This is a genomic window from Streptomyces albidus (ex Kaewkla and Franco 2022), from assembly GCF_013870515.1.
GTDB classification, from domain to species: Bacteria; Actinomycetota; Actinomycetes; order Streptomycetales; family Streptomycetaceae; genus Streptomyces; species Streptomyces albidus.
In genome coordinates, this window is sequence record NZ_JACBXA010000003.1 from 57,672 (window position 1) to 114,468 (window position 56,797).

The 56,797-nt window shown below is 69.5% G+C and carries 53 protein-coding genes (1 of these 53 running past the window's edge); 25 read left to right on the top strand and 28 right to left on the bottom strand.

Translation table 11 applies throughout. The features are described 5' to 3' along the window. The 3 genes from H5J26_RS01270 to H5J26_RS01280 form a co-directional block, all read left to right on the top strand. Positions 1-978 carry the 3' portion of an ABC transporter permease gene (locus tag H5J26_RS01270; RefSeq protein WP_181763749.1) on the top strand. The gene continues 1,056 nt to the left of window position 1, outside the view, so the window shows 978 of its 2,034 coding nt (coding positions 1,057-2,034); its start codon lies beyond the left edge, outside the window; it ends in the stop codon at positions 976-978. A gap of 73 nt (positions 979-1,051) precedes the next feature. Further along, on the top strand, positions 1,052-1,909 hold the full coding sequence (locus H5J26_RS01275; protein WP_181763750.1) for an ABC transporter ATP-binding protein: 858 nt from the start codon (positions 1,052-1,054) through the stop codon (positions 1,907-1,909). A gap of 6 nt (positions 1,910-1,915) precedes the next feature. After that, entirely contained in the window at positions 1,916-2,746 is an 831-nt protein-coding gene (locus H5J26_RS01280; RefSeq protein ID WP_181763751.1) for an ABC transporter ATP-binding protein, read from the top strand. Between the two features lie 313 nt (positions 2,747-3,059). Here H5J26_RS01280 and H5J26_RS01285 read toward each other — a convergent pair whose 3' ends face one another. The 3 genes from H5J26_RS01285 to H5J26_RS01295 form a co-directional block, all read right to left on the bottom strand. After that, positions 3,060-4,280: an FAD-dependent monooxygenase gene (locus H5J26_RS01285; RefSeq protein WP_181763752.1), complete on the bottom strand. Its 1,221-nt coding sequence runs from the start codon at positions 4,278-4,280 to the stop codon at positions 3,060-3,062. 222 nt (positions 4,281-4,502) lie between these two features. Continuing rightward, positions 4,503-5,933 carry an aminotransferase class I/II-fold pyridoxal phosphate-dependent enzyme gene (locus H5J26_RS01290; RefSeq protein ID WP_181763753.1) on the bottom strand — a complete coding sequence of 477 codons (1,431 nt, stop codon included), beginning with the start codon at positions 5,931-5,933 and terminating at the stop codon, positions 4,503-4,505. A gap of 122 nt (positions 5,934-6,055) precedes the next feature. Next, positions 6,056-6,226: a hypothetical protein gene (locus H5J26_RS01295; RefSeq protein WP_181763754.1), complete on the bottom strand. Its 171-nt coding sequence runs from the start codon at positions 6,224-6,226 to the stop codon at positions 6,056-6,058. A gap of 1,087 nt (positions 6,227-7,313) precedes the next feature. Between H5J26_RS01295 and H5J26_RS01300 the strand changes: the two genes are divergently transcribed. Further along, positions 7,314-8,303 carry an alpha/beta fold hydrolase gene (locus tag H5J26_RS01300; RefSeq protein ID WP_181763755.1) on the top strand — a complete coding sequence of 330 codons (990 nt, stop codon included), beginning with the start codon at positions 7,314-7,316 and terminating at the stop codon, positions 8,301-8,303. A gap of 277 nt (positions 8,304-8,580) precedes the next feature. Here the strand turns inward: H5J26_RS01300 and H5J26_RS01305 are convergent, their stop codons facing one another. The 4 genes from H5J26_RS01305 to H5J26_RS01320 all read right to left on the bottom strand — a co-directional run bounded on the left by H5J26_RS01305 (position 8,581) and on the right by H5J26_RS01320 (position 13,406). Beyond that, positions 8,581-9,546 (bottom strand): aldo/keto reductase, encoded by a 966-nt coding sequence (locus tag H5J26_RS01305; RefSeq protein WP_181763756.1) that lies wholly within the window; start codon positions 9,544-9,546, stop codon positions 8,581-8,583. A 139-nt stretch (positions 9,547-9,685) separates the two neighbouring features. Next, a complete protein-coding gene (locus H5J26_RS01310; protein WP_181763757.1) occupies positions 9,686-11,824 on the bottom strand; it encodes a xanthine dehydrogenase family protein molybdopterin-binding subunit in 2,139 nt (712 codons plus the stop codon). After that, complete coding sequence (locus H5J26_RS01315) at positions 11,821-12,831, bottom strand: FAD binding domain-containing protein (RefSeq protein ID WP_181763758.1); 1,011 nt, start codon at positions 12,829-12,831, stop codon at positions 11,821-11,823. Before H5J26_RS01315 ends, H5J26_RS01310 begins: the two co-directional genes overlap by 4 nt. Next, complete coding sequence (locus H5J26_RS01320) at positions 12,828-13,406, bottom strand: (2Fe-2S)-binding protein (protein WP_181763759.1); 579 nt, start codon at positions 13,404-13,406, stop codon at positions 12,828-12,830. Before H5J26_RS01320 ends, H5J26_RS01315 begins: the two co-directional genes overlap by 4 nt. A 247-nt stretch (positions 13,407-13,653) precedes the next feature. Between H5J26_RS01320 and H5J26_RS01325 the strand changes: the two genes are divergently transcribed. Further along, the gene (locus H5J26_RS01325) at positions 13,654-14,232 is read left to right on the top strand and encodes a TetR/AcrR family transcriptional regulator (protein WP_181763760.1); all 579 of its coding nucleotides are present in this window, start codon (positions 13,654-13,656) and stop codon (positions 14,230-14,232) included. Between the two features lie 251 nt (positions 14,233-14,483). Here the strand turns inward: H5J26_RS01325 and H5J26_RS01330 are convergent, their stop codons facing one another. The 4 genes from H5J26_RS01330 to H5J26_RS01345 form a co-directional block, all read right to left on the bottom strand. Continuing rightward, a complete protein-coding gene (locus H5J26_RS01330; protein ID WP_181763761.1) occupies positions 14,484-14,858 on the bottom strand; it encodes an SRPBCC domain-containing protein in 375 nt (124 codons plus the stop codon). Positions 14,859-15,026: 168 nt separating this feature from the next. Then, positions 15,027-15,758, bottom strand: coding sequence for a GAF and ANTAR domain-containing protein (locus H5J26_RS01335; RefSeq protein ID WP_181763762.1), 732 nt, complete (start codon positions 15,756-15,758; stop codon positions 15,027-15,029). An 85-nt stretch (positions 15,759-15,843) separates the two neighbouring features. After that, the gene (locus H5J26_RS01340) at positions 15,844-16,494 is read right to left on the bottom strand and encodes an ANTAR domain-containing protein (RefSeq protein ID WP_181763763.1); all 651 of its coding nucleotides are present in this window, start codon (positions 16,492-16,494) and stop codon (positions 15,844-15,846) included. Positions 16,495-16,854: 360 nt separating this feature from the next. Next, entirely contained in the window at positions 16,855-18,201 is a 1,347-nt protein-coding gene (locus tag H5J26_RS01345) for a PQQ-binding-like beta-propeller repeat protein (protein WP_181763764.1), read from the bottom strand. A gap of 459 nt (positions 18,202-18,660) precedes the next feature. Between H5J26_RS01345 and H5J26_RS01350 the strand changes: the two genes are divergently transcribed. Then, positions 18,661-19,689 (top strand): aminoglycoside phosphotransferase family protein, encoded by a 1,029-nt coding sequence (locus H5J26_RS01350; RefSeq protein WP_181763765.1) that lies wholly within the window; start codon positions 18,661-18,663, stop codon positions 19,687-19,689. 34 nt (positions 19,690-19,723) lie between these two features. Here H5J26_RS01350 and H5J26_RS01355 read toward each other — a convergent pair whose 3' ends face one another. After that, complete coding sequence (locus H5J26_RS01355) at positions 19,724-20,050, bottom strand: MarR family transcriptional regulator (RefSeq protein ID WP_181763766.1); 327 nt, start codon at positions 20,048-20,050, stop codon at positions 19,724-19,726. A 131-nt stretch (positions 20,051-20,181) separates the two neighbouring features. Between H5J26_RS01355 and H5J26_RS32165 the strand changes: the two genes are divergently transcribed. Then, on the top strand, positions 20,182-20,637 hold the full coding sequence (locus H5J26_RS32165) for an ANTAR domain-containing protein (RefSeq protein ID WP_181763767.1): 456 nt from the start codon (positions 20,182-20,184) through the stop codon (positions 20,635-20,637). An 89-nt stretch (positions 20,638-20,726) separates the two neighbouring features. Further along, positions 20,727-20,942: a hypothetical protein gene (locus tag H5J26_RS01365; RefSeq protein WP_181763768.1), complete on the top strand. Its 216-nt coding sequence runs from the start codon at positions 20,727-20,729 to the stop codon at positions 20,940-20,942. Between the two features lie 100 nt (positions 20,943-21,042). Here H5J26_RS01365 and H5J26_RS01370 read toward each other — a convergent pair whose 3' ends face one another. Continuing rightward, positions 21,043-21,981, bottom strand: a complete 939-nt coding sequence (locus H5J26_RS01370) for a LysR family transcriptional regulator (protein WP_235980181.1) — start codon at positions 21,979-21,981, stop codon at positions 21,043-21,045. Between the two features lie 73 nt (positions 21,982-22,054). Here H5J26_RS01370 and H5J26_RS01375 point away from each other — a divergent pair, with 73 nt between their 5' ends. From H5J26_RS01375 to H5J26_RS01415, 9 genes are all read left to right on the top strand, one after another. After that, a complete protein-coding gene (locus H5J26_RS01375) occupies positions 22,055-22,228 on the top strand; it encodes a hypothetical protein (RefSeq protein WP_181763769.1) in 174 nt (57 codons plus the stop codon). 309 nt (positions 22,229-22,537) lie between these two features. After that, positions 22,538-22,762 (top strand): hypothetical protein, encoded by a 225-nt coding sequence (locus H5J26_RS01380; RefSeq protein WP_181763770.1) that lies wholly within the window; start codon positions 22,538-22,540, stop codon positions 22,760-22,762. A gap of 165 nt (positions 22,763-22,927) precedes the next feature. Further along, positions 22,928-23,059: a hypothetical protein gene (locus tag H5J26_RS31825; protein ID WP_268932955.1), complete on the top strand. Its 132-nt coding sequence runs from the start codon at positions 22,928-22,930 to the stop codon at positions 23,057-23,059. A gap of 274 nt (positions 23,060-23,333) precedes the next feature. Next, positions 23,334-24,659, top strand: coding sequence for a deoxyguanosinetriphosphate triphosphohydrolase family protein (locus H5J26_RS01390; protein ID WP_210770879.1), 1,326 nt, complete (start codon positions 23,334-23,336; stop codon positions 24,657-24,659). A 307-nt stretch (positions 24,660-24,966) separates the two neighbouring features. After that, positions 24,967-26,493, top strand: coding sequence for an MDR family MFS transporter (locus H5J26_RS01395; RefSeq protein WP_181763771.1), 1,527 nt, complete (start codon positions 24,967-24,969; stop codon positions 26,491-26,493). Between the two features lie 582 nt (positions 26,494-27,075). Then, positions 27,076-27,840, top strand: a complete 765-nt coding sequence (locus H5J26_RS01400) for a response regulator transcription factor (protein WP_181763772.1) — start codon at positions 27,076-27,078, stop codon at positions 27,838-27,840. Beyond that, on the top strand, positions 27,837-28,220 hold the full coding sequence (locus H5J26_RS01405) for a hypothetical protein (protein ID WP_181763773.1): 384 nt from the start codon (positions 27,837-27,839) through the stop codon (positions 28,218-28,220). The genes H5J26_RS01400 and H5J26_RS01405 overlap by 4 nt, the downstream gene beginning before the upstream one ends. After that, positions 28,217-30,673, top strand: coding sequence for a protein kinase domain-containing protein (locus tag H5J26_RS01410; RefSeq protein ID WP_181763774.1), 2,457 nt, complete (start codon positions 28,217-28,219; stop codon positions 30,671-30,673). Before H5J26_RS01405 ends, H5J26_RS01410 begins: the two co-directional genes overlap by 4 nt. 293 nt (positions 30,674-30,966) lie before the next feature. Further along, positions 30,967-31,686 carry a dienelactone hydrolase family protein gene (locus H5J26_RS01415; RefSeq protein ID WP_181763775.1) on the top strand — a complete coding sequence of 240 codons (720 nt, stop codon included), beginning with the start codon at positions 30,967-30,969 and terminating at the stop codon, positions 31,684-31,686. 187 nt (positions 31,687-31,873) lie between these two features. Here the strand turns inward: H5J26_RS01415 and H5J26_RS01420 are convergent, their stop codons facing one another. Together H5J26_RS01420 and H5J26_RS01425 are read right to left on the bottom strand one after the other, a co-directional pair. Then, on the bottom strand, positions 31,874-33,295 hold the full coding sequence (locus H5J26_RS01420) for a glycosyltransferase family 4 protein (RefSeq protein WP_210770880.1): 1,422 nt from the start codon (positions 33,293-33,295) through the stop codon (positions 31,874-31,876). A 168-nt stretch (positions 33,296-33,463) separates the two neighbouring features. After that, positions 33,464-34,207: a LysR family transcriptional regulator substrate-binding protein gene (locus H5J26_RS01425; protein ID WP_181763776.1), complete on the bottom strand. Its 744-nt coding sequence runs from the start codon at positions 34,205-34,207 to the stop codon at positions 33,464-33,466. Between the two features lie 58 nt (positions 34,208-34,265). Here H5J26_RS01425 and H5J26_RS01430 point away from each other — a divergent pair, with 58 nt between their 5' ends. The 4 genes from H5J26_RS01430 (at position 34,266) to H5J26_RS01445 (ending at position 37,756) form a co-directional block, all read left to right on the top strand. Beyond that, positions 34,266-34,673, top strand: a complete 408-nt coding sequence (locus H5J26_RS01430; protein ID WP_181763777.1) for a DUF5997 family protein — start codon at positions 34,266-34,268, stop codon at positions 34,671-34,673. Positions 34,674-35,470: 797 nt separating this feature from the next. Then, positions 35,471-35,980 carry an NUDIX domain-containing protein gene (locus H5J26_RS01435; RefSeq protein ID WP_419183742.1) on the top strand — a complete coding sequence of 170 codons (510 nt, stop codon included), beginning with the start codon at positions 35,471-35,473 and terminating at the stop codon, positions 35,978-35,980. A 495-nt stretch (positions 35,981-36,475) separates the two neighbouring features. Next, on the top strand, positions 36,476-36,994 hold the full coding sequence (locus H5J26_RS01440; RefSeq protein WP_181763778.1) for a flavin reductase family protein: 519 nt from the start codon (positions 36,476-36,478) through the stop codon (positions 36,992-36,994). Between the two features lie 309 nt (positions 36,995-37,303). Further along, complete coding sequence (locus tag H5J26_RS01445; protein WP_309237734.1) at positions 37,304-37,756, top strand: nitroreductase family deazaflavin-dependent oxidoreductase; 453 nt, start codon at positions 37,304-37,306, stop codon at positions 37,754-37,756. Here the strand turns inward: H5J26_RS01445 and H5J26_RS01450 are convergent. Continuing rightward, on the bottom strand, positions 37,710-38,531 hold the full coding sequence (locus H5J26_RS01450; protein WP_309237735.1) for an IclR family transcriptional regulator: 822 nt from the start codon (positions 38,529-38,531) through the stop codon (positions 37,710-37,712). The two genes, H5J26_RS01445 and H5J26_RS01450, sit on opposite strands and share 47 nt — an antisense overlap. Positions 38,532-38,786: 255 nt before the next feature. On the opposite strand from H5J26_RS01450, the gene H5J26_RS01455 reads away from it, so the two are divergent. The 4 genes from H5J26_RS01455 (at position 38,787) to H5J26_RS01470 (ending at position 43,780) form a co-directional block, all read left to right on the top strand. Then, positions 38,787-39,788, top strand: a complete 1,002-nt coding sequence (locus H5J26_RS01455; RefSeq protein ID WP_181763779.1) for a 4-hydroxy-3-methylbut-2-enyl diphosphate reductase — start codon at positions 38,787-38,789, stop codon at positions 39,786-39,788. A 14-nt stretch (positions 39,789-39,802) separates the two neighbouring features. Beyond that, on the top strand, positions 39,803-41,611 hold the full coding sequence (locus H5J26_RS01460) for a 1-deoxy-D-xylulose-5-phosphate synthase (RefSeq protein WP_181763780.1): 1,809 nt from the start codon (positions 39,803-39,805) through the stop codon (positions 41,609-41,611). After that, the gene (gene ispG, locus H5J26_RS01465; protein WP_309237736.1) at positions 41,608-42,759 is read left to right on the top strand and encodes a flavodoxin-dependent (E)-4-hydroxy-3-methylbut-2-enyl-diphosphate synthase; all 1,152 of its coding nucleotides are present in this window, start codon (positions 41,608-41,610) and stop codon (positions 42,757-42,759) included. Before H5J26_RS01460 ends, ispG begins: the two co-directional genes overlap by 4 nt. Before the next feature lie 379 nt (positions 42,760-43,138). Continuing rightward, positions 43,139-43,780 (top strand): helix-turn-helix transcriptional regulator, encoded by a 642-nt coding sequence (locus H5J26_RS01470; RefSeq protein WP_181763781.1) that lies wholly within the window; start codon positions 43,139-43,141, stop codon positions 43,778-43,780. On the opposite strand, the gene H5J26_RS01475 is transcribed toward H5J26_RS01470, so the two are convergent. From H5J26_RS01475 to H5J26_RS01530, 12 genes are all read right to left on the bottom strand, one after another. Further along, positions 43,773-44,570 (bottom strand): hypothetical protein, encoded by a 798-nt coding sequence (locus H5J26_RS01475; protein ID WP_181763782.1) that lies wholly within the window; start codon positions 44,568-44,570, stop codon positions 43,773-43,775. The two genes, H5J26_RS01470 and H5J26_RS01475, sit on opposite strands and share 8 nt — an antisense overlap. 53 nt (positions 44,571-44,623) lie before the next feature. Further along, entirely contained in the window at positions 44,624-45,817 is a 1,194-nt protein-coding gene (locus H5J26_RS01480) for a hypothetical protein (RefSeq protein ID WP_181763783.1), read from the bottom strand. A 13-nt stretch (positions 45,818-45,830) separates the two neighbouring features. Next, the gene (locus H5J26_RS01485) at positions 45,831-46,253 is read right to left on the bottom strand and encodes a limonene-1,2-epoxide hydrolase family protein (protein WP_309237737.1); all 423 of its coding nucleotides are present in this window, start codon (positions 46,251-46,253) and stop codon (positions 45,831-45,833) included. Between the two features lie 2 nt (positions 46,254-46,255). Then, positions 46,256-48,064 carry an FAD-dependent monooxygenase gene (locus H5J26_RS01490; protein WP_181763784.1) on the bottom strand — a complete coding sequence of 603 codons (1,809 nt, stop codon included), beginning with the start codon at positions 48,062-48,064 and terminating at the stop codon, positions 46,256-46,258. 11 nt (positions 48,065-48,075) lie between these two features. Continuing rightward, positions 48,076-49,239: an NAD(P)/FAD-dependent oxidoreductase gene (locus H5J26_RS01495; RefSeq protein ID WP_181763785.1), complete on the bottom strand. Its 1,164-nt coding sequence runs from the start codon at positions 49,237-49,239 to the stop codon at positions 48,076-48,078. Continuing rightward, positions 49,236-49,496, bottom strand: coding sequence for a ferredoxin (locus tag H5J26_RS01500; protein ID WP_419183743.1), 261 nt, complete (start codon positions 49,494-49,496; stop codon positions 49,236-49,238). The genes H5J26_RS01495 and H5J26_RS01500 overlap by 4 nt, the downstream gene beginning before the upstream one ends. Continuing rightward, positions 49,490-50,683 carry a cytochrome P450 gene (locus H5J26_RS01505; protein ID WP_181763786.1) on the bottom strand — a complete coding sequence of 398 codons (1,194 nt, stop codon included), beginning with the start codon at positions 50,681-50,683 and terminating at the stop codon, positions 49,490-49,492. Before H5J26_RS01505 ends, H5J26_RS01500 begins: the two co-directional genes overlap by 7 nt. A 68-nt stretch (positions 50,684-50,751) precedes the next feature. Continuing rightward, entirely contained in the window at positions 50,752-51,777 is a 1,026-nt protein-coding gene (locus H5J26_RS01510) for a polyprenyl synthetase family protein (protein ID WP_181763787.1), read from the bottom strand. A gap of 142 nt (positions 51,778-51,919) precedes the next feature. Continuing rightward, on the bottom strand, positions 51,920-53,293 hold the full coding sequence (locus tag H5J26_RS01515) for an NAD(P)/FAD-dependent oxidoreductase (protein ID WP_181763788.1): 1,374 nt from the start codon (positions 53,291-53,293) through the stop codon (positions 51,920-51,922). A gap of 10 nt (positions 53,294-53,303) precedes the next feature. After that, positions 53,304-53,912, bottom strand: coding sequence for a tryptophan 2,3-dioxygenase family protein (locus H5J26_RS01520; RefSeq protein ID WP_181763789.1), 609 nt, complete (start codon positions 53,910-53,912; stop codon positions 53,304-53,306). A gap of 28 nt (positions 53,913-53,940) precedes the next feature. Then, positions 53,941-54,930, bottom strand: a complete 990-nt coding sequence (locus H5J26_RS01525; RefSeq protein WP_181763790.1) for a polyprenyl synthetase family protein — start codon at positions 54,928-54,930, stop codon at positions 53,941-53,943. Positions 54,931-54,965: 35 nt separating this feature from the next. After that, positions 54,966-56,797, bottom strand: a 1,832-nt coding sequence (locus H5J26_RS01530; protein WP_235980185.1) for a helix-turn-helix transcriptional regulator, incomplete at its 5' end; no start/stop codon positions are given.

Below are 56,797 nucleotides of genomic sequence, written 5' to 3' on the forward strand. Positions count from 1 at the left end.
TCCAAGTCGCTCCCCCGGCCGGTCCGGCAGGTCGCACCAGGACTCGTACTCCTGGTGGCGCTCATTCCGCTGCCGGTGCTGCTGTCCCCCTACGCCCTCTCACTGGTCGGCTATGCGCTGGCGTTGGGACTGCTCGCGGTCAGCGTCACCGTGCTGACCGGCTACGCGGGTCTTCCCACTCTGGGGCAGGCCGCTCCGTTCGCCGTGGGCGCCTACACCACGGCGCTGCTCGCCGGCGCCGGCTGGACGGTGGGACCGGTCCAGGTGCTCGCCTCCGCGACAGCCGCCGCGTTGTTCGCGCTGGTCACCGCTCCTGCGGTGATACGCGCCCGGGGCACGACCGTGCTGATGATCACGCTCGCCATCGGGGAGTTGACCGTCGTCGCCGCAGGCGAGCTCAAGTCCGTCACCGGCGGCACCGAGGGGCTCATCGACTTCCCGCCGACCCAGGCACTGTGGGGCGGCGAACCATTGATCGACGAGAGCCCTGCCTACAACTACAGCCTCGTCGTGGCGGCCTGTGCCATCGCGCTCACCCTGTTCTTCCTGCGCTCGCCTGCCGGGAAGCTGCTGATCGGTACGCGTGAGGCCGAGGCCCGCATGCGCGCCTCCGGCCACCCCGTGGCCCGCTACCTCCTGCTCGCCTACATCGGGGCGGGGGCCCTCGCCGGCATCGGCGGCTCGATGCTGACCACCGTGCAGGCGTACATCTCACCGGCGGACGTCGGCTTCGAGATCGCCGCATTCGCACTGCTGGCGGCGGTCATCGGCGGGACCCACTCGGTGCTCGGCGCGATGTTCGGAGCCGGGCTCATCGTCTTCATCCGGGACTGGCTCTCCGCGTCCTGGCCGGGCCACGGCCCGTTCTTGCTGGGCGTGCTCTTCGTCGTCACCGTCTATCTGCTGCCGCGCGGCCTCGCCGGGCTGCGCCCTCCGATCCAGAACCGCTGGTTCCGGGCACTCAGGGGCACCGCATGACACGCAACCACCCTCGACCCCGCTGCGCGCTTTCCACGGCGAGCCGCCCCGGCGCGCGCCTCATGGTGATTCCGTGCTGACGCTCTCCCACCTCACCCGCCGGTACGGCAGTCTCATCGCTGTGGACGACGTGAGCCTGAGGCTGCCCGCCGGCGCCCGCCACGCCGTGATCGGCCCCAACGGCGCCGGCAAGACCACCCTGTTGAACCTCATCGCCGGCACTGACCGTGCGGACAGCGGCCAGATCCTGCTGGCTGCCGCGGACCGGTCAAGCGGCAAGGACCGAGCGGACGGCGCCGAGGGCGCGATCGACTCGGCCGACGCCGACATCACCCGTATGGCAGCCGCCCGGCGTAGCCGGCTGGGCATCGCCCGCAGCTACCAACAGCCGTCCGTCATCGCGGGGTTGACCGTACTGGACAACATCATGCTGGCCGGCTGGCGGCATCACCGCGCGGGCCGAGCCGCCTGGCGGCGACCTTCCCGCAGACGGCTGCTGCGGGAACTCGCGCTGAACCGGCTGGACACCGTCGGCCTGGCCGAACTCGCGGACCAGCCGGCCGGTGGGCTGTCGCACGGTCAGCGCCGGATGCTCGATATCGCCGCCGCGATGGCCGGGCAACCACGGCTGTTGCTGCTGGACGAGCCCGCAGCTGGGCTGACCGACCGCGATATCGGCCGCCTGGTCGGACTGCTCCGGGACATCCCGGCGGAGGTCGCCCTGCTACTGGTGGAGCATCACATCGAGGTGGTGACCGAACTCGCGGACACGGTCACTGTGTTGGCCGCGGGCGGCGTACTGGTGAACGGCAGCACCCAGGAAGCACTCAGCCACCCGGAAGTCCGCGAGATCTACCTGGACACCGTCCCCGCCTCCGTCGAGGCGCCGACGCGCAGTGGCTCCGGGCCCGTGACCGGCGCGAGAGGATGACCGCGGATGCTCGAACTCACCGGACTGAGCGCCGGATACGGCGGCGGGACCGTGCTGCACGAGCTGGATCTGACTGTGCCCACCGGCACCGTGCACGCGGTCGTGGGTCACAACGGCGCCGGTAAGACCACGCTCGTACACGCCGTGGCCGGCCTGCTGCGCCCCAGCGGAGGCTCGGTGCGGGTGAACGGGCGGGACGTCAGCGGCCGAGCCGCCCACCAGGTCGCGCGCGCAGGCATCGGGCTGGTCCCGCAGGGGCGGCGGGTCTTCGCCAGCCTCACAGTGGGTGAGCACCTGCGACTGTCGTACCGCCCACCGCGCCCGGACAAGGGCGACGGTGGCCGTGCGGCTCGCAGGGAACGGATCTGGACGCCGGACAAGGTGCTGGAACTGCTGCCCCGGCTGGGTGAGCGCCGAGGGCACCGGGGTACCGACCTGTCCGGCGGCGAGCAGCAGATGCTCGCACTCGCCCGTGCCCTGCTCGGCAGCCCCCGGGTTCTGCTTCTGGACGAGCCGACCGAGGGCCTGGCGCCGGTGGTCGTACGTCAGATACGCGAACTGATCGCCACCCTGGCCCTGGAGGGCATATCCGTGCTGCTGGTGTCGCCGAGTCCCACGCTCGCGGTCCAGTGCGCCGACACGGTCACCGTGTTGACCTCCGGGCGGGTCACCGAACGGCTCGACGGCGGTCCGCTGCGAGCCGATCCCGGCGCGCTCCATGCCGCACTGGAGCTCGCACCCACTACCGCCGCTGCTGACCGGCCGCTCGGGTCGGCCACGAACACCGCACCGGTCCGGGCGGGGTCCGGGAGCAGCGAGGAGAGCCAGCGGGCTTGAAGTCAGCCCGGACCTGTAGGTCCGGAACGGTTCTCGCCGCTCCACTGCCCAGCCCTTCGTCGCGGGCAACACCGGGGCTGCGGGCAGGCGTTCGGGGGAAGCTGCGCGAGGCGACGAACGCTTCCGGGTGCAGACTCCGCTTCGACGTGTTGCCTGCCTCGTGAGGCACGTCGGGAGGGCATCCTGCCGGGACGTCTCGCCGGTTCGAAGGCCGGCCGTCGCCCCGGTCTGCGGCGTCGACTCTCCGCACTCGTCGCCGACTGAGGAACACGCGAACGCTCCCGCGACGGTCCCAAGTCCGGCCGCGCCGGGGTCAGTCGGGGCGCAGGGCCTGGCCTCCCAGGCTGCCGCCGGGCGCCGAGCCCCGATTCTGCTCCTCCCACCAGGCGTGGAACTCCGGTTCCCGCATGGTCGACCAGTCCGGCGTCCGCACGACCTGCGCTTCACCCATCCGACGCGCCAGGCCGACCATCTGGCCACCGACGACGCTTCGCCCTTCGTCATAGGCGGTCAGGATCTCCTGCCAACTGCCCCCCGAGCGCCATACCCTCTCCAGGGCCGCGGCGTCCTGCAGGGCCTTCACACTGCCGGCACCGATGTGCGGCCGGGCGACCGTGGCCGCGTCCCCGGCGAGCAACAACCGCCCGCGGGCGTAGTGCGGCACCGACAGGTCATAGATGGGCTGGATGAACGTGCGCTCCTCCGGGCTGCGCAGCACACAGTCGGCCCAGTAAGGCGGGAAGTGCTCGGCGACGAGGTCGCGCAGGGACGCGGTCAGTTCCGCGGCCACCTTTCCCGGCGGCAGCGAGGTCGGGCTCCGCAGCTCCTCGTCGAGGCCCGACTCCGCGGGTGGGCGGGTATAGAGCACCCAGTTCATGCGGTGCCCCTCTTTCCGGTCCGGTATCAGGTACATCATGCAGTGGCCGCCGGGGAAGACGACGACACGCGCCTCCTCGTCCCCGCCCTCGGGCAGGTCCGCGGGTGCCTCTGACGTACCGCGCCAGCCCAGGTAACCGGCGTACGCGGGGGCGAGTTCGGGGAACATCGCCTGCCGGACGACCGAGCGGTAACCGTCGGCGCCGATCACCAGATCGAAGTGTTCCTCACTGCCGTCCGCGAGTCGCACGGTTGCCCTGTCGGCGTCGGTAGCCACCTGGGCGACGTGGGCCTCCGCGCGGAAGTCCGTGCCGTCCGGGACCCGCCGCCGTAACTCACTCCAGAGCGAACCCCAGTTGTACGCGCGGAAGGGGAAGGGCTGGCTGGCCATGTTCCGGCCCAGGTCCGTCGCGCCGTCCCGTACGGTCCAAAGCCGCCGGGAGAGAGGCGCCCAGGGCATGGCGTCGGTCATGTAACCGGCGGCTTCGAGTTCGGCGAATCGGTCGCCGTGCACACCGATTCCTACGCCACGGTCGCGTAACTCACCGCCCGCGCGCTCGAAGACGGTCACCTGCTCGGCACCGCCGCGAGACGCGGCCAGCGCCATGGCGCAACCGGCGATGCTGCCGCCGACGACGGCGACCTTGCCTCCACCCATGAGATGTGCTCCTCACAACTCGCCAGCCGCAGAAGGAGGTTCGCACACCGCCGGGGGCGGGGTGAAGGCGGGGTGTACGCCGCCATACCTTCCTTCCTGGGTGCCCCATGGGGCTGGCCGACGGGGCAAGGCCGCCGCGACGCCGGCGGCGACCGGGCGCTGGACTCGGCCTGCACGCATCGCCCTCTGCCAGATCCACGACGGTGGACGCGGCCTGGACCACTACGGGCGAGCGGGCGCCCCCTGGCCTACGGTCATCGTGCTGTGCTCCTCGCTGCCGATCGCGGGAGCGGCCGCGGCAGGCGGAGTGGTGGCAGGCGCGAGGGTGGTCATGCGGGGGCCGTTCCAGCCCAGGCCGGCGGCCACCATCCGGTCCAAAGCGGTGGCGAGGACGTCTGATCCGAGACCGAGGTAGAGGCGGATGACGTCCTGCGACGCCTGCACGGGACGGCCCGGCGTGCTCATGTGGCCCTCACCCGGCAGCACCCCGGCACGTTGGAGGCAGTGCTGGCGGAAGTCGCCGTCGGCGCCGCCCACCCCAGAGGCTGAATACCAGGGCGGGACGGGCAGGAGCATGTAGGGGCCGCAGCTTCCGGCGACGAACGAGCCCGCTGGATAGTGCAGGTCCCGCTGTATTCGTTCTGCGACTTCGGCGCGGGTGACCGCGTATGCGGCGCGCTGCTCGGTGAGGTAGATGTCGGCGGCCGGGTCGGCCAGCCAGGCCGCCATGGCCGCTTGGAGGGGGACGGCCGTGGTGTAGGTGTGCTGGGGCAGCAGGCGCGCGTACAAGTCCTCAAGGGTGCCGGGCGCTGCGACCGCGGCACCAACACCCCATCCATTGCAATGGAATTGCTTGCCCATGCTTCTCGTGGCGAGCCAGCGGGGACGCCGAACCCCCGACGGGAGGGACGCGACCTCTTCCAGCAGGATGCGCAGCGCGGGCGTGGGTGTGACGGCGGGATCGTGGACGGCGTAGTAGGCGTCATCGACCAGCACCTGGACATCGAACTGGAGCGCTGCCCGCACCATCTCCCGCACGACGCCGGCGCTCCAGTTGGCCCCGCTCGGGTTGTGCTGCGCGTTGATGACCAGCAAGACCGGGCCTGTGGTGTCCCGGCGCGCCTGGTCGAGACGTTCCTCCACTTCCTGTGTGTCCGGCTGGTATCCGCGGTCGCTGCTGAGGCCGAAGTGCCGGATCTCGTATCCGAGCGGGGCGTAGACGCCGGGGTAGTCCCAGCCGGGGGAGGCACACACGACAATCGGTCGCGCGGATGCGGTCGGCTTGTCTTCGATCAGGAGGCGACCGAAATCCCGCATGACGGAGCGGGTGCTGCCCGCGCTCCCCGCCACCTCGAAGTCGCTGCCCAGCACGGCGGCTTCATCCAGGTGCTGGGTGCGGGTGATGTAGTCGCGCAGGACGAGGCGCAGCGCGGGCAGACCGTAAGGGGTGAGCTGGTAGCCGTGTGCGTGCGCGGGCACGTCTCTCAGTGCGGCGAGCAGACCCGGTGGCGGTCCCTGCCAGGTCTCACCCAGGGAGAGGTAGATCACGCGTGACAGGTCGTGGCCCTGGTCGCGGTGGCGGCGTAACAGCGCCAGGTCGCCGTAGGGGTTGGTCAGATCGGGCGGCCCGGCGATGTCCAGCAGCGGCTGCATCGTGATGTGCTCCTGACGGATAGTTCGTTGCGGAAGGAAGGGATGGACCACGGCAGGACGGCGCGGATGCTGTACGAAACCGCGGCCCCCGTTTCCCGTGGCGCGAGCCTTTCACTGGCCCGTCAGATCATGAACTCGACGAGGAGGATCTGTAAGGGGCGAGATAAAGCATCGACGGCGGCGAGCTCTGGCGAGCGGCGGCCGAAATCATCGCCGCGGAGACAGGCCGTGACAATTCCGACTTCTGCGGTGTGAACCTTGAATTCCTCAGCAAAACCGACGGCCTTCCGCACGCTCGTGTACGGCCCCGCGGGGTGAGTGGGAGCCTGCCCATCTCGTCGGCCCCGGTGTAGCCGGCCCTGAGCAGAACTGGAGCGACGAACATTCGCGCTCGATCCGCCGGTGGGCGAACTCAGAAGCGCGATCGCGCGGGAACTGGACGGCTTGCAGCAAGACAGCGAGCACCTGCACAGGGACGTCTCAGGAGGCTGGCTGCCGTACCGCGTTCGCCGGTGCTGCGCTGCGACGGTCGAACGCGGAGAACTTCCGTACGAAACGGTGCTTACCTGCCGTGAGTGAAATATCTCGCAGGCACGAACAATTCGTGGCCGGTGACGAATTGGACTCGCACTCCAGCGGCTGTCCAATCGGTAGACTCGACCCCGCCGGCGCCGATATCGGCGTCAATGTCCGCTGGATGCCCATAGGACAGACCCGGATCCCGGCCGATCATCAGGGTGTAGGACTCGCGTCCGGACAAGGTGTGCCTTCGGACGAGCCCCAAGTAATGCCGCGACTCGTCCTTGTAGGAAACCGTGGAGAACTCATTGCTGCGGTGGACGACCTCGGATCGTGGCCACCAGAGCAGTGTGAGCAAAGAGGCGGTCAGCGCTACGCCCATGGCACCGCCGAGCATCATCGGACCGAGGCGATTCAGCCGGCGAAAGCGGACCCGCCGGTCTTGCGACGACGATTCCTGGACGATTGTGGTCCTCCTTCGCGGCAGGCGTACGTGCACTCGGTGACCGGGTGGACGTGACGCGACCGGTGCGACGCTGCTCGGCTGCGGATGCCGGGTATGACGCACCTTCCCGAAGAGAGGTTCATCGTCGGCGGCGATGTCTCTTCGCGGTGTTGCGGCGATGTGGGACGTCCGCTGCAGCGGTGTGACGGGACGCGCTTGCGCGAAGGGCTGTCGGCCGACGGCTTCGGCCGCCCCTGCGTCCGAGGGGATTCGGCCAGGAGCGACCAGTGCGGGTTGCCAAAGCAGCAACAGGATTCGCGGTGGCCCCGATGCCTGTCGCATGATCACTGCCAGGCCTCTCGACCCACGCAGTACGGGCTGGCGCAGGCAGATCGAACGACAATCCCGGAGGATCCATGTCGCAGCCCGCCCAGGTCACGGATGTCACGCATCGTCTGGTCCCCTCCCCCGCCGGCAGGATCCACCTGGTGGAACAGGGCGTGGGGCCTCTGGTGTTGCTGGTGCACGGGTTCCCGGAGTCCTGGTATTCCTGGCGCCACCAGTTGCCGGTGCTGGCCGCAGCCGGATACCGCGCGGTCGCCATCGACGTTCGCGGCTACGGACGTTCCTCCAAGCCCGAGCGCGCGGCCGCATACCGGATGCCCGACCTGGTCGAGGACAACGTCGCCGTGGTGCGAGCGCTCGGTGAGGAGAGCGCGGTGATCGTCGGGCACGACTGGGGCTCGGTCATCGCCGCGAGCTCGGCCCTCATCAGGCCGGACGTCTTCCGTGCGGTCGGGCTGCTCAGCGTTCCCTATGCGCCGCCCGGTGGTCCCCGGCCCAGCGAGGTCTTCGCCCGGATGGGGGGCGGGGACGAGGAGTTCTACGTCTCCTACTTCCAGGAGCCCGGCCGCGCCGAGGCCGAGATCGAAGCCGACGTCCGCGGCTGGCTCGCAGGGTTCTACGCGGCCTTCTCCGCCGACACCATGCCCGCCACCAGTGCCCCGGACCCGCACTTCGTCAGCCGCGGAGGGACGCTGAGTGACCGGTTCCCCTCCGGCCGCCTGCCCGAGTGGCTCGGCGAGGGCGACCTCGACGTCTACGCCGGGGAGTTCGAGCGGACAGGCATGGGCGGCGCGCTCAACCGCTACCGGAACATGGACCGGGACTGGGAGGACCTCGCCGACTTCCACGGCAAGCCCATCACCCAGCCGTCCCTGTTCGTCGGCGGGGGTGCGGACGCCTCCACCACCTGGCTGGCCGAGGCGATCCAGGCCTACCCCGCCACCCTGCCCGGTCTGGTTTCCTCGCACGTCCTTGAAGGCTGCGGCCACTGGATTCAGCAGGAGCGCCGCGAGGCGGTCAACGAGATCCTGACCGGCTGGCTCGCATCGCTTCCCAGCTGAGCACCACCGGGGCCTCGCACGGCACGCGCTGGTGGGTGCGCTTCGGGGGAACGTCGGCTGGCGGGCACATGGAGGGCTCCTCGGCGTGAGGGCCATCGCGCAGGGCTCACCCCTCGATCCGCCATTGACGAGCGGTGGATGTCCGCGCGCCGTGCCCTCGGGCCCTTCGCCCGTCGGGCAGTTGGACGCCGTCGTCCTCCGTGACCCCGTCGTGCGGACGCCGCTGGGCAAGCTCCGCTACTGCTGCCGCCTCCACGGTCGAGCGGGCCTCAAGTCACTACGTCCACGGCAGAGCGGCTCTGTCCTGCCAGTACGCGGTGGCCGGTTCCGCCAGGGCCGACAGCCGTTCGGCCTGATCGGCGGTGAGTCGCGCGGCCCGCGCCGAGACGTTGTCGTCCAGTTGGCCCGTCGTGGCGGCGCCGGAAAGGACGATGTCGGCCCACGGCTCGCGCAGAGCGGCGGCCAGAGCCAGTCCGTCAGGTGCGCTGCCCGTCTCCCTCGCGAGGCGGCCGAGGGGTGAGTCCGCCGCCTCCTGCACGAGGCGGCCGTTGGCGAGGGCCTCCTTGACGATGACGGTGCGTCCCGCGTCGTGCGCCTCGGCAAGCGCGGGTCCGGCGGAGAGCTCCATGAGGTTGTACGTGGCCTGGATGCTGGAGAAGAGCGGGACGCCGTCCACGGCTACCGAGAGTGCGGCGCGGATGGCCACCGGCTGTTCGGGACCGGAGGTGCTCAGCCCGATGCTGACGCCTTCGGCCGCGAGACCGGCGAGCCCTTCCTGCAGCGTGCGATCCGTGAGGACGGGACTCTCGGGCGTCACGGAGTGGACCTGGTAGAGGTCCAGACGGTTGCCGAGAAGGCGCCGCGTCTCCGCCAGTTGCCGGTCGAAGGTGGCCCGGCTGTGGTCCTTGGTCTCGTGCACCGCCGCGTCGATGTGCCAGTCAGCCGTGTAGGTGTAACCCCACTTGCTGCCGATCACGCAGTCGCTGCTTTCCGGGCGGCTCCGCAGCCAGTTCGCAAGGAACTCCTCCGCCCTCCCGTATGAGCGGGCGACGTCGAAGTACCGCACCCCGTGTGCGTACGCCGCGTCGAGCACTTCGTGAGCACGGGCCTCCATGGCCTCGACCGTCCGCTCGGCGGGCAGATCCGAATCCCTGCCGAGGGTGATGTATCCGGGGCGCCCGAGCGCGGCCAGGCCGAGCCCGATCCGGGTGGCCGGGCTGTCCGGGAGACGTTCGAGGGACACGGTCACATCCTTGCCTGAAGGACTCGTCTTCGTGGTGCCGGACGGGCCTCTGGGATCGACGGCGAGAGCAGGGCGGTGGCTGGCCGACCGCCACGAGGACGGCGAAGCCCTGCTCTCGCCGGCTCAGTTCCTCGGCGCATCAAACACGCTGAGTTCCCTCCCCCGCCAGCAGGACGCGATCGGGCCGGATCGGCAGGCTCCGATGGCGTACACCGGTTGCGTGCCACACGGCGTTGGCTATCGCCGCCGCGGCGCCCACGATGCCGATCTCGCCGATGCCTTTGATCCCGACCGGGTCGTCCGGGTCCGGGTCGTCCACCCAGCCCGCCTCGACGTGCGGGACGTCGGCGTTCGCGGCGACGTGATAGCCCGCGAAGTCGGCACCGACGTTGCCCCCTGAGGACTGGTCCCTGACCGCTTCCTCGTGCAGGGCCATGGAGATGCCCCAGGTCATCCCGCCGACGAACTGGCCGCGCGCTGTCAGCGGGTTGACGATCCGGCCCGCCGCGAAGATGCCGAGCATCCGCTGCACACGTACTTCGCCGGTTGCCGTGTCCACGGACACCTCGGCGAACTGCGCGCCGAACGAGTGCCGTTCGGTGGCCGCGAGAGCCCCGATGGCCGCGGAGGTGTCCGAGCGCGCGGTGATTCCCTCCGGCGGAATGCTGCCGCCCAGGGCCAGTTGCTCCCGCAGATCACGTGCGGCGGCCGTCACCGCCCACCCCCACGAGCGGGTGCCCATCGAACCGCCGGCGATCATCGCCTGGCCGAAGTCGCTGTCCCCGATCCGTACGCGCACCTGATCGGTGGCCACGTCGAGCGCTTCGGCGGCGATGAGGGTCAGGGCGGTCCGCGCGCCGGTTCCGACGTCCGACGCGGTGATCCGCACGGTGAACGTGCCGTCCGCCTCCGCCGTCACTGCCGCCGTGGACGGGATTGCTCGCGCGGGGAACGAGGCAGCGGCCGTGCCGGTTCCGATGAGCCGGTGCCCCTCACGGCGCATGCCCGGGCGCGGGTCCCGGTCGGCCCAGCCGAACCTGCGGGCACCCTCGCTGAAGCAGGCCAGCAGGTTGCGGCTGCTGAAGGGCAGTCCTGACACGGGGCCGGTCTCGGGATCGTTGCGTGCTCGCAGCTCGATCGGGTCGATGCCGCACTTCTCGGCGAGTTCGTCGAGCGCCGATTCCAGCGCGAACGAACCTGGTGCCTCGCCCGGCGCACGCATGAAGGTCGGGGTCGGCACATCGAGCCGCACGACCCGGTTGGCAGTGCGGTGAGCGGGGGCGTCGTACATCACCCGTGCCACCCCGGCACTCGCTTCGACGAATTCGTGGACGGTCGAGGTGAGGCTGAGGGAGTCGTGCTCCAGCGCGCGCAGCCGCCCGTCGGCGTCCGCACCGAGCCTGATCCGCTGCGTCGTGGGGCTCCGGTAACCGATGAGCGAGAACATCTGCCGACGGGTCAGCACGACCCGCACCGGGCGCTGGAGCACGGTCGCCGCCATCACTGCCGCCACCTGGTGCGCGCGCACCCCCTTGGAGCCGAAGGCGCCGCCGACGTGCTCCGACCGGACCCGGACCGAGGACGGGTCGAGCGAGAACAGCTTCGCCAGCTCGTTCACGATCCACGTGCTGCCCTGGTTCGAGTCGACGACCTCGAGACGGCCGCCCTCCCAGCGGGCCGTCGCCGCGTGCGGCTCCATGGGATTGTGGTGTTCCTCCGGCGTCGTGTACTCCTCGTCCACGACGACGGCGGACGCGGCGAGTTCGGCCTCCAGGTCCCCCTTCTCCTCCACGTCCTGCCCCTGGGGGCCACCGGAGGCGTAGGCGTCAGGACGCCCGGCGGAGAACGCGATGTCGTGCGGCTCCTCTTCGTACTCCACCACCAGCGCCTCGGCCGCCTCCCGGGCCTGCTCGGACGTCTCGGCGACGACGAGCGCCACCGGCCAGCCCCTGTGCGGCACACGGTCGTTCTGGAAGACGGCGGCGGTCGGGTCCGGAACTCCCAGCAGGCCGACGTAGTCGGTGTCCACGTGCGGTGCGTTCCCGTGATGCAGGACGGCGAGCACGCCGGGCATCGCGAGGACGGGCCCGGTCTCGACCGAGCGGATGCGCCCGCGGGTCACGGTGGACAACGCCAGCCAGCCGTGGGCGAGTTCAGCGAACGGGACGTCCCCGGCGTAGCGGGCGGCTCCCGTGACCTTCTCCGGTCCCTCGACGCGAGTGTGCGGAGCGCCGTGGGAGCCCTTGACGGACGTGGTTCCGGTCGTCGCGGTGGTCATCGGGCAGTCTCCTCGCGCAGTTCGGTCAGCACGGCGACCACCAGGTTGTGCATCAGGGTCACCTTGTATCCGTTCTCGGGCAGCGGCTGCGCGGCCGCGAGTTCGGCGTCCGCGGCGGCGGCGAAGGTGTCCGCGTCGGCCGGTGCCCCGATCAGGGCCCGCTCGGCTTCGCGGGCCCGCCACGGGCGGGACGCGACGGCCCCGAAGGCCAGGCGCACATCGTGCACGGCGCCGTCCCTGACATCGAGCGCGGCGGCGACGGAACCGATCGCGAACGCGTATGAGGCGCGCTCACGGACCTTCCGGTAGCGCGAGCGCGCGGAGACCGGTGCAGGGGGCAGGGTGACGCCGGTGATCAGCGCTCCTGGCGGAAGGGCGGTCTCCAGATGCGGGGTGTCACCCACGGGCCTGTAGAAATCGGCGATCGGCAACTCTCCCCCGGAGGTGGCACCCTCAGGCCCGTCCGCCGTTTCGTACGAGACGACGGCGTCGAAGGCAGCCAGCGCCACACCCATGTCCGAGGGGTGTACGGCCACGCAGTGTTCGGAGGCGCCCAGGATCGCGTGATTGCGGTGCTCGCCCTCGATCGCCGGGCAGCCACTGCCGGGGGCGCGCTTGTTGCACGGCTGGGTCACGTCGGTGAAGTACCCGCAGCGGGTGCGCTGGAGCAGATTCCCGCCGACCGTGGCCATGTTGCGCAGCTGTCCCGAGGCGCCGGCCAGCACCGCTTGCGCCAACGCCGGGTAACGGCGCCGGACTTCGGGGTGGGCGGCCAGATCGCTGTTGGTGACGGTCGCTCCGATGCGCAGGCCGCCGCCCTCTGTCGATTCGATCTGTCCGAGGGGCAGTCCGCTGATGTCGACCAGCTGGGCGGGCCGCTCGACGCCGATCTTCATCAGGTCGACGAGGTTGGTGCCGCCGCCCAGGAAGCGCGCCTCCGGATCGGCTCCGAGTTGCGCGACCGCGCCGGAGACGTCGACGGCGCGCTGGTAGCCGAACTCCCTCATGCCGCAGCCTCCTTGCCGGCCTTCCCGGCCCTGTTCCCGGCCTTGTTCCCGGCAGCGGCCGCCTCGGTGACGGCCTCGACGATCTGCACGTAAGCGCCGCAGCGGCAGAGGTTGCCGCTCATCCGTTCCCGGATCTCGTCGGCGGTCAGCGGTGCCGGTGCCGCATCGGGCCGTAGGTCGTCGCTGACGGCGCTGGGCCAGCCCGCCGCGTGCTCCTCGATCATGGCGACGGCCGAACAGATCTGGCCCGGTGTGCAGTAGCCGCACTGGTAGCCGTCGAGGTCGAGGAACGCCTGCTGCACAGGATGCAGCCGTTCGCCTTCGGCTATTCCTTCGATGGTGGTGATGTCGCGTCCTTCGGCAGACACCGCGAGTTGAAGGCAGGAGACAGCCCGCTGCCCGTCGAGCAGGACGGTGCAGGCACCGCACTGCCCCTGGTCGCAGCCCTTCTTGGTGCCGGTCAGATCGAGACGCTCACGCAGTGCGTCGAGCAAGGTGGTGCGGTGGTCGACGGACAGCGTGTGCTTCTCGCCGTTGATGTTCAAGGTGATGGCGCTGGACGTCGATGGGTCCATGCTCAGCCTTCTTTCGCGTATCGGAGCGCGTGGCGGACGACCGGGCCGGCAGAGGAACGATGACGGGACCGTACAGCTCGTACGTGGCGACCGCGGCTGCGAGATGTGCAGGATGCGAGGGGAACGCCGAGCGCGACGGGCCGCTATGGTGGACTCAACCGGACAGCTGTCCGTTACCGGGGAACGTACCGGACAGTTGTCCACTTTGGCAACCATGGGTTCTGGCACGGCCCCGTGAGGAGGACGAGTGCACCAGAGGAAAGACGCGCCTGTGCGCTCGGACGCGCAAAGGAACCGCGAGCGCATCCTCGAGGTGGCACTGGCAGAGCTCACGCACTCCGCGAACGTCCCGCTGAGCACGATCGCCAAGAAGGCGGGCGTCGGACAGGCCACGTTCTACCGCAACTTCCCCAGCCGCGAGGCGCTCGTGCTGGAGGTCTACCGCCACGAGATGCGGCAAGTTGCCGACGCCGCGACTCAGTTGGCCGAGACGCGCGAACCGGACCGCGCCCTGCGGGAGTGGATGGACTACCTCGCCCGGTTCGCCATGGCCAAGGCCGGCCTGGCAGACGCGATCCGCCAGGCCACCAGTGCGCCCGGAAACGCGGAGAAGCCGGGCCACGGTCCGGTGACGTCCGCCGCCGAACTCCTGCTCCGTGCCAACGAGGAGGCCGGCACCATTCGCCCTGGAGTCACCGGGGACGACTTCCTCCTCGCCATCGCGGGACTCTGGCAGATCGACCCCCTCGGTGACTGGCAACCACGCGTCAACCGGCTCCTCGACCTCGTCATGGACGGGCTGCGCGCGGGAGCGCCCGGAGCATGAACGCGATCATGTCCGCCGATGATCCGCCCCCGCTGACGGACTTGCCGTGGCGCGTCTGCCGTCGGGTCAGCTGCCCCCGAGCCCCGCACCCCCTGCAGCGACGGCTCACGTGGACGACCGGGCTCAACGCGCACAACGACCTCACAGGGATGGCCTGTTCAGTGGCCGCGACCGCTGGATGCTTGCTTCCAAGGGGTCATGTTCTATGGGGTCTGCCCTCAGCGTGGGGGAGGCTTGAGTGGGAAGTGCCGCTATACCCGGGCGAGTTCCGCGAGCAGGGCGAGGGAGTTGCTCCATGCCATGGCGCTCGTGGCGGCGTCGTCCAAGGCGCCGCTCTCGGTGATCCGTACCAAGGTCGCCTCGGCCTGGGGAGCGAGGGTGATCTCGACCAGGTCTCCAGGTTCCGGCAGCCAGCGGAACGCGAAGCGACGACGAGGCTCCACGGCCTCCACTCGTGCGGCAAAGCCACCGTGTTCGTCCCAGCGCAGGTGCATCTCACCCCCCGGCACCAGGTCGATGTCGGCACCCCCGAATGCATACCACTGCTGGAAGAACCCCGGCTCGGTGACCAATCGCCAGACACGGTCAAGGGCAGCCGGGACGAGGGCCTCTTCGGAGATTTCCATGCTGCGACCGTATCCGGGCTCCGGATCCAAGCAGCGAAAGCTCGGGCAGAAGCAATCATCCAGGTGCACAAGCTCCGTGACGGGGAGCCGGGCACCGGCGAGCGAGTTCATGCCGAGGCTCGAAAGGTCCAGCGGGTCCGGCAGGCCCGTCAGTCCCGGCCGGGACGCCTAGCCCGATGATGAACTGTCGCCTGCCAGGGCGGAGAGCAGCGCTTCGTCCCCCTCCGTGATCCGGTGCGCGACGACGGACAGCCGCTCGTGGTGGGCGCGTGCGTGATCCCGGATCACCGTGAACGCCTCGTCCATCGGGATCTGCAGACGCGCGGACAGCACCCCCTTGGCCTGCTCGATCGTGACCCGGCTGGTCAAAGCATTCTGCATCTGGCCTGCGAGGATCTCGCTCTCCCGGAGGCTGCGCTGGGACAGGATGCTGAGGGTGGAGATGTCCGCCAGGGCCTGACCGAGGTGCATGTCGGCGTCGCTCAGCGCGCGTGACTCGCTGTGGAAGAGGTTCAGCGTGCCGATGATCTCGCCGCGCAGGCGCAGCGGGAGCGCGTGGAGCGAGGTGAAGCCGGCTTCGCGTGCGGCCTCTCTGAGACGCGGCCAACGCGCCGTGTCGAGATCGGCGTTGATCACTTGTTGCCCGGTGTGGAAACACTCCACGCTGGGCCCTGCCTCGGTCTGCGACTCGAACATGTCCAGGAGCCGGGCATGTTCCGAAGAGGCCGCGGCCGAGCGCAGCCGGCCGTGCTGGTCGCCCAGCATGAGCCCCGCGGCTTGCACGTCGAGCAGCTCCACGCATCGGTGGGCCAGGGTGTGCAGGAGGTCTATGACGTCGAAATCGTCGACGAGAGTGTCCGCCAACTCCACGAACACCGTGACCAGTCGTTGTTCACGCATCGTGAGTCTTCCTCCAGTCGTGCGCCCCGCCACCGGCGGCAAGAGTAGCCATTTTTTGTCCATTGGCCGGTATGGGTCGAGTTCGTCATAGGCAGTCGTTGAAGTCCAGCCGCTTCGCCACGACGTCAGCAGCGACGTCGTCGATGGGGCGGTCGCTGCCGAAGGCGTAGCCCCGCAGGCGGATGAGTGCCTCGTCCAGACCGACGCCCAGTTGCTCGGCGATCATCCCGGTGGCCTGGTGCACCGCGGTACGCAGCACGACGAACTCGCCGCCAAGGCCCAGCCGTAGCAGCAGTGAGGTCAGGGCGTCGGCGAGGACCAGCACGTCACCGATTTGAGCGGTGCTCATCGAACCGGGCGAATCACGGTACAGCTCCAGCACACCCAGACCGATCGCCCCGATCCGCAGAGGGAACGCGAACACCGCGCGCACCCCGAGCTCGCCGACCGCGCTGGCGAAGGCCGGCCAGCGGGGTATCGGCATGTTGAAGAGATCCGGTTCGAGCACGAGAACGCCGTGCCGCGCGGCGTCGACGGAGGGGCCCTCCCCCAGCGTCAACTGGAGGCTTGCCAAAGCGGTGTTGGTCGCGCCACTGGACCAGATGCTCTCCGGGGTCCCCGTCGTACTGGTGACGACCGCGCCGAGACCGCTCACGCCCGCCACGGTCGCCGCCTCGTCGGCTAGTGCCCCGATCAGGTCGTCGTTCGCGGTGATCCGCGCCAAGACTGCCGCCATGCGCTCACTGGCCACTATCGCTCGCTTCTCGCCGACTTCCTGGTTGGGCCTCGTCGTCCCGGACCTCCACAGGCCGGGCCCACCGGGGCCGCTTGTCGGCAACGGCTCCCGCGATGTGGTTGGGTCCTGGTTCGGTCCTGCTCTCTGTGGGCCAATGATCTTGGCCGTCACTCGGCGGCACGACCGTCCAGTCCCGGCCATCTTAGTGCTCTCGGCCCCTGACCGGGGGTGTCCGTTCGCTGAGGGAGGCAGATGGGGTGAACCAAGTGCCGTTCGACGGCGGATTCGGGCTTGAGGCCCGGGCCGGCCAGGGGGCGGGATTCGGGGAACGCCCTGCGCCGCCCCGGTTGCGGACAGGGCTCACTTGGGGCCGAAGGCGGCGCTGACGTAGGCCCCGAGACCGTCCTCGTAGTTGTCCGAAAGCGTCGACCACTGGAGATACAACCGGCCGTTCTCGTACAGCGGCCGTTCCACGTGAGTCGTCCTTGTGAAGCCGTGCTCGACGTCCTCCCTGTCGTCAGGGTTCCGCAGGCGGAGCTCTTGCTCCTTGCCCTTCTCAACAGGATCGATCGCGACGATCTGACCGCCCGCGTCGTAGGTCGGCTTCTTGTACGCGATCAGCTTGCCGCCTTCCATCCGCAAGGGCTCGATGTGACGGTCCCTGCCGGCGCCCGACTTCCAGCCGGCCTTGCCCGTGTCGAGGTCGAAGGCCACAACGGCGTTGGTGGACGAGCCCTTGCCGGACTTGTGCTCCAGGGAGGGCAGGTAGACGTATCTGTCGTCGACGACCACGCTGAGGCAGGACTCGATGTCGGTGCGGCACCCCGGGTTGTGCTTCTTGAGGGGGATGGTGGACGTCAGTTCGCGGTCCTCTCCGATCACCATCAGTTCGCGAGGACGCTGGACGACCATGGGATCGCTGGAGACCACCTGCGCGAACGTCTGCGCGCCGGGAATCCTGAACTCCCATGTCGGCTTCCCCGTCTCCGGGTCGAGCTTCTGAACCCTGGAGTCGACGGATGCGACGACGTGGTCGCAGGTGACGACCGCCGTCAACTCCTCGCCACCCGTGAGACTTTCGTGCACGCACTCACTGTCCTTCTTGGCCTTCCACAGCAGAGTGCCGTCTGAGACCTTGTAGGCCGCCGTGCCCCGCCAGGCCCACCTGACCGCCACAACGTCCTGGCTGATGGTCACACCGGCCTTGCTGTCCGGCGCAGCCTGGCCGGCCCTCATCGTCTTCTGCCACTCCTTCTTGCCGGAGTTGACGTCGAAGACGACCAGCCTGGTGCACTCCGCCCGTGCATTGTGGGACTCCGTCATGAGCACTGCCGTCTTGCCGGCCGAGGAGATGTGTTCCGAGGCATTGCAGACCAGCCCGTCCAGGGGAAGTCTCCATTTCCGCTCACCGCTTTCCGGATCCACGCCGATGACGCCGAAGGTCGTCGTCCTGGCGTAGATCTCATCGGTGACCCAGGCGCCACGGAGGAACACCCCGGACTCCCCGGCGGGCACCTCAGGTGCCTTGATCTTGAAGAGTTCCCTGCCCTGACTCGCCGCGTCCTTCCCGCTGCCGTTCTCCTCGTCGCCGTAGACCATGAAGAAGCCAGCGGCTACGAGAGCTATGGCGACAGCGACCGCCGCGGCGACCAGGGCACGTGCCCTCCCGTTGCCCGCCTTGCCGTTGCCGCCGCCAACACCTTGCATGTCCTGGCCACTTGGAGACGGGGCGGCGGACGATGAAGCCTGCACGCTCGGCGTGGCCTCGGACGCTCCGGGTTCTCCCGCACTGGCCGACTGGCCGGGCGACGGCTGCGACACATCGGTTCCCTTCGTCGATGAACGGACTCGGCCCAAACCCGCTCATCCCGTGGACTGGGAGAAGCCAGCAGGGGCCTGCCCTCGGCTGACGGCACTTCCTCTCCTGCCGGACACCTGAACCGCCGTTACGGTTCCAGACCCGGTCCAGCCGACTGCCCGTGTGAACGCCCGGTCGGAGCAGGGAAGTCGGGAGTCGGCCGCTCCCACTGGGCGGCGATGACCGGGCACTCGCGGATCACGCCACTGCCTGCGGGGACGGACCGGCTTCTGAGCTGACGCCGGCGATCCGGCATCGCGTACTCCCGCGTACTCCCCTCGTCTTCGCCCGCCTGTAAGGATGAACTCATGTGGTCGCGGCTGCCGTTCGGGGACGACCTGCGGGCCGTGCTGGGCTCACCCAGCCGCTCCCGGCGTCTGGGCAGCAGTCCACGCTCACGTGTGTGGCGCGTGGAGCTGGCCGGGGCACCGGCGGTGGTGAAGCACATCATCGACGGTCCCGACGCCGAGGAGCGGTACGTCCGCGAGGTGGCCGCGCTGCGGCTTGCCGCCCGGGCTGACGCGCCCGTGGTGCCCGCGCTGCTGGGCACTGATCCCGGCGAGCGGGTGCTGGTCCTGGAGTATCTGGACCACCGACGCCCGTCCAGCGACTGGATCGTCGGCTACGCGGCGGCTCTGGCCCGGCTGCATGCCGCTGCGGGCCCGGAGGACGCCGGAGTACTCCCGCGTTGGCAGGGCCCGGACGCGTCCGACGTCGAATCCTTCCTCGGGCTGGCCAAGGCTCTTGAGGTTCCTGTCGCACCTGGAATGTCCGGCGAGCTCGACGGCCTCGTGCACCGGCTCGGCCAGGCGTCGGGGCACGCCCTTCTCCACGGGGATCCGTGTCCCGGCAATGACCTGCACACCACCGGCGGGATCAGGTTCATCGACTTCGAACAGGCATCCTTGGGCAGCGGACTGATGGAGCTCGCATACCTGCGCATCGGCTTCCCGACGTGCTGGTGTGTCACCGCGGCGTCCGCACCGCTGCTGGACCGGGCGGAGACCGCCTATCGCACGGCATGGCGCACTGCGGCCGGCACCGAGCTCCACGGCGATCTGGCCGACGCGTGCGCCGGCTGGCTGCTGAGAGGCGACGCACTGGTCCAGAGGGCGCAGCGCGGACCCACTGACCACCTGGCCCGGATCTCGGGCCAGGACTGGAAGTGGGGCACCGCGACCGCCCGGCAACGGCTCGTCCACCGGCTCGGTGTCGTCGGCCGGATGACTGCCGACCGCGCCGACCTGAGTGGCCTGAGCAGGCTCAGCGCGGACATGCGCCGACGAATGCTCGCTCGCTGGCCCGCCCTCCCACCAGTCCCGTCTCAACGCCCCTGAACACCGGCTGATCTCACGGATCCGGGGGCCGGGTCTAGTCGACGCGGGCGGTCTTGCGATCGGCTTCGGCCTTGACGAGCCAGGACAGCAATGAGGCCACCGTGAGGCCGGCTTCGGCCGGGTGGCGCAGCACTTTGTCGTGCTCGATCTCGTACGTGTTGGCGCGTCCCTCGCGGGTGTGGGACAAGTAGCCGTCCTGCTCCAGGTCGAAAATGATCTTCTGGACGGCGCGCTCCGTCAGTCGGCAATGTGCGGCGATGTCTCGGATACGGACGTGCTGATCGTCGGCGATGGTCGCCAACACGCGTGCGTGGTTGGTCAGAAACGTCCATCCGGTGTGAGGTTCCGGCACTCCATGCATGGCCTGATTCTAACTAACCAGCGTTCACGCACCAGGTAACACGTACTGGAGTTCATGTATATTTGAGCGTGTGCGGGCTGGCGAGTGTGTTTGGAGAGGAGGCCAGCCCCTCAGGGAGGGGAGAGAAGGCCATGTGTGAACCTGCGCCGTACGCGCAGCCGCTCACCCAGCAGACGGCCGAGCAGGCGGACGGCGACGGCACGGGGACGGAGTCCGCCCTGAGCCCGGTGGTGTTCGTCCATCCCAGCCCGGACGGCGATGGCGCACCCCACCCCGACGGTCTGCACGAGGACGGCCACCAGAGTCTGCACGCCGAATTGGAGCAGTTGCGACGAGCCATGGAGACCCGGCCGATCATCGACCAGGCCTGCGGCGTGCTGATAGCCACGTTCGGACTGAGCCCCCAGGGAGCCTGGAACGCACTCGTCACGACCTCTCAGAACACCAACACCAAGCTGCACCGCCTGGCCGGCGACCTGGTCGGCACCGCGCAGGGGGACCCGTTGCCCAAGGCCGTGCGGGAGCAGCTGAATGCCGCGGTCGACAAGGCGAAGGCAACCCCGTCGCCCCCTGGCCCGAAGTCCTGACGCTCAACCCGCGCGACTCCCGTACCAACCGCTGATGACGGAACCGACTGCAACGGGGCAGGCTGAATCCCCGGCGAGGAGTGCTGACCATGCCCGCTACACGCAAGCCCAGTACGGCTCTCGGGAATGCTCCGGCGACCTATCCGGTCTGGAGTCCTGACAAGGTCTACGCGAAAGGCGAACGCACCGTCCACGAAGGCCGGCTGTACGTGGCCGCGGAATCCGTGACCGCCGTCAGACCCGACCCGGGCAGTGGCTTCGATCACTGGCCGTGGGTCTATCTCGGCTGGCACTCACCGCGCTAGCCGCCGCCTGCGGGCGGATGCCGCCGCCGTCCCCGGCTCATCGGTCTCTGATCGCGGCTTCGATCTCGATGCGCTCGGCACGCCGTAGCCGGGTGTGCCGTCAGGCAGATTCGGGCCAGTCGTCCATGGTCTGGTGCTCACGCACCGCTTCTTCCAGCGCCCGTATCCCGAGGTCGATGAGCGGGCTCCGACGGCTGCCGCGGCGTACGCAGATGAGGATCCGCCGCGTCGGCATGTTCTCGCTCGACACCGGCACCCGCACCACCGCCTGGCCCGCCGGCCCCTCCGCCAGCCGCGGAATCAGCGAGACGCCCAGCCCGTTCCCGACCAGCGACCAGACCGCCGACCAGTGCGTGGCGCCATGCACGATCCGCGGCGAGAACCCGGCCGCCGCGCACAGCACCCGTACCCGCTGAGCGTGGTCGCAGGTGCCCGGGTCGGCGACGATCCAGTCCTCGGCCGCCGCGTCCTCCAGCCGCACCGACACCGCCCGCGCCAACGGATGGTCGGCGGCCACCAGCAGGATGTGCGGCTCCTCCAGCAGGAGGCTCTGCTCGAACCGCGCGTCATCCGGCGGCGGTCCGCCCTCGATGGGTTCCACGACCGCCAGATCCACCTCGCCCGCCACCAGCAGGTCCATGCTCTTCTCGGTGTCGCACTCCCGCACCTGCACCAGGAGTTCGGGATGGCTGCGCCGCAACCGCCCGGCGGCCGGGGCGATCAGGCCGCTGATCGCGGTGGTGAAGCCAGCGATGCGCAGCGGTCCGGTCATGCCCGCCCGGTGGGACTCCAGTTCTGCCTGCGCCTCCTCCCACCGGGCCAGCAGCGCGTCGGCGTGGTCGACGAGCAGGCGCCCCGCCGGGGTCAGCCGGACGCCGCGGCCCTGCGGCTCCAGGAGCGGGACCTTGAGCTCGCGCGCGAGTTCGCGCATGTGGTGGGAGACCGCGGACGGGGTCAGGTGCAGGGCTTCGGCGGCCGCGGTGACCGTGCCCTGCTGGCGCACCACGCGGAGCATGTGAAGCCTGCGCAGGTCAATCATGAAAGCATTTTGCACACACCACCAGCAAAACGTGCAATAGACCGCAACGGTCGTGCGGGGTCATCCTGCTGCCATGAACACCAACGCGAACACCATCGTTTCCCTGCACACCACCAGCGAGGGCGTCGTGGTCTGGAGCCGCTGCTCCTGCGGACGGCTTCAGATGGTCCTGGTTCCAAGCGGGTTCGACGGCAAAGGACTTGCCGCGGGCGGACACGACATCCAGTGCCCCCACTGCGGCAGTTAGTGCCGCTCGGCGTTCGTGGACCGCTGGCGGACTGCCGCTGTAGGACGTTCTAGGGCAGCACCACCCTGGGACCGTCGACCACGTCGCACCAGCGTTGCGGGGCTGGACCGATCCGGTGGCACTTCCTTCGGCTGCACGCCCAACTCGCAGTGCGGCCAGCGGAGTTGGGACGGTTCTCCTGATTCCCGGGAGCCGCCCGGGCTGGTTGGCTGTGGAGGTTCCTGCGGCTCACTCCACCTGCTGCCAGGAGGTGGTCCCTGAACCCTGCCCGGAGCCGTGGGACGAGGGCCGTCCTTCTAAACTCCCCCGATGGACAACATGAGTTGCACCCAGTGCGCCACGACCGGTCTCGAGCCGGGTTTCATCGAGGATGCAGGAGAACACTCCCGCGGGTACGCGCGGTGGATCGCCGGTCCGCTGGAGCGCGGCATACTCGGCGGTGCCAAGCGCATGGGCCGCCAGCGCTGGCAGGTCGAGGCTCACCGCTGCCCCAGCTGCGGGCACTTGGAGCTTTTCGCACGCCAGCATTCGTGATCCCACCGCCCTGATCCCAGCGCCGTGATCTCCACCGCGGCCCCGACTGCCCTCCGGTCCCGAGTGCCTGGTCGGACAGAGATGTCCACCGAGGCAGTTGGAGCGAGCGTCTGACGTCCCAATCCACATGCCGTGGCAGTCATGGCTCTGCCAGCCTGGCGAGCCATGACTACATACGAGCTGTTGCTCATCGGCGGTGGTGCGGGCGTCGGGAAGACGACCGTCGCATGGGAGGTGTCCGCTGTGCTGCAGGCGAGGGGAACGGAGCACTGTCTGATCGGATGGCACGGCATCTGAGCCAGCAGGCTCCTGGGGACAGCGTCCGTATCCCGACCGACGGTCGGCCGGTCCAAGACATCGCTCTCGATGTGCTCCAAGCAGCCGCCTGGTAGACCTGCGCGACGGGCTGCGAGCCTGTTGAGCGATCCGCCCGCTCTGCGACCGGTGGCAGCCGCAGCCCCCCGCTGACGTCTCTGGCATGACCGCTCCCACCGTGGAAGGCCGCACGACGGCGGGCCCAGCGAACACATAATGAGGTGAACGCTCCCGGTCACGGCACTACGATCCCGTCATGCGACCGGCTCACTACAGCGATGACGACCTGGAACAACACTCCCTGCGCCGAAAGGTGGCAGACGACGGACAGCGGTCGGGATTCGAGCACGACGTGGACCGGATCCTGTACTCCACCCAGTGGCGTGCGCTCGCGGGCAAGAGCCAGGTCGTCGCCAGCGGAGAACTCGGCGCCTACCACACCAGGTTGACCCACTCGATGAAGGTCGCCCAGCTGGGACGGCGGATGGCCGAGCGCCTCGAGCGACGCTACGGCGGCCCCAACCCGGCGCTGGTCGAGGCGGCTTGCATGGCGCACGACATCGGACACCCGCCCTTCGGCCACGCCGGCGAGACAGCGCTGCGAGTGACGATGGACGAACTGCACTTCGCGGGCGGGGTGCTCGACAGCTTCGAGGGCAACGCCCAGACGCTGCATCTCCTCACCTTCCTCGCCGCCCACAAGTACCCGGGGCACCGCGGGCTGCACTTGACCCGGGCCTGCCTGGACGCAGCGACGAAATACCCATGGGAACGCACCCCGCTCGACGTCGATCCCGCACGGCACTCGAAATGGGGTGTCTACGCGGTCGATCGCGAGGCGTTCGCGTGGGTGAGGGCGGGCCGCAGCGACGACGCGGTGCCGGTCGAGGAACAGCTGATGGACTGGGCCGACGACGTCACCTACGCCTGCCACGACGTGGAGGACTTCTATCGCACCGGGTTGATCCCGCTGGCCGCGCTCCTGCCCTCCCCCGGAGCAGCCGGCGGCGACACCGAGCGCGAGACGCAACGCTTCCTGGACTATGTGGAGGCCAAGCGCCGCCGCGACGGTGATGCTTTCGACCGGGACGAGGCGCTGCACCTCCTGGCCGACATCGCCAAAGCCCTGTCGGTCCCGGGTCCGTACGCAGGCCGCCACGACGACGACGTCGCCGTCAACGCCCGGACCGCCAAGCTGATCGACCACTTCACTCGCGACATCGAGCTGGCTGTCGACGGCCCGGCAGCGATCCGCTACGGCGCCCGCCTCGTCGTCCCAGCCGAGCGCCGGGCCGCTTGCGACCTGCTCAAGGAACTGGTCTGGTGCTACGTCATCGACCGCCCGGCGCTCGCCACCCAGCAGCACGGAAAGCAGCGCATCGTCTCCGAACTGCTGCGCTGGACCTACGAATCCCCTCGGCTCCTACCCACTGACCGGGCCGAGGAACTCGACCTCCACGGCGACCCTCTGCGTGCCGCGGCCGACCACGTCGCGTCCCTGACCGAGGACCAGGCCATGACCCTGCACCGCCGCCTGTCCGGCACCAGCCTGGGATCGGTGAGCGACGCCATGTGGCAGTGACTGTGACAGCGACGGGCCCCCGGACAGGCAGTTGACCGTCCCGTCTCGTGGCCCTCCCTTCTGCGAGGTGAAGGGTCCGCGGCGCGGAGGATCGTCTGCCGTTCCAGCGGCTGCCCTCCGCGCGTCGATCTCGACCACGCGGGCGCTGAACCCGAAGCGCTCGCCCGAATATGAGTACGGAACATTCGGGCTGACCGATGAGTTCTGCCAAGCGTGCCGGTCTTCACCGGTGCCACCACCCACGTCCGTGCCGACGGCCCTTGGCTGCAAGGCGATTGTGACCCTGGAACCCCAACGAGGTGCCCCCATGTCAGCTGCGATCCAAGAACGACCGGCCGTACAGGCGGGCCGCACACCGACGGTGGTGCGGCTGCTGGTGCTGGCCACGTTCGTGGTGATCCTCAACGAGACCATCATGATCAACGCGATTCCGCGGTTGATGGACTCGTTGCGCATCACCGAGCAGTCGGCGCAGTGGGTGACCACCGCGTTCATGCTCACCATGGCCGCTGTGATCCCGGTCACCGGATGGTTCCTGCAGCGGGTCACCACCCGCCAGGCCTACGCGACAGCGATGGGCGTCTTCCTCGCGGGCACCGTCCTGTCAGCCGTCGCGCCGTCCTTCGAGGTGCTGCTGCTGGGCCGGATCGTGCAGGCCGCCGGCACGGCCGTGATGTTGCCCCTGCTGATGACCTCGTTGATGATCGTGGTGCCCGAGCATGACCGCGGCCGGGTGATGGGCAACGTCAGCCTGGCGATCTCGGTGGCGCCCGCGCTCGGACCCGCCGTGTCCGGGCTGATCCTGCAGGTCGGCTCCTGGCGACTGCTGTTCGTGGTCGTCCTGCCGATCGCGGCTCTGGTGACCTTCTTCGGGCTGCGCAAGATGGACGACATCAGCGAGCCGCAGGTGAGCTCCATCGACTGGCTCAGCGTGGGCGTGGCGGCGTTCGGCTTCGGAGGCCTGGTGTACGGCCTGAGTCTCTTGGGCGACAGCGACGGCAGGGTCGGGCTCGGTATCGGGACCGTCGTCGCCGGGGTCGCGGCGATCGCGATCTTCGTGATCCGCCAGCTCAGGCTGCAACGCACGGGTGTGCCTCTGATGGACATGCGCATCCTCGGCCACCGCACCTACACCCTGTCCCTGCTCCTGATGTCCGTCGGGTTCCTGGCGATGCTCGGATCGATGATCCTGCTGCCGCTGTACCTGCAGAACCTGCGCGGCCTCAGCCCGCTGGAGACCGGCCTGCTGGTCATGCCGGGCGGACTGGCCATGGGCGTGCTGGGGCCGACCGTCGGAAAGATCTTCGACCGGTTCGGCAGTCGGCCGCTGGTGCTGCCCGGCTCGATCTCCACGATGCTCGCTCTCGCCGGGTTCACCCAGATCTCGATGACGATGCCGTACTGGCAGGTGCTGGGACTGCACGCGCTGCTGATGGTCAGCCTGGCGGCGACGTTCACCCCGGTCTTCACGCTCGGCCTGGGCGGGCTTCCCCCGCACCTGTACTCGCACGGCAGCTCGATGCTCGGGACGTTGCAGCAGGTCGCCGCAGCGTTCGGGACGGCGCTCGTGGTGACCGTGATGTCCGCACGCTCCAGCCACCTGATCGCCGACGGCGTCGCCGCAGTGCCCGCACAGGTGAGCGGGATGAAGCTGGCCTTCGGCGTCGCGACCGCCCTGGCCCTGGTGACGGTCCTCGTCGCGGCGAAGCTGCCGAACCGGGCGGCGGACGCCGGCACCCAAGACGAGATCAGCGCCGGCACGGTCCCGCCCGCCGATGGAGCTGCCATCGAGAAGCACAGTGCAACGACCAAGAACGGCGCTGAGGGCCCCTGACGTCCGGACCTGAAATCAGTGGCAACGGCCTCAGCGGCCAGGGACGGGGACACACAGGCAGCAAGCACTCAGAGCACCGAACACCCCGTGATTCCCAAGCTCGGAGCGCGGGTTGGAGTCCCTGACCGGCTCTTCTTGCCGAACGCGAGCGAACTGCGGGCGGCGCGAGTCGTGGAGCCTGAAGAAATCCTCATGTTGGGCTCACGGTGACTTCAGGCTGGGACGCGACAACTGATGCATGGGCCGAAGACGAACGACCACAGGGGCGGCTGAACCAGGTCCCCACCGCCCGGCGGTACGGGCCGTTGGGCATGTCGTCGGCGGTATGCGGGCCGTGCGGCGCCGTCGGGACCTTGGCGCGGCCGGCTTGACCGTGACGAGCCGGGTGTCGGGTGGCGCCGTCGTCGACTCCCTCGGTGGCGCGGCGCCGCCGTTCCGAACGGACGGACATTTCCCGGGCGGGGCACGGGGATTCCGGCCGCTCTGGATTTCTCAAGCCGAGTGGACGGAAGATGGCGACCACCGCGCCGCGGTAGGTGGGATCGGTGATCGAGGTCCAAGCGGTACGAGAAGGGGATTGATGTGCCCCATATCCTGCTGATCGAGGACGATCCGCGAATCAGGTCGATCGTGGAACACGGGCTGGGCGCGCGGGGGTTCGTCGTGACCTCGACCCACGACGGCCCGTCCGGGCTCGAGGTCCTGCGAAAGCTCGAGGTCGCCCTTGTCCTGCTCGATCTCGTCCTGCCGAGCATGGGCGGTCTGCAGGTACTCGCTGAGATCCGGTCGCTGCGGCCCCGGCTGCCGGTCATCGCCCTCACCGCTCTCGACGACGCCGGTTCCAAGGTGAACGGGCTGGACGCCGGTGCCGACGACTATGTGACCAAGCCGTTCTCGATGGATGAGCTGGCGGCCCGCATTCGTGCGCGGCTGCGGCTCCGGGACGAGGCGAGCACCGCTCTGAAAGCCGGCCCGCTGACGGTCGACCTGCTCACGCACCGCGCGGTGCTGGACGGGCGCGAAGTGGATCTGTCCAGCCGTGAACTCACGTTGCTCGCAACCTTCGTCCGGCACGCGGGGATGGTGCTGTCACGCCGCCAGCTCCTGCAAACGGTCTGGGAGGTCGACTTCGATCCCAAGTCCAATGTGGTCGAGGTGTATGTCGCCGCGCTGCGACGGAAGATCGGGCCCGCGTTCGTGGAGACCGTCCGTGGCCGCGGCTACCGGTTCGTCACCCCGGAGACGACGAACGGCACCGAACGCGCCGCCGGCCGCTTTACGGAACCTGCCGTCGGCAGCGGCATGAGCAACGCCACCGACGAACCTCCCGAGGAGGCGAAGCGATGAAGACGGCGGCAGCGGCGTTCGCCGCAGCGGCACTGATTCTGACCGCAGTGGTCATGGGCATCGGCCGGCCCGCACCGCCTCCGGGGCGCGACCTTCCGGGGATCCAGTTGCGAGAGGACCGGCCGGTGGCCACCCCGTCGCCGGAGCCCGGCGACGACACGGAGAAGGTCGAGCGGAAGGTGGAGGACGGCGACGTCGCGGACTACGACGACGACAGCGGGCGTGGCCGGGGCCGCGGACGCGGCGGAGACGACGACGGGAGCGGCGAGGACAGCAGCGGACACGGGCGGGGGCACGGCGGAGACGATTCCGGTAGTGACGACGGAGACCGTTCCGGCAAGGGCGGCGGCGATGACGACTCGTCGGGAGAAGACGGGTGAGCCGGGTCGGGCCTGGCGGCGACATCGCCGCTGACGACGGCGCCTTGACGACCGATGGTGCGATCCGGGAGCTGGAGACCGCACCGAGCCTCACCTCCGGGGCGCGTGCCGCAACTCCCGGTCGCCTCCTGGCGGGCCGCTACCGGGTCGACGGTCTGATCGATACGGGGGGCATGGCACGGGTCTACCGCGGCACCGATGAAGTGCTCGACCGCCCCGTCGCCATAAAGCTCCTCAAGCCTGAACTGGCTGCGAATGAAGGCTTCGTCCGCAGATTTCAACGTGAGGCGTCCTACGGGGCTGCTGTCGATCATCCCGGTGTAGCGACGGTCTTCGACGCCGGGGTGGAGGACGGCCAGCATTTCATCGTGATGGAGTTCGTCTCCGGCCGTACCCTGCAGGAACTCCTTCGCGAACAGACCGTCCTCTCCCCCGAGTACGCGATGAAGATCGCCATCCGGGTCTGCGCCGCCCTGGACGAAGCCCACCAACGCGGCTTGGTCCACGGCGACATCAAGCCGGCCAACCTCGTCCTCACCGCGGCCGGACATCTCAGGGTGATCGACTTCGGCAGCGCGATGGCGGCAGGTCCAAGTCCCATCAGCGACCCCGTCTTGGGGACACTCGCCTACTGCGCCCCCGAACAGGCCGCGGGCGAGCAGATGGACGCCCGCTCCGACATCTACTCCCTGGGCGTGGTCCTCCACCGGATGCTGACCGGCGAATTGCCTCGTGAGGTCGCCGGCGCATCCTCTGCCGGTGGCATGCTCGCCGAGCCTGAGGCTGCTCAGCCCGATCACGAGGTCGCCGCCATTCCGGTGCCGGTCCACGCGGTGATCCAGCGGGCCATGGCCCCGCGTCCTGACGATCGTCAGCAGAGCGCTCAGGAACTGAGCAACGCTCTCCGCGGCGCGTTGAACGGGTCGCCCGGACGTGCGCTCACCGGCGCCGCCGATCTCGAGGAAGCTCGAGGAGGCGGACACACCAAGCAGCTGCCCACTCCTGCGCACCGCGGGGACGAGGGCGCCGCGCGGCGCCGCGCACCCGCCGCGCCCCTGTCGTGGCGGCTCGCTGCCATCAATACGCTGGTCGCTGCGGCTGCCCTGATGGTCGTCGTCGCGATCACGCTTCAAGTCACCCGCGCGCAACTGCACTCCGAACTCGAGCGGCGTGTGGATGCCGTGGCGCAGTCGTTCGAGCGTGGGCCGGCCCGCAGCCTCGCTCAGTCCGACGAGCTTGCCGACGAGTCGCGTCGGTGGCTCGCGGCTCAGGCCTCCCCCGGCGATCAGGTCGTGGCGGTCCGCGCCGGGCGGGGCGAGGTCCTGACCACGACCGGCGGCCTGTCGCTGAAGCAGGTCCCTGATGCCGACGCTCTGCTGTCCGCAACGGAGTCGCGGTGGTGGGAGTTGGGCGGTGAGCGGTCCAGCTTCCTCGCACGGACGGTCCCGCTCGAGGCCGCTGGCCGCCATGTCGGAACCCTCGTGGTCGTCGCCGAGCAGACGCAGTCGACAAGAACGTGGAGCAACCTGTTCCTCACGGTCGGAGGGGCGAGCCTTGTCGGGTTGTTGTTCGCCGCCGTGGTCACGCTCACAACGGTGCGCCGGACGCTTCGCCCGATGTCCCGGCTCGCCAGGGGGGTCGATGCCGTCAACGGTGGGGACCTGTCTTGGCGTGCGGTGGAGGACGGCCCGCATGACGAGGTGGGCCGGCTGGCCGCCGCCTTCAACCGGATGTTGACCCGGCTGGAGCAGACTGTGGGGGCCCAACGGCGCTTCGTCTCCGACGCCTCCCACGAACTGCGCACTCCGCTCACCATCGCCAAGGGGCAACTCGACCTCCTCTCCCCCGCGTTGGACCAGGACGAGGAGCGGCAGTCACTTGCCCTCGCGGACGCCGAGTTGGACCGTATGGGGCGCATCGTCCAGGAACTGTTGCTCCTTGCCCGGCTTGACGAGGGGCTGCCTCTCGCCTCGGAGCCGGTCGAGGTCGAACTCGTGCTGCAGGAGGCCCTGTTGCGCGGGCTCCAGGTCGGGCTGCGCGAGTCGAACGTCGAAGTCTCCCCCGACCTTCAGGTGTTCGCCGACCGGGATCGGCTGCTGCAGGTGCTGTCCAACCTGGTGACGAACGCCGTCCAGCACGCGGGTGAGGACGCACGGATCCAACTGTGGGCAGGCGTGCGGGAGAAGATGGTGGCCATCGAGGTGAGTGACGACGGGAAGGGCATCCCGTCCGATGAACTGCCGTGCGTCTTCGACCGCTTCTACCGTTCGCAGATGTCGCAGACCGAATCCGGTAACTCCGGCAGCGGGTTGGGCCTCGCCATCGCCGCTTCGATAGTGCGGGCGATGGGGGGCGAGATCACGGTGACATCAGAACCCGGCTACGGCACCACCTTCACGTTGTTGCTGCCGGACGCCGCAATCGGCCGGTTGGGGGCACGGGGAAGCGCGTGAAGGCCGGGTCACCTTGAGGGGCGGTCAGTCGCATCCCGGGTGGACGCAGCCGGCGCGCGGCGTCTCTTGCTGCGCGAAGTGATGGTCCTGGCGGCATCCCGGCCACGGAGCCTTCGAAACAAACCCGTTGGCGGACCACGGCGGCCACTGCTACTTTCCCGTTGGCCGTGCGAGAGAACGAGGAGGTGGTACCCGTGAACGCAGTGTCGACATGGGTGCTCCCCTCCGGGGACACGGTCGGGCGATAGGTCGTCCGGGAGCGCCGTTCAAGAGCACTCCCGAAAGGCACGACCATGCACTTCACTTCTGAACTACGCCTCGACGGCGGCGTCCTCGAACGCGAATTCACTCTCGGCGAGATCCCCGGCACCCTGTGGACGCCTGGATCCGAACCGGCCCCGCTGATCCTGATGGCCCACAACAACGGCCTGCCCAAGGGGGACTCCCGGCTGGTGGCCCGGGCCCGGCACTCCGCGGCGCACGGCTACGCGGTGGCCACCATCGACGCCCGCGGATGCGGTGACCGGCCCCGGTCCGCCGCCGACGAGCAGGCCCGCGCCGACCTCCGCCGCGCGATGCAGGCCGGCGAGCCGGTCGATGAGATCTTCGAGTCCTTCATCGGCCCGCTGGTCGAAAAGGCGGTCCCGGAATGGCGGACCACCCTGGACGCCCTGCTCTCACTGCCCGAGATCGGCGGCCCGGTCGGGTTCTCGGGGTGGACCGCCCTCGGCATTCGGCTGGTGGTGGTCGAGCCGCGCATCGCGGCCGCCGGCTTCTTCGCCGGGGGTTATGTGCCCCGCGCCCAACGCGAGGAGGCCCGTCAGGTCACCGTTCCGCTGCTGTTCCTGCTGCAGTGGGACGACGAAGGGAACCCCCGGCAGCGGGCCCTGGACCTGTTCGACGCCTTCGGCACCAAGGAGAAGACGCTGCACGCCAACCTGGGCGGGCACACCGGCACTCCGTGGTTCGAAGCGGAGGACGGGGGCCGTTTCTACGACCGGCACCTGAGGTGATGCCGGGGCGGCAGCGGTAGGCGCTGTCGGCCGGGAGGCCGCTCATCGAGGAACAGGTCCCGGCCCTACTCGATGGCGGCGGCCGGCAGATGGACGAACGCCCCGATCGCGGCGGCCCGGCCATCGGTCGGGGCCGGCGCCGGCCGGGGCGGCGCTCGGCCACCAGCGTCGCGACTCCAGCCCTCGCTCAATTCCTCCCGGCGAGAAGCGCGTTCCACCGGGCGCCGATCGCCACCGGGTCGTACGCACGTGCCGTGTCCAGCGCCTGCTCGCCCATCTTCCTCCGGAGCTCGGCGTCCTCGATCAGCTTGCGCACCCCGGCGGTGAACCCGGACACGTCCCCGGCCGGGACCAGCAGCCCGTCGTGCCCGTCCGTGATCATCTCGGCGGGCCCGGTGGGGCAGTCGAACGCCACAACCGGCAGTCCCGCACCCATCGCCTCGATCACCACCATCGGCAGGCCCTCGTAGCGGGACGGCAGTGCGTAGACCGCGGCGTCGGCCATCTCGCCGGTCAGGTCGGTGGTACGCCCGCGCAGCTCGATCCGGTCGCCGAGCCCCCGGTCGCCGATCATCTTGCGCAGCGCGTCCCGCTTCGCGCCGGAGCCGAAGATCCGCAATGTCCAGTCGGGGTGCTCGGCAGCCAGCGGCTCGTACGCCCTGATCAGCAGGTCGAACCCCTTCTGCTTCGTCAGCCGACCGGCGGCGAGCACCACGTTCGAGGGAGACCCCGCCCGGCTCGTCCCGGAGGGCGCGGGAAGCGCGTTCGGGATCCGCACCACCTCGACCGGCGAGTCGGACAGCGCCGCGCGGTAGTCGGCGAGCGACACCTCGGTGAGCACCGTCACCGCGTCGAGGCGGCGGTAGGCGCGGGTGATGTCGGCGCGCAGCTCCGGGCGGTACGAGCGAAGGTTCATGTGGTCCTGGCCGATCGTGCGGGTGCTGCGCGGAGCGGCTTCGGCTATCAGGAGGTTGAGCGACGGCCTGGTGGCGACAAGCACGTCGCAGTCGAGGGTCGTCAGGTGGAACAGCAGCCGCAGATCTGTCCACAGAGACACGCCGCGGAATGAGGTGTCCTTGACCGGGGTGAGTACCGACGGCAACCCGGACAGCAGCCGGGACACCCGGCCGCGCGGTGCCTTGTGGTCGTCGAGCACGGTGACGCGGACGCCGTGGGGGAAGGGGAAGAACGGCTGCTCCCGCTTGCGGTACAGGGTGATGATCTCCACGTCGTGCTCGGCGGCGAGCCCTTGGGCCATCGTGAACGTGGTGCGGATGGTGCCGCCCATGCCGTACGCGTGAAGGAGCAGGATCCGGATCCGCAGGCGCTCCCCCGGAACGCGCGGACGACGAGGACGACGTGCGAGAAACCAGGCGCGAAGCGCCCACAGGGTGAGCCGGCGTGCCCATCGCGGCAGCCGCGTGGTCGCGCCCCTGACCATCCGGCGAGTCCACGCCCGTAGCCCTCTCGAGCGGCGCTTGACTGCGCCGGCGATGGTTCGGGTGTACGGGCGGCGCAGGGATCCGCGGGCGGGCAGCACCGCGTCGAGAAGGGCCACGACCGCTGAACGAGCAGTCCGGGCAGGGATGTTGATTCGCTGGTCGGCCATGGAACCAGTTATCGCGCGCTGACCTGAAACCGCCGTGAGCCGGATATGAGGGCTTCTTCATGCTGCGGCGGGGCTGCTCCCGTCGCGCTGCAGCCTGGCCCTTCCACTGACCGCTCACGACATGAAGACGGCGAAGAGGTCCCGCGGCTCAGGCGCTCAGCGCCGAGGCTACGACCGGCGGCGGGGCCCGCGACGCTTGCCGCCCCGAGGGCCACCGGTTCCCTGCCGCGGGTTCCTTCCCGCGGACTTGCCCCGCGCACCGCCTGTCGAAGCGCGCTTCGGCTGCGCCGGGGTGGTGGCTGCGCGGCCCCGCGTGCTGTTGACGGTCCGCCCCCGGACGACCCCGATGAAGTCATCCACCATGTCGGTGGTCCTCTCTTCCGGCCACGACAGTGCGACACGTGACTGCGGGGCGTCCGTGACCGGCCGGTACGTGAGGTCCCTCCGGTGGTGCAGACGGGCAAGCGACTGCGGGACGAGGAGCAACGCCACCCCTGCCGCCACCAGTTCGATCGCATCCGTCGTCGTGGCCGGACGCTCGATCGCCGGCCGGCCCGGCAGCTGCTCCCAGTCGAGGGTGTCGTCGAGGGGATGCAGCACGACGTCGTCGGCCAGGTCCTCGATCGTCACCTCGTCGACCGCCGCCACGGCGTGGTCCTTCGGGACCACGACCACCGTCGTCTCGGTGTAGAGGGGGATCGCGCTGAAGTACGTACGGTCGACCGGCAGCCGTACGAAGCCGACGTCGGCGCCGCCGTCCCTCAGCACGTCCGGTGCTTCGGCGGCGCTCACCGGGACGAGGTTCAGCGGAACGTCGGGCAGCCGTTCGTTCCAGACCCGCACCCACTTGGTCGGCGTCACGCCCGGTACGTACGCGACGCGGAACGAAGAGGATGCGTCAGAGCTGGTCACGCCGCCAGGATACCGGCCGTGGTCAGAGGCCCGACACTCACTCGATACCCTGGCCATCATGACGTCGCGCCAGAACACCCAGACCATGAAGCCCGTGACCGCGGCGAAGAAACTGGGTGTGTACCTCGAAGCCACTCCCCCCGAGTTCCAGGAGGGTGTCGTCTCGCGCAGCGAGCTGAACGCGCTTCAGGCTGATCCGCCGGAGTGGCTGGTGGAACTTCGCCGCAACGGGCCGCACCCCCGCCCGGTCGTGGCGGCGAAGCTGGGCGTCTCCACCTCAGGTCTCGCCCGAGGTGGAATCACCGAACCCCTCACGACCGAGCAGATCGACGCGCTGAAGAAGGAACTTCCCGAGTGGCTGGAGCAGGAACGCGCCACCCAGGCCGGGGTCCGGAAGGAAGCGGTGCGCATCAAGGAGAAGAAGCGGGCGAAGCAGCAGGCGGAACAAGACGATCAAGCTCGCTGACCGCGGCGCCGCATCCTGACGAACGTACCTGAGCCCCGACCGCACGGAGTTCAGAGCCAGCACGGCGCAACCGCCATCTCCCAACGGCGCCTGGGTCGTTGAACGGCGGGGATCCGTCTGTCGGGTGCCGCGTGACCGTGATGCTCCACCCGCTCAGCATCAACAGACCGCTGGAAGCAGCGGCGGGGGCATTCCGGAGACAGGGACGGCGCGGCTGCGGTTCGCTGCCCGCCCCTCCCAGCGGCCGCTGCCAGGCGCGGACCGCCCTCAGCTCGCAGCACATCGTGCGCCTGCCCAACGCGCCGTCGCCGGGAGCGACTTCAACGCTCGCCCTCGCCGAGCACATCGTGAGCGAGGCGCTCCGGCGCCGGTCCTGGTCGTGAGACCGGTGTTCTCAAGTGACGCTCCCAGCGGCTGAGTCGGCGCGGCGCCGGGACAGAGTCAACACGGATTCTGTGATGGCTCTCCAAGAAGCCATCCGCTTACCGATCAACGGGCTTGTCTGGTCGAACAAGATTCCTGATCGGGTGATCACGGTGCGGTCGGCGCATGAAGGCAGAGCCTCGCGGTAGCACGGAGTTGTCGAAGCCGACGAGCTGTTCCGGAAGCCCTGTTGCTGCAGTCTTTCGTGCTCGCGTGGGTGGAGTCCAACTCGGGTTCTCCGCCGTGTGACAGCCTCGCGAATCGAAACAGGGGTCGTGGGGTCGTGGCCTTTCGTCGAGGAAGCGGGAGGAGCTGGAGACTCGGCATTCCGGCATCGAGGGCTGCTGTCAGTGGGCTCTGCAATCGTGTGCGTCGTGGATGAAGTCGTGGAACGTGTCGATGCACAGGACCGTGTGCTGGGGCCAGTGAGTCGGAGAGACGCCGTCCGGGAGGGCTGGCTGCACCGTATTGCAGTGGTCGTGTGTCACGACCGGCAGAGTCGGATCCTGGTCCATCGGCGTGCTGAGCAGGTGCCCCGATACCCGGGGCATTACGAGGTCGGCGTGGGTGGAGCCCTGGTAGTCGGGGAGTCTTATGAGCAGGCAGCTACCCGTGAGCTGGAGGAGGAACTGGGGGTGTCGGCGGCAGTGCGCTTCCGGTTCAAATTCCTCAACCGAAGCGGGCTGAGCCCTCACTGGCTTGCGGTGTGCGATGCCGTCATTCCGCGGGCTGTCATGCCGAACTCAAAAGAGGTCTCCTGGCACGGCTGGCTGAGTGAGCCTGACCTGCCGCGGATCCTTCAAGACTGGACTTTCACTCCCGATAGTCCGGAGATACTGGATCGGTATTTCGCTGATCGTGCTGATGGGACGTCTGCGCAGTGACCGTGCCGCCGCCAGCCGGAGTTCATGCCCACCCAGCCCGAACCAAACGATCACGTTCGGAAAGCGGATGGCGTCTGAGCGGACACCGGGCTCCTTCGCGGGCCCGGCATCCGCTCGGCTCCTTCGGGCCGCAAGTCACCACCGTCATCGGGCAATTGAACCAACTGAGAGCGGGTGCCCGTCGTTCGCCCCGAAGGGCCGTCGGCCGATTCCGTACGGATCTGCGCGAGGCGGTGATGGAGACGACAGAGCTGCGGGCTCCTGGGGACTGATGTGCGGACTCTTCGGGACCGACTGCGCGATGTGCGTGCCGTCGGCGCAGAGGGTGCTACGGAGGGGGTAGGCCCTCGGGCGTTGCCAGATGGAGGCTCGCTTCTGGGGCGGAGTCCGGTGCTGTGGAGCCGCCTCCTGAGCGCCCGGGCGGGTGCGTCCGGTTCCAGCACACCACGACGCGCCCATCCCTCTACGTTACCGACCGATTCGAAAGGGGACGCGATGCCCGAGTACGCGCAGACGGTGGGCCGGCAGATCCCAGTGGACGCGAAATCCTTTCAAGACACTCTGGGCCTCTTCTGCACCGGCGTGACTGTCGTCTCCGGTATCACTCAGCACGGCCCCGTCGGCTTCACGTGTCAGTCCTTGGTGTCGCTGTCAGTCGACCCCCCTCTGGTGTCCATCAGCGTCTCCCGGAACTCGCGCTCGTGGCCTGAGATCGAACGAACACCTTCCCGGGCCTTTTGCGTCAACATCCTCAGCGCATCCCAAAGCGACCTGTGCGCCCGCTTCGCGCGGCAGGGCATCGCACGCTTCTCGGGGGTGCGTTGGTTCCCCGCGCCGGAGTCGGGGGCTCCCGTGCTGCAGGGTGTGCAGGCGTGGATCGAGGCCGAGATCGCCGACATATATCCCGGTGGCGACCATTCGATCGTCACCGGAAGGGTGACCTGCCTCGAGGCTCACCCGGATCGGGAGCCATTGATCTACTACCGCTCGACTCTCTTTCCCGCGAAGAAATAGCCGAGGCTTTCCCGGACGTCATGTCGGTAGGCGAAAGTCGGCGGGTTGAACGCCCTGGACCCGGGTGCCCGGACTGGGCTGGAGGCCCTCGAAGAAGGTTGCGGCCTGGATGTCGAGACCGGCGTGGCGGCTCCGTCCCAGGGGCAGATGCGGCCGGCGTGGCCGCATCATCCACGTACCGGAAGGACAGCCCCCATGGCCATCGCCGAGGACCTCGACCGCGCCACCGACTCGCAGTGGGACTGGGTCGCCGAGCACACCCGCACGTACCTGGCGTCGGGCGGCACCGAAGGTCATTAGCACAACGGCGTGCACGCCCTCGTGCTCGCCACGACCGGGCGCCGGACCGGTACCCCTCGCCGCACCTGCCTGATCTACGGCACCTCGGGCAGCGAGTACGTCGTCGTCGCCTCCAAGGGCGGTGCCGAGGAGGACCCGGCATGGTTCGTGAACCTCGATGCGGACCCCAGCGTCGGGGTGCAGGTGGGCACTCGACGGTTCACCGCACGCGCCCGCATCGCGTCGTCGGCCGAGCGCGCGCCCCTCTGGGCCCAGATGGTCAACATCTTCCCGCTCTACGACGACTACGCGCAGAAGACCGACCGCGAGATCCCGATCGTCCTGCTCACCCCGCTGGATGAACCCCGCTGGTCAGGCTTTCGCCGCCGTCCTCTGCTGCTGCAAACGACTCATCCGGCCACCGCAGGGAAGCGGCCTACGAAGTACCCGCGTAGTTCTCCTCAATGGCACCGACCGTGTTGAGCAGGGTACGGCCGAGGCTGGGCAGGTCGACGTTGTTCACGGTGTCGCACACCACGATCGCGGCCACCGGGTCGGCCATTCCGAGATGGACCGGGGCCGCGAGCTCCACCAATTCCGGAATGCATCCACCACGCGTGTAGGACAGGCCGGTTCGTCGTATCCGCTCGAATTCGTAACGCATCCGGTCCGCTCTGGTGACCGTCCGCCGGGTGCCGGCGAGTGGCGTGGAACTGTACAAGTCGTCCGGGCTGCGCCGGCTCTTGGCGAGCAGCAGCTTGCCAGCTGCCGTGCGGTACGCGGGCAAGGGGCGGCGCAGTGCCTTGGCGAAACGCACGTGCTCCTGGCCGTAGAGGGTGCCGACATGCTGAACCTTGTTCCCCGAGAGCGTGCCGACGCTCACCACCTTGTGGGTGAGCTGGAACAGCTCGATCAGGAAGGGGGTGATCGTGTAACTGAGGCGCTGTGCCCGGGCTGAGCTGCTGGCCGCCGCCAACTCGTAGAGATAATCCCCGAGTTCGTAGTATTTCGACTCCATGCGGATGGCGAGACCGAGGTCCGTCAGAATGTTCATCAGGCGGTGCAGGGACGATTTCGGCACGCCGGCCAGCCGGGACAGCTCCGACAGGGTCACCGGCCTCGAAGCCTCGGCCATGGATTCGAGCACCGCGAACGCTTTCCGCAGCGGGCCGCCCGCAACTCCGGCCTCCTCCGGTTCGGCCACCGAGCCGGAGACCGCCGCACCGCGTTGCGCTTGAGAATTCCGTTCAGCGTCCACGCCGATGCTCCCGTCGCTGCAATACACAACCGATTCATGGCTACCGGAGGCGAGTTGTGGCCTCAAGACCGGTCGACGTTGCTGGCCCTTGAGGTCTTGAGATCGGGCCCTTTGTGACAGTGCGGGTAAGCGGCGTACCGGTCGGGCACGTTCTGACCCCGACCCGGGCCCGACCGTGCCCGTGACAAAAACACCGTTCCGAAAAGTGGAAACCGCCGTTGAGTACGTCGCCCGGCGCTATCTACTGTCCGGGACATGATTGACGTGAGCTCGGACAAGCAAGTGGACAACGACAACGCGCGTCGCATCCTGCTGGCCGGTCCGCGGTCCTTCTGTGCCGGAGTGGAACGGGCCATCGAGATAGTCGAGCGAGCTCTGGAAATGCGCGGGGCCCCGATCTACGTCCGCAAGCAGATCGTGCACAACATCTCCGTCGTCGAGGATCTCGCCGCACGCGGCGCGGTGTTCGTCGAGGAACTGGACGAGGTGCCGGACGGGGCGACGGTGGTCTTCTCCGCGCACGGGGTCTCCCCCGCCGTGCGCGAGGACGCGAAGCGCCGCAGGCTCGACGTGATCGACGGCACGTGCCCGCTGGTCTCCAAAGTGCACGCCAAGGCCCGCCGCTTCGCCGACCGTGGGGACACGGTCGTGCTCGTGGGGCACGCCGGGCACGAGGAAGTCGAGGGGACCCTGGGCGAGGCGCCGGAGTCGATGGTGCTGATCGAGACCGCCGAGGACGTGGAGAAGCTGTCGCCCCCGGACGGGGGCCAGGTCTCCTATCTCACTCAGACCACGCTGGCCGTCGACGAGACCACCGAGGTGCTCGGCACCCTGCGGGAGCGCTTCCCTCTGCTGCACGAGCCGTCGTCTGAGGACATCTGTTACGCCACCACGAACCGGCAGCACGCGCTCAACGCGATCGTCGAGGAGTCCGACCTCGTCCTGGTCGTCGGTTCGGCGAACTCTTCCAACTCCGTGCGCCTGGTGGAGCTTTCGCGCCGCCAGGGCACCCCCGCGCAGCTGATCGACCTGGCTGCAGAGATCCAGCCGGAGTGGCTGGAAGGCGTGCGCACGGTCGGCATCACGGCCGGCGCCTCAGCCCCTCCCGCGCTGGTGGACGAGGTGGTCGCCGCACTCGCCGAACTGGGGGCGGTCGAGGTCGAGGAGCGCAGAGTCGCCGACGAGACCATGCACTTCGAACTCCCCTCCGCCGTGCGCGACGCGACGGGGGCTCCCACGTCCGACCGGAAGAGCTGAACGGGGCGTACCCCATGTCATCCAATGAGCTCAGCCGCATCATCGACCCCCAGGACCTGAAAGAACTCGCTCCCGGCCGACTCCCCGCGCTGGCAGGTGAGATACGGGAGTTCCTCGTCGAGCAGGTGGCCGCCGCCGGCGGTCACCTGGGCCCGAACCTCGGCGTGGTCGAGCTGACCATCGCGCTGCACCGCGTGTTCGACTCGCCCGACGACCGGATCGTCTTCGACACCGGGCACCAGTCCTACGTGCACAAGATGTTCACCGGCAGGCAGAGCGACTTCGGCACGCTCCGCACCGCCGGCGGGCTGTCCGGCTACCCGATGCGCGAGGAGTCGGAGCACGATCACGTCGAGAACTCGCACGCCTCCACCGCGCTGTCGTACGCCGACGGCCTCGCCAAGGCACAGCGGCTGCTCGGCGAGAGCGACCGCAGGGTGGTCGCCGTGATCGGCGACGGTGCGCTGACCGGCGGCATGGCCTGGGAGGCCATGAACAACCTCGGCCACGACGGGGGCCGGGTGGTGGTCGTGCTCAACGACAACGGCCGCTCCTACGCGCCCACGGTCGGCAGCCTGGCCCGGCATCTCGCCGCGCTGCGCGCCGGGCGGCACCAGGGCAGCAACCTCTTCCAGAATCTGGGCTTCACCTATCTCGGCCCGGTGGACGGTCACGACGTCGCCGCCGTCGCGGAAGCGTGCAGGCAGGCGGCCGATCTCGAGACGCCGGTCGTCGTGCACTGCGTCACCCAGAAGGGCTGCGGCTATGCCCCGGCGGAGAACGACGAAGCCGACCGCATGCACGGCATCGGCGTCATCGACCCGACGACAGGCCTGGGCAAGCCAGGTGGTTCCCCCTCCTGGACGCACGTATTCGGCGCGGAGCTGACGAAGATCGCGGCGCCCCGGCCCGAAGTGGTCGCGCTGACCGCCGCGATGCTCCAACCGGTCGGCCTTCAGCAGTTCGCGGAGCGGTGTCCCGAGCGGGTCTTCGACGTGGGTATCGCCGAGCAGCATGCGGTCACCAGTGCCGCAGGGCTCGCGATGGGCGGTCTGCATCCGGTGGTCTGCCTGTACGCCACCTTCCTCAACCGCGCCGTCGACCAGGTCATGATGGACGTGGCTCTGCACGGCCTGCCGGTGACCTTCGTCCTGGACCGGGCCGGGATCACCGGGCCCGACGGCGCCAGCCACCACGGCATCTGGGACCTCTCCCTGCTGAACACGGTGCCGGGGCTACGGGTTGCCGCGCCGCGTGACCCCGAGCGGCTCGCCGAACTGCTGGGCGAGGCGCTGGCCACGGAGGACGCGCCGACCGCACTGCGCTTCCCGAAGGGCAGTGCGGGCGCCGATACCCCGGCCCTGAAGCGGCTGGACGGTCTCGACGTCCTGCACCGCACCAGGTCCAAGCCGCTGGAGGTGCTGCTGGTCTCTGCCGGAGTCCTCGCGGCCCCCGCCGTGCGCGCGGCGGAGCTGCTGGCCGAGGAGGGCGTCGGGGTGACCGTCGTCGATCCGCGGTGGCTGCTACCGGTCAACCCGACCCTGGTCCATCTGGCCTCCCGCCACCGGCTGGTGGTCTCCGTCGAGGACGGGGTGCGCGCCGGCGGTGTGGGCACGGCGCTGGCGACCGCCTGCGCCGATGCCGGCATCCGGACACCGGTGCAGGTCATGGGACTTCCCAGGGAGTTCCTCAGCCACGGACAGCGCTCGGAGATGCTCGCCGAGCACGGTCTGAGTGCGGAATCCGTGGCCGAGTTCGCCCGGGCACACCTCAGTGCCGCGCCGACGCCCCCGGTAACCGCCTTGGAAAGGACATCTCGGTGACTCAGGTCGCGCTTGGAATGCCCGCTACGCCGCCCGCCCCCCTCGCTGAGCGCCGGAAGACCCGCCAGCTCGAGGTGGGTTCCGTCGGAGTCGGCAGCGATCACCCGGTCTCGGTGCAGTCGATGACCACGGCCGTCACAGCCGACGTCAACTCCACCCTTCAGCAGATCGCCGAACTGACCGCCGCCGGCTGCGACATCGTCCGCGTCGCATGCCCGAGCGCCGACGACGCGGAGGCGCTGCCCGCGATCGCTCACAAGTCCAAGATCCCGGTCATCGCCGACATCCACTTCCAGCCCAGGTACGTCTTCGCCGCCATTGAGGCGGGCTGTGCCGCGGTCCGGGTGAACCCGGGCAACATCAGGAAGTTCGACGACAAGGTGGGTGAGATCGCTCAGGCGGCGAAGGACCACGGGACGCCCATCCGGATCGGCGTGAACGCCGGTTCGCTCGACAAGCGGCTGATGGAGAAGCACGGAAGGGCCACCCCTGAGGCGCTGGCCGAATCGGCGCTGTGGGAGGCGTCGCTCTTCGGCGAGCACGACTTCCACGACCTCAAGATCTCGGTCAAGCACAACGACCCGGTGGTCATGATCCGCGCCTACGAGATCCTCGCCGACAGCTGCGACTACCCGCTGCACCTGGGGGTGACGGAGGCGGGGCCGGCCTTCCAGGGGACGGTCAAGTCGGCGGTCGCGTTCGGAACCCTGCTGCGGCAGGGCATCGGAGACACCATCCGGGTCTCCCTCTCCGCCCCGCCGGTGGAGGAGGCCAAGGTGGGAGGGCAGATCCTCCAGTCGCTGGGTCTCAGGCCGCGCAAGCTGGAGATCGTCTCCTGCCCCTCCTGCGGCCGGGCGCAGGTCGACGTGTACAAGCTCGCCGATCAGGTCACCGCGGGTCTGGAGGGTATGGAGGTGCCGCTTCGCGTGGCTGTCATGGGCTGTGTGGTCAACGGTCCGGGCGAGGCCCGGGAGGCAGATCTCGGCGTGGCCTCCGGCAACGGCAAGGGACAGATCTTCGTCAAGGGCGAAGTCATCAAGACCGTCCCCGAGTCGAAGATCGTCGAGACTCTCATCGAGGAAGCGATGAAGATCGCCGAGGACGCCGACCCGGAGGCCGCGGGCTCCCCGTCGGTCGTCACGGGGTGAATGAGGGATTCCCCTTACGAGAACGCTGACGGCGGTAACTCCCCGGTTCCGCGAACTCCCCTCGCAGTACGGTTCATTCGGTCGGCTTTCCGGCCGCGGAACCAACGTTTCAGGACCAGCTGGGGAGTTCAAGCGTGTTCATGAGCTGCCACTTAAAGGCACATATACGTGAGATCCCATCGATTCGACAGCAGACCGCAATTCGCCGACGCGGTCCCCGCAACGGGGCGGCAGCCGACGGGGCCGGTAACCCGCTGAACGGCGAACTCCGCGCGGGTGAACGGAATCCGAACTCGCGCGCCCCGTCGTTTCAGCGATTCGTATTCGCCGGCAGAACTGAACATCCGGGCAAATCCGCTGTGAACCCGGAGAGTGCGCTGTGAACGGCGAGAAGACGGCAAATCAGGTGAAGGCGCTGGTTCGGGCACCGGATCCGCTCACGCATGCGGCAGTCAGCGAACACCTCGGTTCCACCCGGAACATCGAGGTCGTCACGGGCGAGCACAGAAAGGCCGTGGACGTCGCAGTCGTCGTGGCGGAGCGGATGACCGTGGAGGTGTTCTCGCTCCTGCGCCGGATCAAGGAAGCGTCCGGCGCCTCGATGGTGCTGATCCCCGGTGAGATCGACCGGGCCGACCTGTTCACCGCCGTGGAATGCAACGTCGTCGCAGTGCTGCCGCGCGCCGCGGCCACCAGCGACCGCATAGAGAAGGCGGTGATGACCGCCGCGTCGGGCGGCGGTCAGCTCCCGTCGGGCATGCTCGGCGAACTGCTCCGGCAGGTCGAGCGGGTGCAGCGCGAGGTGCTCTCACCGCACGGCCTGCACATCTCCGGGCTGACCCCCCGGGAGATCGACGTACTGCGCCTGATGGCCGAGGGACTGGACACCGCTGAGATCTCCACCAGGCTCTGCCTCTCGGAACGGGCCGTGAAGCGGGTGATCTTCGGCGTCACCCACCGGCTCAATCTGCGCAACCGGCCGCATGCGGTGGCCTACGCGCTGCGCGCGGGCGTCATTTGACCGCGTCGCGCCCACGCCGGCCGGAGGTGCCTTCTTCGATGCGGGCCCCGTCGACGCCTTCGTGGGCCTCGTCCGCCGACTGCGCGTTCCAGGCCCACGGAGACCGTCCCTCCGACCGCATCGTCCGGCGCAGCAGTGCCAAGTAGGCGACGTCCAGGACGACATAGGTCGCCACCAGCGCCTTGAGCAGCAGGTGGGACGGATGGACCACGAAGGCCGTCATGCCGGCGAAGACGGAGCCGACGAGCTTCGCAACGGCGATGTACATCGACTGTCCCACGCTGGACCCGCGCCGCTTGAGCATCAGCAGGAACGCGGCGCTCAACGGCACTTGGATGATCATTCCGGTGTACATGCCGTCCATGTCGTGGAACTCGTTGGCCCCCGCCATCACCATCAGCGACGCCCAGACCAGCACTCCGCCGAGCGACCATTTGAAGGCACGAGGCGAGAGTGAGGGATGGTCGCGGCGGCCGTAACGGAAGGCCTGGTACAGAAGGCCAGCGTTGAAGACCACCCAGACGACGTTCATCTGCCTCTGGGCCGGGGTCTGTTCCAGCAGGAAGGTCAGGCTGAACTCCCAGGCGAAGTTCACCGCGACCATGTAGGCGGGGATGCCCACTCGTCCGTCCCGGAGGGCCTGCCGGATCGCCAGGACGTAGGTGATCGTCCAGCCGAGCCCCGTCGGCCCCGCCAGGGACCAGAACAACAGGTCCGGGACATCAGCTGCCCCGTCCGTGACCGGCGCGACCTGCGACATCGGGAAGAGGTACGGGGGCAGCCAGACCATGTGATTCCTCGCGTGTGAAGGAGACTCGCGGGTGGATGAGGCGGAGGGGCCGCTCAGAGGCTGGGCACGATGCAGTCGAGGTCGAAGAAGGATCCGCCGTACAGCTCGTGCCCGACGTGCACGTTGAGCATCGCGTGCCGGGCCGCGGTGTTGGCGTCCCGCCAGTACTGCTCCAACAGGCAGGACTCGCTGAAGGCGGCGGCCCCGTGGGCCCACATCAGTTCGTCGAGGGCGACGGTCACGAGACTGACGGCCTGGCCCACATCGCCACGGATGCGGCGCAGTTCGCTCTCCGGCAGTGCCACCGCGGCCGCGGCCGCCTCGTCGATCACGTCCGCCGCCCGGTTGACGTGCATCTCGGCCGCGTCGATGGACAGTGCCGTCCGGCCGAGCGAGGAGACGAACGTCTGCGACTCGGGCCTGCTGCGGTAAGTCGTGGGCGCGATACCGCGTTTGGGCGCCTGATCGACCACGAAGGCACGCGCCGCCTGTCCGGCGCCGACCACGACCGACGCGCAGATGACAGCCATCGCCGCCACCGCGGGGGTACGCAGCAGCGGCGGCAGCGACACGTCGGTGGTGTTGCCACGGCCCAACTGCTGCTCCACCGGCAGGACTCGGTGCTCGGGGACGAAGGTCTCCCGGGCGACCGCGGTGTGGCTGCCGGTGCCGCGCATGCCGACCGTGTGCCAGGTGTCCTCGATCGTCAGGTCGGCGACCGGTACGAGGACCGACGCCATCTTCGGCGGCTCACCCTCGGCGACCGTCTCCTTGGCACCGAGTATCGCCCAGTCGTCGTGCAGGATTCCTGAGGAGTAGGGCCACTTGCCGGTGAGCAGGAAGCCGCCTTCGGCGCGCTCCACCTCGCCGAAGGCCGCGAAGATCGAGGCGAGTTTGACGCCGGGATCGTCTCCGAACACCTCGTCCTGCGTGCGGGCGGGGAACCTCGTCGCCAGCAGGTTCGACCCGTTGATGTTGTTCACCACCCAGGAGGTGGACGGGCAGTAGTGGGACAGGGCTTTGGTGACCTCGCTCAGGGTCCGTACGTCGGCCTCCAGACCCCCGTACGACTTCGCGGTCCACACCATGCCCACCTGGGACTCGTCGACGGCCCGTACGGAGGCGTCCGGCAGCCTGCGTGTCCGGTCGCCCTCGGCGACTCCGTCCGCGAGCACGGGGCCGATGGCGTGCACTCGTTCCAGCAGCTCCGCGCGCAGGCCCTTCTCCTCCGTCTGCGAGTTCGTCATGCGGCCTCCGTCCTCAGTCCCCTGCCTCGGAGATCAGGTTGGTGATGTCGAAGTAGTCGCGCCAGGAGCTGATGCGGCTGTCCCGGATCTCGAAGGCCGCCATCACCTTCAGGTTCTTCGCGATGGGGGAACCGTCCGTGCGGAGCATGTTCTCCACCCGCTCGGCCAGCACCGTCTCTCCGGTGGTGGCCATGTGCAGGAATCCGACCTCCAGTTGGGCGAGGTCGGACGGCATGAGCTCCATGATCTGGGCCTTGCCCCGGCAGAGCGGGGACCCGGGGTTCTCCCACACGCAGTCTTCGGTCAGGAAGTCCTCGACGGCGGACCTGACGTCGTCCGGCGTGGGGCCCATCCGGGCCAGGAAGTCGCGCACCAAGCGCTCGCCGTCCCGGGCTCGCTCGCCTGAGTGCCCGTGTTCGGGCTCGACAACGGACACGGTCAGCTCCCTGTGGTGGTGACGTGGTGGCCGAGCACCGCGCGCAGTGCCGAGCCGAGTTCAGCCTCTGCCTGCGGGCCGCCTCGCACAGTTCGCCAGGCGACGTGGTTGTCCGGACGGACCACCACCGCCCCGTCCTGCCTCACTCCGCGCAGCGCGGCCCAGTCACCGTCGGCGTCGAGGTAGTCGTCCGGGCCGGGGTCATCGCTGACGGACACGACGGTCAGCTCGACTCTGCAGTCGTCCGCGAGCCGCTTTGCCGTGCGCCGCCAGCCGTCCGCGGCCGGGCCGGTGATCAGCACGAATCCGCCGCCGCTGCCCACCAGGTCGTGGGTGCTGACGCGGTCTTCGCCGCTTGCCAGCCAGGCGTGCGGAAGCCGGTGCCCGGGGCGGGTGACGGGGTGGTACGCGGAGCCCATCGGGTCGCGCGGCGGAGGCCGGGTGCCGTCGGGAACAAGGGCGCCGTTCTCGTAGTGGAAGCCGACCTCGATGTCGTGGGCCTGGTATTCCATGCGCTGGGTCCTGAAGACCTCCGCGGTCCTGGCCCGCCGGGTCTCGCCGATGGGTGTGTCGGCGAAGAGGGCGTCGAAGTTGGCCTGGGTGACCTCGTTCGGCTGACCGGGCATCAGGCCGAGGCCGGCGTGGAGCACCCCGTGGTTGCGGAAGGAGAACATCGCCCAGTCCACGGTCCGTCGGGCGACGGGGAGCCGTTCGGATTCGTAGGAGTCCAGGAGTGCGCTGTCGGCCGCGCCGGACAGCACGGCCTGGAGCTTCCACGCGGTGTTGTGCGCGTCCTGGATCGCGGTGTTCAGGCCGAGCCCGGTGGCCGGGGGCTGGCGGTGTGCGGCGTCCCCGGCCAGGAAGACCCTGCCCACGCGGAAGGTCCGCGCGACCACGGCCTCCGGCTGGTACCGGCTGACCTGGTGCACGGTGACGTCCAGGTCCGGGAGTTTGAGCAGCTCCCGTACCCGGTCGCCTGCGGCCTGCTCACTGACGTCCAGATCGATGCTCGGAGGGAGGTGGAAGTGGAGCGCCCACTCCTCGGAGGCCAGGCCCCAGTGCGGGCCCATGGCGACCATGCCGTACCGGGAGACGGGTCCGCCGTCCGGACTCACGAAGTTGGTGATCAGCACCTTGTCGCCGCTCCACCAGCGCGACAGGTCGGCGCTGAAGTGCACGGAGACGACGTTCCAGGCGCCGCCGTCACCGTCCATCGTGACGCCGAGCGCGTCCGCAATGCTGCGGCCCCCGTCGGCACCCAGCAGATAGCGCGCGCGAACGGTGCTGGTCTCGCCCGTGGTCCGGTCGGTCACACGGGCGGTCACACCCTCCGGGTCCTGGCTGAAGCCGTCCATCACGTGGTGGAAGCACACCCTGCCGGGGGCACGCCGCTCCGCGTGCTCACGCAGCACCGGCTCCAGCCGGTGCTGCGGCAGGTTCGTCGAGGGACAGGGGCTGTCGTCCGCATACGGACCGGCTGTCGCACCGCCGCCGAAGGAGTCCATCCTGTGCAGGTCCCGGGCGTCGAGCGGGCCGTCGCCCGCCAGCGAGGTGCGCCAGGCGACCTCGCTCATGTTCGCCAGCGGCGTGCTCAGCTCGTACACGTCCTCGGCCATGCCGTGCTGCCGGAAGATCTCCATGGTGCGCTGGTTGAGGTAATGGGCCCGGGGCAGCACCGAGGTCGACTCGCGTCGCTCGACCAGCAGGTGTTCCACTCCCAGGTCCGACAGGAAGACCGAGGCGGAGAGCCCGCAGCCTCCGCCGCCGACCACGAGGACCGGCACTTCCATGTCGTGCTCCGCTTGGGCCATCGGTGTTCCTTTCAGTGCACCTGGCTGCCGTCGACGAGGAGTTGGCGCGCCTTGCGCAGCCCTCGCGCGCTGTTCCAGCCGACGATGCCGACGGTGCGCTCGCCGGCCTCTGCGACGGCGACGAACTTCCGGGAGTCCGGGGCTCGTTCGATCACCCGTATCCGGTCGGCCTCGGCGGGATGGCCGAGCACCTGCATCCGTATCCCGTGCTGGTCGGTCCAGAAGTAGGGCACCGGCAGGTAGGGCCGGTCGGCGCCCAGAATGTTGTCGGCCACCGCGAGTGCCTGCTCGGTGGCGTTGGAGCGGTTCTCCAGCCGGATGTGGCGCCCCTGCCCCTCGTGCCACCAGCGCGCGACGTCTCCGACGGCGTAGACGTGTCGGGCTGCCCGGCACCGCGCGTCGCACACGACGCCGTCGTCCAGGGTGAGTCCGCTGCCCTCCAGCCAGTCCGTCGCAGGCGTCGATCCCACGGCGGCCACCACCACGTCGGCCTCGACGGGCCCCTTCGAGGTGAGCACTCCGGCGATCCGGCCGTCCGAGAGGACAGGGCCCTCGGCCTCGGTCGCCGACATCACCAAGATGCCGTGGTCGCGATGGAGTTCGGCCAGCATCCGGCCGATCTCCTGGCCGACCTGGCCCGCCATCGGCACCGGAGCGGGGTCGATCACCGTCACATCGAGGCCGAGCCGGCAGCCGGCCGCGGCGATCTCGCAGCCGAGCACCCCGCCGCCGATCACGGCCAGCCGCCGTGCGTCGGCCAGTTCGGCGCGCAACCGTCCGGTGTCCTCGAGGGTACGCACCGTGTGCACCCCGGGCGGTTCTATGAACGGAGCCAGCCGACGGGGTTTCAGCCCGGTCGCGATCACCAGGTCGCCGTAGGGCAGCAGCGTCCCGTCGTCGAGGGTGACTTCGCGGCGGGCGGTGTCGGCCGAAACGGCCCGCCGGCCGAGCAGCAACTCGATGTCGAGGGCCGCCAGATGGGCCGGCGGGCGCAGCACTGTGCGTTCGGCGTCCCAGTCGCCCGTCAGCACCTGCTTGGACAACGGCGGCCGGTCGTACGGCGGATGGGGCTCGGCACCCACGAGCCGGACCGAGCCGCTGAAGCCCCGTCTGCGCAGCGACTCGGCGGTGGCCAGACCCGCCGCCGAGGCGCCGATCACGAGCACGTCGCTCATGCCGGACCGTCGCGTTCCTGGAGGATGATGGCGGCGGAGGGGCACAGCAGCGCTGCCTCCCGGACCCGCTCGTGCTCGTCCTCCGGCGGAGCGTCGTCGAGCAGGTCCACCACGCCGTCGTCGTCCCGCTGGTCGAAGACTTCGGGTGCGCTCGTCACGCAATGCCCCGCAGCGACGCATCGCGGTTCGTCCACCTCGACCTTCATGACCACTTCGATCTCCTCCTTCCTGGGCTGTGCTGCTGCGCCGACTACCACGTCACCGGAAGCTTGTTCACCGCGAAGACGAGTGAGGTGGTCCGGTAGTCGATCTCTTCTTCGGGAACGCCGAGGGCGAGTGCCGGGAACCTGTTGAACAGGGCCGGCAGCGCCACCCGCAGTTCCGCGCGGGCCAGTTGCTGGCCCAGGCACTGGTGGGATCCGTAGCCGAAGGTGACGTGCGGCACCGGCGTCCTGCGCACGTCGAGGACGTCGAGGTCGCCCTCGGCGCCGGGGATCTCGCGGTTGGCGACGAGCAGCGACGTGACGACGCGCTCGCCCTTGTTGATCTCCTGGCCGCCCACGACCATGTCCTCCCCGGCTTCGCGGGGCAGGGCTATCGCCGGCGAGCAGTACCGCAGCAGTTCCTCCACGGCGTCGTCGACGGCGTCCGGATCGTCGCGGACCACGGCGAGTTGGTCCGGGTTCTGCAGCAGCAGCGCGACTGAGGACGAGAGCATGCTGGCGGTCGTCTCGTGCCCGGCGACCAGGAGCATGTTGCCGATGCCGATCAGCTCGTCCTCGCTCAACTGGTCGCCGAAGTCGCGGACCACGGTGCCGAGCAGGTTGTCACCGGGGCTGCGTCGGTGGGAGGCGACGAGCCGGCCCATGTACTCGTCCATCTCGCCGAGGTTGGCTATCTGCTCCTCGCGGGTCGTGTTGACGTCCAGGCCGATCTTGGCGCGGCGCTGGAAGCCTTCCCTGTCCTCATAGGGCACGCCCAGCAGTTCGCAGATGACCAGTGTCGGGATGGGCGTGCTGAACTCGTGCACGATGTCGGCGCCCCGGCCGGCCGCCTCCAGGGCGTCCAGGCGTGACTCCACGATCTCCTCGATCTTCGAGGTGAGGGAACGGATCCGCTTGATCGTGAAGGCGCTTGTGAGCATCCGCCGCAGCCGCCGGTGATCGGCGCCGTTGTAGTTCAGCAGGTTGCCCGGCTGGTTCATCATGGTGCGCGGCTGTTCCGGGTCGAAGACGAACCCCATCTGGAGCCGGGGGTCGCTCATCGCCTCCTTGGCGTCCTGGAAGCGGGTCAGCTCGACCGCCTCGAACTCGCCCATGATCGGGCTCGGAACGGGGACCCGGGGCAGCTCCTCCTGCTTCTGCAGCTCGTAGAGCTCGTCGGCGGGGTTGAAGGGGCATTCGGCGTCGCGTGCGGAGAACGGAAGTGCCTTGGGTTCGGGCATGGCGTTGAACTCTCTGTCCGTGGACTGCAGTTGCGGTGGGGCGGCCTGGGCCAGGGGTGACGCGGTGGTCAGAACTGCCTGCCGACGACGAACTCGGCGACTTCGAGGAACTCCCCGCGTGCGTCTTCCGCAACTTCCGGGAGGGCCAGGCTCTGTTCGGCCGCGGCGGTCTGGCGGGCCGCCTCGGCCCGGGCCCAGTCCCGTCCGCCGGCACGTTCCACGAGATCCGTGACATGACGTACGTCGTCCTCGTCGAACGGCTTCGAGCGGAAGTAGAGGGCGCGCAGTTCGTCCGCGTCGGGTGCGTTCAGCGCGGCCACGACGGGCAGCGACTTCTTGCGGACTCGCACGTCGGCGCCGACTTGTTTCCCGGTGACCTCCGGTGTGCCCCAGATGCCGAGCAGGTCGTCGACGAGTTGGAAGGCGAGACCGAGGTGCTCCCCGAACGCCGAGAGCCTGTCGACGAGTTCGGGGTCCGCGCCGACCAGGTCCGCGCCGAGCGAGCAGGCGCAGCCGAGCAGCGCACCGGTCTTGTCGCCGGCCATCTGCAGGCATTCGTCCAGCGTCACGTCCTCGCGGCGTTCGAAGTCGAGATCGCTGCACTGTCCGTTGATCATCCGCTGGGTGCCGGCCATCAGCGACGCGGTCGCGGAGCGTGCGCCCGCGGCCTCCGATTCCAGCAGCGCGGATGTCGCCGCGGTCACCATCGCGTCGCCGCCCAGGATCGCCGGGGGCACGCCGAAGACCGTCCAGGCGGTCTCCCGGCCGCGGCGGGTCGCGTCGCCGTCCATGATGTCGTCGTGCAGGAGCGAGAAGTTGTGCACGAGTTCCACGGCGACCGCGGCGGGGATGCCGTCCGCGGCCGTGGCGTGCGCGGCCCTCGCGGAGAGCAGGACCAGGTTCGGGCGGACGAGCTTGCCGCCCCAGGAGCCGGTCGGCCTGCCTTCGCAGTCGCCCCAGCCCAGGTGGTATTCGGCGACGCGGCCCATCTCCGGGCCGAGGTGACGCCGGATCGCGTCCCGCAGGGCGGGTACGAGGAGTTCGCGGCCCGTGTCGAAAGCAGCGGGCAGGTTGAGGATCGATGTCGTCGTCATAGGCGTCGTCACCCTTCTCCGGGAGTGTTCGGGGACGGGCGGCGAGCCGGCCTTGGCCGGTCCGCACGCGGACGGGCTGTCGAATTGGCGTGTCGCATGGGATGAGGTCCCGGGGTCGGTGCGGTGGTGGTAGCGGTGGTGGTCATGGCGTGGGCAGGTCTCTCGGGGTGGGCACCGGGGAGCGCAGCAGGACGCGGCGCAGCACCCGCGGTGAAGTGACCAGGGTGCGAGGCGGGGTGAGCAGGAACAGGACGTCGCGGTTGGCGGTGCACACCACGGGGTCGGACGCCACATGGGCGCGCAGGCGGTCGAGATACCGGGTCAGCAGCCGCACCGCGCGGCCGCTTCTCAGCGCGTTGCCGGTGGCTCCCGGCATGCTGCTGTCCGCACCGGTGGCGACCTCCCAGGCGAAGTCGGAGGAGCGCAGCACCGCGCGTTGCAGGTCGTGGGTCGAAGGGGTGCGCCCGCCGCTGAGCGCCCGGGCGAGCGCGACGGCGTTCAGGGCGGCGACCGACACGCCCTGCCCGTAGACGGGGTTGAGGGCACAGGCCGCGTCGCCCACGACAAGCAAGCCGGTGAAGTCCGGGGCGAGACGCTCGTAGTGGCTGCGCCGGTTCATGGTGCGCCGGTAGCCGACCGGGCGGCTGACCGGGTGCGCGGTGCTGAGCCATTTGTGCGGTGCGGGGTGGGGAAGCCTGCTCGCGAAGTCGACGAAGCCTGCGGGGTCGGTGGGCGGCGGCTGGTCCGGGGGCCCGGAAAGGGTGACCATCCAGCGGTCGTTCTCGGCGGGCAGGATGATCGTGCCGAGTGGCTGGACGGCCTCCGGGACGAGGTAGAAGCCCCTGATGTCCGCGGGCGGGGGGTCGCCGGTGAAGACTGCCGTGGCGTAGGCCCGTCCCGTGTCCAGGACGTCCTCCTCGGGTGGTGCCGCCCCGAGTTCGGACAGCCACGCGGGGGTGCGGCTGCCGCGGCCGGTGGCGTCGACGACGAGATCGGCGGGCAGCCTCCGCCGGGCCTGGGGATCACCGCCCCGGTCGCGCACCATGACCCCGGTGACGCGCGCCGCCGTGCCGAGCAGCCCCGTCACTTCGGTCGAGGTGCGTACCTCGATCCCGGGCCTGGCCATGACGTGTTCGCGGATGCGGTGCTCCAGAAAGGGGCGGGAGGGGGTCATGACGGGCGCCGACGGGTTGCGGCGGGAGATCCACTGTCCGGCCTGCCAGACGCCGAGGTCTCCGGGCACCGCGAGCCAGGGGGCGCCGGCGTCGCGCAGCTCGGGCAGCAGCTCGGGAAGGAGTTCGCCCAGCGCGTTGATTCCGCTGGCCAGCAGGACGTGGGTGTGGCGTGACTGGGGCACACCGGACCGGGGTTCGGGGCCGTCCTCGTAGTGGTCACGCTCGAGAATCGTCACCCGGTCCGCGCGAGGAGCCAGGGCCAGGGCGGTCAGCAGCCCCGCCACGCTGCCACCCGTCACGACGACGTGGCCGAGCGTGATGCCGGGAGATTGTGCGCGCATGTGCCGCCCCTCAGGATCGCGTCCGCTGCCCGGCGACGGTGACCCGGTCGCCGTTGTCCGGTGCCAGGTCGCGCAGCCGGTCGCGCAGGAAGCTGACTCCCCCGGTCTCGCCGCTGCCCGGCAGGCTGCCGATCATGTGCTCGACCAGTTCCAGGTGCGTGTGGCGCCAGCGCTGTACGGCGTCGCGCAGCTCGTCCAGTTGCCGGGGCCGCACCGGCCGGTCGCCCCCGCCGGGCGCGGTCAGACGCTCGGTCAGTCGGAACAACTCGTTGAACTGTGTGGACTGCACCCCGCTGGCCGTCCCGAACCGGTCCCGGAAGTTGTGGAAGTCCTCGCGCCTGAGCGTGCGCCGCAGCAGCGTCAACTGCCCGTCCAGGCTGTCGATCAGCCGGATCGCCCGCTCCGCCCGGTAGGTGTGGCAGCTCTGTACGCAGCGGCCCGCCTCGAGGTGCCGCAGATCGACGAGGACCTGGCTGAGCAGGGTTTCGGACGCCTGGTGCACGACGATGAAGAGGCGTTCGCTGTCACTCAGGTCCTGCTGCTCGGCGGGCGTCATCGGCCGCTGGAGCGACAGGAGTTCGTCCAAGTGCAGGTAGGTCGCATAGGTCGTGTCGGTCATGGGATCGACCTCCTCGGGTGAGACCGCGTCAGACCAGCCGGCCGGGTACGGCGAGTTCCGCGAGTGCGTCCCGGTGCTCGCTGGGCGGGAGTTCCTCCAGCGCCGTCGAGGCGGTCTGCACGTGCTGGTACGAGGTGTCGCGGGATGCCGGGACCCCGTCGTAGGCGTGCACGAGTTCCGACATGGCCTCGTACCGCTCCTCGGCCGGTGTGACGGTGTCGGCGAGCAACTGCTCGATCTCCCGCTGCTCCCGCTTCGGGGCTCGGGCGTGGGCGATGAGCACGGGCAGTGTCGGTCGGCCGTTGCGTACATCGGAGATGTGCGGCTTGCCCGCGTGGGTGCCGTCGTAGGCCATCAGGTCGTCTCGTATCTGGTACGCGATGCCCAGCTGGTCGCTGTAGTCGCTGAGCGCCTTGATGGCAGTGTCGTCGCCACCGCCGAGAGTGCCGCCCACTCCGCACGCCATCCACAGAAGGGCGCCGCTCTTGTCCCTGATCATGTCGAGGTAGGTCTCGACATGGCAGATGGCACGGCTCATCCGGATCTCCTCGATGGCCGCGCTTCCGATCCGCAGACCTGCCCGGGACAGCACGGTGAGCGCCGCAGCGACCCGTTCGGCGGGCGCGCCCGCCTCGTGGCACTCGGCGAGGGCGGCGAAGCCGTGGAAGAAGAGTCCGTCGCCGCCGACGATCGCCGTCGGCTCCCCGAACACGGCGTGCGCGGCGGGTTTCGCGCGTCGTTGCCCGTCGTGGTCGATGATGTCGTCGTGCATCATCGCGCCGACCTGCACGCACTCCAGCGCCACCGCGGCGGGCAGCGTGGTCTTCGTGTCACCCCCCACCGCGAGGCTGGACCGGATGGCGAGCCAGGGCCCCATCATCTTGCCGAAGGGCACCAGGCCGAAGCGCACCACTTCGTCGAGGCCCGGAACACCACTCGGCCAACGGTCCTCCACCTCGGCCCGCAACAGCGTGGCGACCTCGGTGTCGGCGACCTGCGGCACATCGATGTCCGTCATGAACTCGACGCTAGGGACGCCTGCGTTGCTTGTCTTCACACGTCGGCGACGTGGGCCCGAGTGGGACCCTGGACTGGCATCTTTGATCCGGGCAGAGGCCCGATCCGTGTCCAGCCCGCCTCCTGGGGCAGCCGTCCTTCCAGGCTGGCGGCGGCGAGTTCGACGCGGGAGCGGCAGCCGGTGCGGGCGAACAGCCGGGTCAGGCAGTACTCCACGGTCTTCTCGCTGACCTGGAGTCGCAGTGCGATCTGACGGTTCGTCAGGCCGTTCTGGATCAGTTCGATGACGCGCCGCTCGGTGTCGGCCGGTTTCTGCCGCCGGCCCCGGGAGCGCGGCGCCGGCACCCCGCGTTCCCGGGTCACCGTACGGATGCGCTCAAGCAGCGCCGAAGCGCCGCAGCGGACGGCAAGTTCGTGGGCCTCGCGCAGCCATGGGCGCGGGTCGTCGGCGAACTGTGCGGCCGCGAGGCAGAACTCCACCAGGGACGGCAAGTCCCCCCTGCCGCGCGCCAGATCGGCCGCCACCTCGATGTGGACGGGGCCGCGGTCCATCAGGGAACGCGCCATGAACACGTCCTCCACCATGTGCGCCCAGGCGCCCTGGCGGTGGGTGTACTCGATCACCTCCAGCAGCGTCTCGGCAGCCACCTGGTCGTCGATGAACACAGCGGTCCGAATCGCGCGCATGAGCAGCAGGTCAAGGCCCGGGCGCCGTCCGGCCCTGGACAGCCAGCGGCAGGCACGGACGGCCAGCTGCACCGCGCGGTCGTCCTCGCCCATGCAGCTGAGCAGGCCGATTCTGGCCCAGGCGCGCAGGGCCGCGAACTTGGGCACCGGCGCGGCGTCGGCCAGCCATTCGGAGGCCTGCTGGAACTCACCGCGGGCGGCGCAGATGTCGGCCGCGAACAGCCGGGCGGGTTGGTGCACCAACGTCTGCCTGGCGCCGGAGAGTTCGAGCTCACGCACCGCGGACATCGCCTGAGACCAGTCGGCCTCGCTGTAACTCCGCACGACCCGGCTGTAGGTACCGAGCACGCCGCCGGCGGGCACGCGGTACCCGGCCCCGAACACGATCTTCGCCATGGTGGCCATGTCGATCACCGAGGCGGCCCTTTGCAGCCTCTCCAACTCCGGGGACGGCGCCCACCCGGCCCGCTGCCAGGCTCCCAGACAGCCGGCGGGGTCCTCGTCCAGCGCGCTGCGCATCACGTCGATGTGCTTGTTCGAGATCAACTCCGCACCGCCGTCGGGGACTTCGGGGCGGGACGGGGCGCTGCGGGCCGGCGGGGTGCTCGGAGCGGTCAGGACGGGTACGTCGGGTGCTCCCGCCACAGCAGGCGCACCAGCCGTGGACGACTCGGCCGGATCAGCCGCCGACGACTCGGCCGAAGCGGGCGCCTCAGTGGACCCCTCCTCGGCAGCGGCGGCAGGCGACCCCGTGGTCAGGGAGCCGCCGAACCACCACGCGGCGAAGCCGTTCCGCTCGTTGCCGAGAATCTGCTCGTCCAGGAGGGCCCGAACGGGTTCCTCGGGTGGGATTTCGCCCGTGTGCAGGGCGAGCAGACCGGCGGCGAGGCGGATGCGGGGCAGTGAGGCGGGCGTGCAGCCTTCCGCCGCGTATCGGGTGAGGGGTTCGCGCAGCAGGTCGTACTGGCCCGAGCGGGCCACCAGAGTGGTCAGGCGGGCGAGCGCATCGGTGTGTTCCGGTCCCCTGGCAGGTAGTTGGCGCAGCGCTGCCGCGCACCACAGCGCCGCACGTTCGGGCTGATCCGGTGCGGCGGCGTCGCCCAGCCCCAGCAGCCATCCGACCGCCTCCCCGTCGAGGGGGACGACCGAGCCGCCGCGCGCGAGGTGGTCGGCGAGCACTG

Excerpts from the sequence above, each read along its gene's own strand:
- H5J26_RS01355 (WP_181763766.1), bottom strand. The coding sequence starts at position 20,050 with ATGCATGGAGTGCCGGAACCTCACACCGGATGGACGTTTCTGACCAAC.
- H5J26_RS01375 (WP_181763769.1), top strand. The coding sequence starts at position 22,055 with ATGAACACCAACGCGAACACCATCGTTTCCCTGCACACCACCAGCGAG.
- H5J26_RS01380 (WP_181763770.1), top strand. The coding sequence starts at position 22,538 with ATGGACAACATGAGTTGCACCCAGTGCGCCACGACCGGTCTCGAGCCG.
- H5J26_RS32165 (WP_181763767.1), top strand. The coding sequence starts at position 20,182 with ATGTGTGAACCTGCGCCGTACGCGCAGCCGCTCACCCAGCAGACGGCC.
- H5J26_RS01280 (WP_181763751.1), top strand. The coding sequence starts at position 1,916 with ATGCTCGAACTCACCGGACTGAGCGCCGGATACGGCGGCGGGACCGTG.
- H5J26_RS01525 (WP_181763790.1), bottom strand. The coding sequence starts at position 54,930 with ATGACGGACATCGATGTGCCGCAGGTCGCCGACACCGAGGTCGCCACG.
- H5J26_RS01290 (WP_181763753.1), bottom strand. The coding sequence starts at position 5,933 with ATGCAGCCGCTGCTGGACATCGCCGGGCCGCCCGATCTGACCAACCCC.
- H5J26_RS01315 (WP_181763758.1), bottom strand. The coding sequence starts at position 12,831 with ATGAGGGAGTTCGGCTACCAGCGCGCCGTCGACGTCTCCGGCGCGGTC.
- H5J26_RS01365 (WP_181763768.1), top strand. The coding sequence starts at position 20,727 with ATGCCCGCTACACGCAAGCCCAGTACGGCTCTCGGGAATGCTCCGGCG.
- H5J26_RS01455 (WP_181763779.1), top strand. The coding sequence starts at position 38,787 with ATGATTGACGTGAGCTCGGACAAGCAAGTGGACAACGACAACGCGCGT.
- H5J26_RS01345 (WP_181763764.1), bottom strand. The coding sequence starts at position 18,201 with ATGCAAGGTGTTGGCGGCGGCAACGGCAAGGCGGGCAACGGGAGGGCA.
- H5J26_RS01520 (WP_181763789.1), bottom strand. The coding sequence starts at position 53,912 with ATGACCGACACGACCTATGCGACCTACCTGCACTTGGACGAACTCCTG.
- H5J26_RS01430 (WP_181763777.1), top strand. The coding sequence starts at position 34,266 with ATGACGTCGCGCCAGAACACCCAGACCATGAAGCCCGTGACCGCGGCG.
- H5J26_RS01300 (WP_181763755.1), top strand. The coding sequence starts at position 7,314 with ATGTCGCAGCCCGCCCAGGTCACGGATGTCACGCATCGTCTGGTCCCC.
- H5J26_RS01340 (WP_181763763.1), bottom strand. The coding sequence starts at position 16,494 with ATGGCGGCAGTCTTGGCGCGGATCACCGCGAACGACGACCTGATCGGG.
- H5J26_RS01510 (WP_181763787.1), bottom strand. The coding sequence starts at position 51,777 with ATGACGACGACATCGATCCTCAACCTGCCCGCTGCTTTCGACACGGGC.
- H5J26_RS01495 (WP_181763785.1), bottom strand. The coding sequence starts at position 49,239 with ATGAGCGACGTGCTCGTGATCGGCGCCTCGGCGGCGGGTCTGGCCACC.
- H5J26_RS01415 (WP_181763775.1), top strand. The coding sequence starts at position 30,967 with ATGCACTTCACTTCTGAACTACGCCTCGACGGCGGCGTCCTCGAACGC.
- H5J26_RS01480 (WP_181763783.1), bottom strand. The coding sequence starts at position 45,817 with ATGACGAACTCGCAGACGGAGGAGAAGGGCCTGCGCGCGGAGCTGCTG.
- H5J26_RS01475 (WP_181763782.1), bottom strand. The coding sequence starts at position 44,570 with ATGGTCTGGCTGCCCCCGTACCTCTTCCCGATGTCGCAGGTCGCGCCG.
- H5J26_RS01285 (WP_181763752.1), bottom strand. The coding sequence starts at position 4,280 with ATGGGTGGAGGCAAGGTCGCCGTCGTCGGCGGCAGCATCGCCGGTTGC.
- H5J26_RS01395 (WP_181763771.1), top strand. The coding sequence starts at position 24,967 with ATGTCAGCTGCGATCCAAGAACGACCGGCCGTACAGGCGGGCCGCACA.
- H5J26_RS01330 (WP_181763761.1), bottom strand. The coding sequence starts at position 14,858 with ATGGAAATCTCCGAAGAGGCCCTCGTCCCGGCTGCCCTTGACCGTGTC.
- H5J26_RS31825 (WP_268932955.1), top strand. The coding sequence starts at position 22,928 with ATGACTACATACGAGCTGTTGCTCATCGGCGGTGGTGCGGGCGTCGGG.
- H5J26_RS01390 (WP_210770879.1), top strand. The coding sequence starts at position 23,334 with ATGCGACCGGCTCACTACAGCGATGACGACCTGGAACAACACTCCCTG.
- H5J26_RS01350 (WP_181763765.1), top strand. The coding sequence starts at position 18,661 with ATGTGGTCGCGGCTGCCGTTCGGGGACGACCTGCGGGCCGTGCTGGGC.
- H5J26_RS01440 (WP_181763778.1), top strand. The coding sequence starts at position 36,476 with ATGCCCGAGTACGCGCAGACGGTGGGCCGGCAGATCCCAGTGGACGCG.
- H5J26_RS01335 (WP_181763762.1), bottom strand. The coding sequence starts at position 15,758 with ATGCGTGAACAACGACTGGTCACGGTGTTCGTGGAGTTGGCGGACACT.
- H5J26_RS01405 (WP_181763773.1), top strand. The coding sequence starts at position 27,837 with ATGAAGACGGCGGCAGCGGCGTTCGCCGCAGCGGCACTGATTCTGACC.
- H5J26_RS01370 (WP_235980181.1), bottom strand. The coding sequence starts at position 21,981 with ATGATTGACCTGCGCAGGCTTCACATGCTCCGCGTGGTGCGCCAGCAG.
- H5J26_RS01490 (WP_181763784.1), bottom strand. The coding sequence starts at position 48,064 with ATGGCCCAAGCGGAGCACGACATGGAAGTGCCGGTCCTCGTGGTCGGC.
- H5J26_RS01320 (WP_181763759.1), bottom strand. The coding sequence starts at position 13,406 with ATGGACCCATCGACGTCCAGCGCCATCACCTTGAACATCAACGGCGAG.
- H5J26_RS01420 (WP_210770880.1), bottom strand. The coding sequence starts at position 33,295 with ATGGCCGACCAGCGAATCAACATCCCTGCCCGGACTGCTCGTTCAGCG.
- H5J26_RS01515 (WP_181763788.1), bottom strand. The coding sequence starts at position 53,293 with ATGCGCGCACAATCTCCCGGCATCACGCTCGGCCACGTCGTCGTGACG.
- H5J26_RS01310 (WP_181763757.1), bottom strand. The coding sequence starts at position 11,824 with ATGACCACCGCGACGACCGGAACCACGTCCGTCAAGGGCTCCCACGGC.
- H5J26_RS01505 (WP_181763786.1), bottom strand. The coding sequence starts at position 50,683 with ATGCCCGAACCCAAGGCACTTCCGTTCTCCGCACGCGACGCCGAATGC.
- H5J26_RS01460 (WP_181763780.1), top strand. The coding sequence starts at position 39,803 with ATGTCATCCAATGAGCTCAGCCGCATCATCGACCCCCAGGACCTGAAA.